Source organism: Glutamicibacter sp. TV12E, assembly GCF_052441935.1.
Lineage (GTDB): Bacteria > Actinomycetota > Actinomycetes > Actinomycetales > Micrococcaceae > Glutamicibacter.
On sequence record NZ_JBQVVF010000001.1, the window covers coordinates 2746913 to 2804583 of the forward strand.

The window sequence follows — 57671 nt, forward strand, 5'->3', positions numbered from 1 at the left end:
CCGCTGCCGGAGCAATTTTCGTAGGACCGTATGCCCCGGTGTCACTAGGGGACTACTGCGCCGGATCAAATCACGTACTTCCCACCAACGGCACTGCCCTGCACGCCTCGGGCCTGAACGTGAATACCTTCTTGAAGGCAATCCAGGTGATCAATTACAACAAGGCCGCGCTTGGCGATGTGGCTGCGCACGTGATCAATCTGGCCAACGCTGAGGACCTGCCAGCGCACGGCGACGCTGTCGCAGTGCGAAACGCGCAATAGACGCTAAACTGGTAGGTGACATGAGTGGATTCTCGTCACACGTGAATAACCGAGAATGCTTCGATAGCTACAGATGGAGGTGCCGTGAATTGCCCGTATTGCCGTAATGCTGATTCCCGCGTGGTCGACAGCCGAGTTGCTGATGACGGCGTGTCCATCCGCAGGCGTCGCCAGTGCACCGCGTGTTCTCGGCGCTTCACTACCACTGAGACAGCGAGCCTCAGCGTGCTCAAGCAGTCCGGTGCCGTGGAGCCATTCTCGCGCAATAAGGTCATCAACGGCGTGCGCAAAGCCTGCCAGGGCCGCCCGGTTACCGACCACGATCTGGCGATTCTTGCTCAAGAAGTGGAAGAAGCTGTGCGTACGTCGGGAGCGGCCGAAATTCCGGCGCACCAGGTGGGCTTGGCCATCCTTGAACCGCTGTCGCGTTTGGACGAAGTGGCTTATCTGCGATTTGCCAGCGTTTATCACAATTTCCAGTCGTTGACTGATTTTGAAAACGCGATCGGACGACTGCGCGACCGCCGAAGCAACACTCCGCAGGGCAACCAGCGGCCGCTGACCGCGGAGTGACAACGTAATAAAGAATGAGCAAGGCCGGCGTTCAATCCCCACTGGGAGATGAATGCCGGCCTTGCTCTTTCATACGAGGGCTATGGGAGAGTCAGAATTTCCGCGCCGTTGTCGGTCACCAGCAGGGTGTGCTCGAACTGCGCGGTTCGCTTCTTGTCCTTGGTCGTTACGGTCCAGTCATCCGCCCACATGTCCCATTCAATAGTTCCAAGGGTGAGCATCGGCTCAATGGTGAAGACCATGCCCGGCTCAATCAGCGTGTTGTAGGCCGGGGCCGCATCGTAATGCGGGATGATCAAACCCGAATGGAAGGACTCGCCCACGCCGTGGCCGGTGAAGTCCTTGACCACGCCGTAGCCAAAACGCTTGGCATAAGTTTCAATGCTGCGGCCAATTACGTTGATTTCACGGCCAGGCATGACGGCCTTGACGGCACGCTTCAGCGAGTTCTCCGTGCGTTCAACCAACAAGCGCGATTCTTCGTCGACGTCACCGACCAGGAACGTAGCGTTATTATCGCCATGAACGCCACCAATGTAGGCAGTGATATCTATGTTGATGATGTCGCCATCCTGGAGCACAGTGCTATCAGGGATGCCGTGGCAGATCACCTCATTGAGCGAGGAGCACAGGGACTTCGGGAAGCCGCGGTAGCCGAGCGTCGAAGGGTAGGAGTTGTGGTCCATGAGGAACTCGTGGCCAACACGATCCAATTCGTCCGTGGTGGTTCCGGGCTGGCACGCTTTGCCAACCTCTTGGAGGGCCTGTGCCGCGATCCTGGAAGCCACGCGTATGCGTTCAATGACTTCGAGGCTCTTGACTTCCGACGCAGTATTCTCCGACGGTTCTTTTTTGCCCACGTACTCAGGTCGCTCGATATGTTTCGGGACCGGAAGCTCGGGGGAGATGGTGCCGGCGGTGAGGTTTCCAATGGGTGCGGTTGAAGCTGTAGCCATAGAACTTATTCTAGCTTCACCCGGGTTTTGGCTTGCTCAGGATTGGCCGTGGCATAGGGTGGTGTTCCACCTATTTTTCTCGTGGTGGTCTAACGTGGAGATGGAAGTACCAACCTAGAATTGAGGAGTTTCCAATGAGCTCAGCTGGCACCCCTGGTGAAGGCCAGTACTGGTATAACGTTTCCACCAAGAGCGTGGAAAAGGGACCCCAGTCGGATTGGTCGCAATTATTAGGTCCATATGAGTCCGCTGCGGAAGCAGAAGCCGCAATGAGCAAAGTCCAGGCGCGCAATGAGGCGTGGGATGAGGCCGAGGAAAACGACGAGTAGTCCAAAAGGCCCATCGCCCTGTAGGCAACGGCAAAGGCGGTGCCCGGAACCAGATCAAAACTTGGTTCGGGGCACCGCCTTTGGCGTACGGCGCGAAGGGGCTATTCCTTGAATTCGTACTCTTCCGAGGGGAACGAACCGGAAATGACGTCCTGGCGGTATTCGCTGACGGCCTGTCCTATGACGCTGCGAAGATCGGCGTACTTTTTGACGAATCGAGGCGTGCGGCGCGCGCCGAGGCCCAGCATGTCCTGCCAAACCAGCACTTGGCCCGTAGTGGAAGCGCCTGCGCCAATGCCGATGGTCGGAACCCTCAAGGCGGCGTCAATTTCGGCTGCAGCCGTGCTTGGCACCATCTCCATCAAGATGCAGAAGGCTCCCGCGTCCTGCAACGCCAGTGCATCAGCCTTCATTTGAGCCATGGCATCGCCGCGGCCCTGAACTCGGAATCCTCCAAGAGCGTGCTCTGACTGCGGAGTGAACCCGATGTGGCCAATGACCGGGACGCCGGCGAGAACCATGGCGCGAACATGTTCCGCATACTGGGCGGTGCCCTCCATCTTGACGGCTTGGGCGCCGCCCTCTTTCATGAGGCGAACTGCAGTCTCAACCGCTTGTGCAGGAGATTGCTCGTAACTTCCGAAGGGCAGATCTGCAACCACCATGGCTCGTTGGGCGCCATTTGCCACGGCCTTGGTGAAGACCACCATTTCGTCGAGGGTGATGGGCAGCGTTGAGTCATAGCCAATGACCGTATTGGCTGCTGAATCGCCAACCAGCAGGATCTCGATGCCGGCAGAATCGAAAATTTCGGCCATCATTACGTCGTAGGCAGTTAACATCGCGAATTTTTCACCGCGATTTTTTGCCTGCTGCAAATGATGAATTCGGATGCGGGATGGGCCTTTCTCAGGATTCCCTAGGTAAGGTTGAGGCATAAAATGACTTTATCGTACTTGAACTGGGCGATGCTTACTGGATGCCCCGGTGGGAACCGATATAGTGTTGCCACAGGTCAATTTTCTTACCGGCCGTAATCAGTGCCGGTATTAGAAATTCAAAGGTGGTGGAAAATGGATCGTCAGCAGGAATTTGTGCTGCGCACCATTGAAGAACGTGATGTTCGATTTGTGCGAATGTGGTTTACCGACGTCGTTGGATCACTGAAATCCGTGGCGTTGGCTCCTGCTGAAGTTGAAGATGCCTTTGAAGAGGGTCTGGGCTTCGACGGTTCGTCCATTGACGGGCTTTCCCGGATCTCGGAATCTGACATGCTGCTTCAACCGGATCCGTCCACTTTCCAGATTTTGCCATGGCGAGGTGAGGTCGAGCCGACCTCTCGCATGTTCTGCGACATCCTGACACCAGAGGGGCAGCCATCCAGTGCTGACCCCCGCCAGGTTCTCAAGCGCCAGCTGGGCGAAGCCTCCGATATGGGCTTCACGTGCTACACCCATCCAGAAATCGAGTTCTACCTTCTGGAATCCTCGGAGCTGGATGCCAACGGGCGCCCGCGTCCCATCGACACCGGTGGCTACTTCGACCATGTGCCCGACGGCGTAGGACAAGATTTCCGCCGGGCATCCGTGACGACTTTGGAAGCGCTGGGCATTTCGGTGGAGTTCTCCCACCATGAAACCGGCCCAGGCCAGAATGAAATCGACCTGCGCTACGCGGATGCCCTGCAAACAGCCGATAACATCATGACCTTCCGCACTGTCATCAAGGAGATGGCAATGCAGAAGGGGATTCATGCCACCTTCATGCCCAAGCCCTTCTCTGAGCACCCGGGCAGCGGCATGCACACGCACTTCTCGCTCTTCGAGGGAGACAGCAACGCCTTCTTTGAGGCTGGGCGCGAATACCAGCTCTCTGATGTTGCCCGCTCATTCATTGCAGGCATATTGCACCATGCCCCGGAAATGACCGCGATCACCAATCAGTACGTGAACTCGTACAAGCGTTTGTGGGGCGGGGGAGAAGCCCCAAGCCACCGTTCTTGGGGCCACAACAACCGATCAGCACTGCTGCGTGTTCCGCTGTACAAGCCGGGCAAGGGGCAAAGCGCTCGAGTTGAGTACCGCGGCATCGACTCTGCGGCCAACCCGTACCTTGCCTACGCCTGCCTATTGGGCGCTGGCCTGAAGGGCATCCGTGAAGGCTACGAGCTCGAAGAGCCAACCGAGGATGACGTCTGGAACCTGTCCACCGCTGAGCGCCGTGCTTCGGGCCACGTGCCGTTGCCAGGCAGCCTGCATGAAGCGCTGCGAGTGATGGAAGAGTCCGAATTCATGGCCGGGATCCTCGGTGAACAGGTATTCAACTCCTTCATCTCAAACAAGAAGGCCGAATGGGAAGAATACCGCCAGGTCGTGACTCCCTACGAGCTCAATAAAAATCTAAGTATCCTCTAGAAATGTTGCCGTGTGCCCGCACACGGCGACTTGCGGGAGAAACAAGAATCACCATGCCGGACGTATCCTCGCGATCATTGATCAACGCTGGTTTCAGCGATATAGAACGGGCCAAGAAATTCCTTCAAGCCAAGGAACTGGCACCGATTGATCCGAAATTGATCGTGAGCAAGATGGCTCATGCGCCCGATCCTGACCAGGCCCTGCTTTTGGCCCTGCGCCTGGTTGACCGCCATCCTGAAGCCATCGATATCTTCATGGACCCGGAGAGCTGCCAAGGGCTGGTCCGAATACTGGGCAGCTCTTCGGCGCTCGGTGAATTCTTGATACGTTGCCCCCAGGCGCTCGACACAGTCCGCACGGCGCCATCGGCAGAGTTCGTGCAGGCCACCAGCGAGCACCTGGTGCAGAACATGCTCGCATCCATCGATGCCCAGCGCACCAGCCGAGGCCATTGGGTCTCCTCGGTTACCGGTGCCGAAGCCAGGCAACGTTTGCGAACGAGCTACCGGATGGCACTGCTCTCCTTGGCGCACCGTGATCTGGGCTCGGGCAACCCGCAACGAATCCTGCCGAACGTCGCGGCCGAGCTGGCCGATATGGCCGGAGCGGCGCTGGAAGGCGCACTGGCGATTGCCCGCGCTGAGGTAGCTGAACAGTACGACCCGTTTGACGTAGACCGCGTTAACATCGCCATTATCGGCATGGGCAAATGCGGCGCCCGAGAGCTCAACTACATTTCAGATGTGGATGTCATTTACGTCCACGGTTCTGCGCCGGGCATTGAAGAGGACCTGGCAGCGGCCATTGCCACCGTGATTTGCGGGAATACTGCCCGCGCCCTGATGGTCCCGGGCCCCGAGCCGATGCTCTGGGAAGTGGATGCGAATCTGCGCCCAGAAGGCAAAGACGGGGCGCTCACCCGAACTTTATCCTCCCATGAGGCCTACTACCGCAGGTGGGCACATTCGTGGGAGTTCCAGGCGTTGCTCAAGGCCCGCTGTATCGCCGGCGACACAGAACTCGGTCGTTCCTACGAGCGCATGGTCTCGCCCATGGTCTGGTCCAGTTCCGAACGGGATGGCTTCGTTGAATCTGTTCAAGCCATGCGTCGACGGGTCAGCAACAACATCGACAAGGACGACGTTGCGTGGCAAATCAAACTCGGCCCAGGCGGCCTGAGGGATGTTGAATTCACCGTCCAGCTTCTCCAGCTGGTTCACGGCCGTGTAGATCCGGATATCCAGATTCCCACGACCACCTTGGCAATCCAGGCCATGAGCGAGATTGGCTATATCGGGCGCGAAGACGCAACGAATTTTGATGATTCGTACCGCTTCTTGCGGCTGCTGGAACACCGAATTCAGCTGAACCAGCTCCGGCGGACCCACCTGATGCCACGCGTGGAAAGCGCACAGCGAGTTCTGGCACGCTCGATTCGCGGTGCCGGGGATCTGCAGCCGACAAGCCCAGAGAAGCTCATGCGCCGCTGGAGCGAGACCAAGCGCATGGTGCGTTCCCTCCACGAACGGATTTTCTACCGCCCCTTGCTGGTCAGCAGCTCCAATCTCTCGGCAGACGACGTCAAGCTCACAGCCGAATCTGCACAAGCGCGCCTTCGCGCTCTGGGTTATTTGGATCCCAAGGCGGCCATGCGCCATATTGAAGCGTTGACCGGGGGAGTATCCCGCAGGTCCTCGTTGCAACGCCAGCTGTTGCCCGTTCTGCTGGACTGGTTCGCCCGTGGAGTTGATCCCGACGCCGGGCTGCTGGGCTTCCGGCGGTTGAGCGAGTCGCTGGGCAAGTCCCATTGGTTCCTTGGCATGCTGCGCGATACCAACGCGGCGGCGGAGCGGCTGAGCCATTTGCTTTCCAACACCCGCTTCTTGACCGATTTGCTGGCTAATGAACCGGCCGCCGCCGCGTGGCTGGGCTCGGATGCGTCCTTGATGCCACAGAACCTCGAAAGCCTGTTGCAGCAGAACCAGTCGATCATTCACCGCACCAAGCAGCCCGAAAGCGCCATTCGGATGATCCGCATGGTGCGCCGGCGTGAGTTCTTGCGTGTGGCCCTGGCTGATGGCGCGGGTCTGCTGTCGGTCGATGAAGTGGGCAAGGCCCTGTCGAATATTGATGGAGCAATGGTCGACGGCGTGCTTCAGGTGCTGCTCGCTGCAGACCGCCAAAAGCATGGCGAACACGCCGTAATTTCAGTGATCGCGATGGGGCGCCAAGGGGGGCAGGAAATCGGCTACGGCTCCGATGCCGACGTATTGTTCATTCAGCGTCCGCTTCCCGCAGCTGAGGCCCAAGCGGCGCAGGAGCAAGCTTTGCGCGTGGTGACCGAGCTCGTTTCGTGGACTTCCAAGCCTTTGAAGCCGGCAATTCCTGCTGAAGTGAAACTCAGGGTCGATTCGGACTTGCGTCCCGAAGGACGCCAGGGAATTCTGGTTCGGTCCATCGATGCCTATGCAAGCTATTACGAGCGTTGGGTTGAGGTCTGGGAGCGGCAGGCCCTGCAGCGAGCGCGTCCCTTCGCCGGTGATGCCGCTCTGGCGCAGGACTTCATCGACCTGATCAAGCCCGTGCGCTACGGCAAAGGCCTGGACGACAACGAAATCCGGGACATTCGCAAGATCAAGGCACGTGTTGAATCTGAAAGGCTTCCACGCGCCGCTGATCCCAATCGCCATTTGAAGCTAGGCCGCGGTTCGCTGTCCGACATTGAATGGCTAGTTCAGTTCTACCAGCTCCAGCACGCATGGAAACATGAGACGCTGCAAACCACCTCGACCCTGAAAGCCCTGGAAGAGCTGGCGAAGCTGGAGTTCATCACCGAGGAGGACAGCGAACAGCTCGCAGTCGCCTGGCGGTTGGCAACGCGTATTCGAAGCGCCGAAATCATCACCTCGGGACGCTCCAGCGATGTCCTGCCAAGTTCATCGAGGGATATGGAAGCTGTAGCACGATGGTGCGGCTATGAGCCGCACTTCGGCGTTGAGCTAGAGGAAGATTACCTGCGCGCCACTCGTCATGCCCGAAGCGTTTTTGAACAGCTCTTTTATGGCTTCGAAGACTGACTCAGCATGTCGCTGACCCGCATCCAGCAAGAGCATTGGGCCCCGACAACCACCACCCACCGGGTTTGGCAACGGCGGCATTACCTGGGCTCTGGTGACTTAGTGTGGAGCGAAGCTGCCGAGTCGCTCATGCGCTGGGAAATAAAAACCCGCAGCGGGTTTGTCGTGCAACCGCAAGAACCGGTGCGAATGGGCGCACGTCCCCAGCTCAGTGCCGTGCTCGGGCCCATAGCCATCGACGAGCCCATTGAAGTGGTGGATACAGTCCACAGCGCTGACCGCGTGGGATTCGCCTATAAGACCAGCCCTGGGCATCCCGTCAGTGGCGAGGAAGCTTTTATTCTCACGCGTAGCGCTGCCCACGTCTTCCTGGAGATCCGTTCTTTGACCGCGCCTTCTGATCTTCTTGGGTGGCGGGTCGTATTTCCATTGCTATTGGTGGCGCAAAAATTCACGCGGTGGCGGTATGGCAGAGCGCTAACCCTCAAATGATGATACGTGGCCGCCGAGTCATTCGTTGCTTGAATTTCAAATTCTGGCGCGTGCCGCAGAGGGTTTCAGCCGTTGCTGCCCATCGGGTCCGTCCACGTGGATCCGCTCGGCAGGTTTCAGCGCTTTAGTGCGCAGCGCATTGGCCACAACGATCCCTTGGGCGGAGGGTTCTAAGATTGCCAGCTCGCTGGTTGCGTCGCCGAAGTTCCCGTCGAGCGTCCACGCCACGGCTGCATTAGCTCCTTGATTCCACGTTCTTGCAAGAGCCCGTCACCGTCCGCATATTCGCAGGCATTGGAAATGGCGTGGCCTGGGACATGGCGGGGCAGGACCCTGCTCTAGTCTTCAGCGATTGGTTCAAGATAGCCGACTATTTCTCCGTCGTCGCGTTGTCCGCTGATCCACTGGGAAATGTCCATGGCCTACAGGCTTGCAAAGCAAAAAAGCTGGGTCCCACCAATGGTGGGGCCCAGCTTTTGACTAACTAATCCGCGATTACCGCAGGATCGGAATTAGCAACCGTAGTACAGCTCGAACTCGTATGGGTTCGGGCGCAGGCTCAGTGGCTTGATTTCGTTTTCACGCTTGTACTCGATCCAAGTCTGGACCAGGTCCTCGGTGAAGACGCCGCCTTCGAGCAGGAAGTCGTGGTCGGCTTCCAGTGCCTTCAGTGCATCTTCAAGGCTCTCCGGAGCGCGCTGGATGTCCTTGGCTTCCTCGGCGGGAAGCTCGTAGAGGTCCTTGTCGATTGGCTCTGCTGGTTCGATGCGGTTCTTGATGCCGTCCAGGCCAGCCATCAGCTGGGCTGCGAAAGCCAGGTAAGGGTTGGAAGAAGCATCCGGTGCGCGGAATTCGATGCGCTTCGCCTTGGGGTTCGAACCGGTGATCGGGATACGGATACCTGCCGAACGGTTACCCTGCGAGTAAACCATGTTCACTGGAGCCTCGAAGCCCTTGACCAGTCGACGGTAGGAGTTCACAGTTGGGTTGGTGAAGGCAAGCACTGCATCAGCGTGCTTCAGCAGGCCACCGATGTACCAGCGAGCGACGTCGGACAGGCCAGCGTAGCCCTTTTCGTCGTAGAACAGCGGGTCGCCGTTGGACCACAGCGACTGGTGCACGTGCATGCCCGAACCGTTGTCGCCGAAGACTGGCTTTGGCATGAAGGTTGCGGACTTGCCCCAGGCGTCTGCCACGTTCTTGACTACGTACTTGAAGAGCATCAGCTCGTCAGCGGCGTGAACCATGGTGTTGAACTTGTAGTTGATTTCAGCCTGGCCAGCAGCGCCAACTTCGTGGTGGCTGCGCTCGACCTCAAGGCCAGCCTTGTCCAGCTCAACGCAGATAGCGTCACGCAGGTCAGCCTGCTTGTCAGTTGGTGCAACTGGGAAGTAGCCGCCCTTGAAAGCGGTCTTGTAACCCTGGTTGCCGCCTTCTTCCTTGCGGCCGGTGTTCCATGGAGCTTCATCGGAATCGATCGAGTAGAAAGCGCCTTCTGGCTTCGACTCGTAGCGAACGTCTTCGAAGATGAAGAATTCTGCTTCTGGAGCGAAGAATGCGGTATCGGCGATTCCGGTGGATTCGAGGTAAGCTTCGGCACGCTCTGCAACGCCACGTGGATCGCGGTGGTAAGGCTCACCGGTACGTGGGTTGATGATCGAGAAGTTGAATGCCAAGGTCTTTTCGATGCGGAATGGATCGATGAAACCGGTGGTGACATCTGGGATCAACTGCATGTCTGATTCAGAGATGCCAGCGAAGCCGCGGATGGACGAACCATCGAAGAGCTGGCCGTTGACGAAGAAGTCGGCATCAACAGACTTTGCTGGCACGTTGAAGTGCTGCTGTACGCCTGGAAGATCGGTGAAACGGATATCGACGAACTTGATGTCCTCATCGGCAATATATGCCAAGACTTCTTCTGGACTGGTAAACATGTGCAGGTGACTCCCTGGTGAGATATGAGAATTGGTAAACAGAACGATCAGACAGAATGAGCTGGCTGGTTCCCTTGCTTACGTATAGAGCTTACCCACAATCCATTTCTGAATGGTGTCTCTATTGTTTCCAGCCTGTTACAAGGGTGAGGCTCGGGCGTATCGTATTGCGCTGATTTGGGACGATGCAGTTCGTAACAAACTGACTTGGAGTCTTGGCGGGCTCAGACAGGGCAAATTGAGCCCGAACTGATGCACAGAATCCCTCGATAGACTGTAGCGGTGGAAAGAAAAGACTTCAGTTCGTGGCTTGAAGGCCCGCCACAACATAACTCGCAGGAGTGGCCTGGACAGGATCTAGGCCGACCGGACAAGGGCGCCGGGTCAATTGGAAGATTCCCTCGCAGGATTGGAGCATTGTGCATCGACTGGGGACTGTCCATGCTGCTGAGCTGGTGGCTCTTCAACTTCAATGACCTTGCAACCCTGTTGCTGTTTTGCGTCGGGCAGATTATTGGCGTCGGATTCACCGGTCATACTATTGGCCATCGGACCTTTGGCCTTCAAGTGCAGTCAATGGACGGAAGTGCGGTGAAGCCCTTGCAGGGGTTGATTCGCTCGCTGCTTCTTTGCCTGGCCATCCCGGTCTTTGTTACCGATAAGGATCAGCGGGGATTGCACGATCGGCTACCGAAGACCATCTTGGTTAACATCAAATAATTCAAATGCGCCAGAACAACGAAGAAGCCGCAACAGGGAATCCTGTTGCGGCTTCTTATGTATTGAGGTTTTTAGCGACCGCGGGTTGCGCGGCGGTTAGGCCGAACGCGGGTGGGGTCTACGCCCTTGGGGATCGGCAGGCGATTTGCAGTCAGGGTGCTCAGTCGCTTGTCGATGGCACTGACCTCGAGCTTGGTGATGGACTTGGGAAGCTTCTTCATTTCCTTGCTGACATCAACCAAGCTGGTCTGGTCCGCGTCCTGTCCTGCATGGATCACGTGAACTGGCACGTTCGGCAGAACACGGGCAATGCGCTTGCGTTCCGAGGCGACGAGTTCGCGAACTCGCGACTTAGGCCCTTCGGTGACCAGGACGATGCCTGGGCGGCCAATGGCGAGGAAGACCAAATCCTGGTGACGGTTATAGGCGACTGGTTCCTGCTTGAGGATCCATCCGCGACGCAGCACGCTCATGGCTGCACCTGCAGCACCTGGGCGTCCTTCTAGCTGGGAGAAGGCAGCTTTTTCAGCCCGGCGGGACATGATGAACATCGCCGCAAGAAGAGCCAAAGGAATGGAAATGATCAACATGGTGATCCAGTTGTTGATCAAGATACCGATAACCAAGCAGACTGCGATTACAGCCAAGGCAGCCAATGCCATCCACCAAACGACCATAGGGTCGTTGCGGCGCGTCATCTGGAAGACTTGGCCGATTTGCTTCAGCCGGCCTGGTTCTTTGTTCTTTTTCTCAGCTTTTGGTTTACGCGAAAACAAACCGCGCTTTGGTTGCGCAGCAGCGTCGTTGTCGGAGTTTTTGGCCATAGTGCCTCAATTCTACGCGATGTTGACGATAGTTCTAAGTCGCGCTGGATCACGAGCGAAATTTTTTTGGTGCATATGTCGCTAGCAAGATGGCAGACAACCCCGCAGCCATGGCGTGTGAGATGCCAGGGGGCTGCGGGGTCGTGGTCTGCGGAACGTTCAATCGATCATCATTTGATCAGGGATGCTGCTTCCTGACGCGTGTTCCCGGAAGACTCGATGTGGGAGAGAGCCTCTGGAATTTCGCGACCCTTCTTGCGCATCGCTCCGGCCCACAACCGTCCTGCACGGTAGGAAGAGCGGACCAGCGGACCAGACATGACACCGGCAAATCCGATTTCTTCTGCCTCTTGCTGCAGTTCAACGAATTCTTGTGGGGTGACCCAGCGGTCCACTGGAAGGTGGAGATCGGTGGGGCGAAGGTACTGCGTCAGGGTCAACAGGTCGCAACCGGCTTCGTGCAGGTCGCGCATGGCCTCGGAAATTTCTTCGCGGGTTTCGCCCATACCGAGGATCAGGTTCGACTTGGTGATCAGTCCACGCTTGCGTCCGTGCGAAATGACGTCCATGGAACGGTCGTAGCGGAAAGCGGGACGGATGCGCTTGAAAATTCGAGGAACGGTCTCGACGTTGTGGGCGTAGACTTCCGGGGCCGAATCGCAGATGGCGTCCAGGTTCTCTGGTTTTCCGCTGAAGTCCGGGATCAGCAATTCGACACCGGTGGTTGGGTTCATCTTGTGGATCTGGCGAACCGTCTCCGCATACAGCCACACGCCCTCATCTTCGAGGTCATCGCGGGCCACGCCAGTGACGGTTGCGTAGCGAAGATCCATCTTCTTCACGCTCATCGCAACCTTGAATGGTTCGGAGCGATCGATTGGTGATGGTTTACCGGTAGCGATCTGGCAGAAATCGCAGCGGCGGGTGCACTCGGAACCACCGATGAGGAAAGATGCTTCACGGTCTTCCCAGCATTCAAAGATGTTTGGGCAGCCTGCTTCTTCGCAGACGGTGTGCAGTCCTTCGGACTGTACGAGATTCTTTAGGCCTACGTATTCGGGACCAATGTTTAGTTTGGCTTTGATCCACTCGGGCTTACGCTCCACTGGTACGGCAGCGTTGCGCTTTTCAACGCGAAGCATGCGGCGGCCTTCAGGTGCGACGCTCATTATCGGCTCTTTCTTTCGGAGGGAATGATTGTCTAGACGACTTGTGGGGTGAGGAGACGTTCGAGTTCGGTCTGGACTCGGTCGACAACGTCTTCCGGGGTTACGGTTCGGCCGAGCTCTTCCGAGATGGAAGTGACTCCTGCATCGGTGATACCGCAAGGAATGATTTGTTCGTAGGCCGCTAGCTCGTTGGAACAGTTCAATGCAAAACCGTGCATGGTTACTCCGTGGCTGATACGAAGTCCGATGGCTGCGATTTTTCGGTCTTGTTCGCCGTTTTTGCCGGGAACCCAGACACCTGAGCGGCCTTTGATCTGCGCCGTGGCAATGCCCATGTCGCTCACGACATTGATCAGCGCTTCTTCGATGGTTTCCACATAAAGTCGTATCGCGCTCATTTTGCGAAGTTTGACGATGGGGTAGCCAATAAGTTGTCCTGGCCCGTGCCAGGTGAGCTTGCCGCCTCGATCCACGTCTACGACAGGGGTTCCGTCTAACGGGAGATCTTCGGGTTCAGTTCTTTTGCCTGCGGTGTATACCGCTTCATGCTCCAGGAACAGGACTCTCGGGGACTGTTCGTCCGCGGCTACCGCATCATGTAACTGGATTTGGTAGTCCCAGGCTTCCATGTAGGGCACAAATTTTGAGCCAAGTCCGACTCGTTCGAATTCGATCGCCATGAAGGTTACCCTACGCCGTTGTCCCGCTGGTCGCTAATTCGATAGATGACAGCAAACTTGTGGATAACGAACTTGTGTTTTCCGTTTTTGAACTACAACGGAGCTATGAATGAATCAACAAATGTTCTTGCGTGGCCTTTGAGCTCTGGACATGTCACAGTTAGACCATTAAGTACCAAGTCACCATGTAAAGTTTGGCTAATCCGCAGGGAGAGTGACCAAACTTACATGGTGCTAAAACTTAGTTTGACTATGGAAGATGTCTCGTCCTTGAGGCAGAATTCGGTCACTCGGTCGCGGAAATATGTCGTCGATTTTTACGGCACGCTCTCGACCCAACTGGGCGATGGTTTGATCATGGAATATTGCCCGGGCGGAAGCATCGGCGACCTCGTGAACAGTCGAGGTGTTTTCAGCCTGGGCGAATGCATCACTGCGTTGGCTCCCGTGGCGCAAACGCTATCGATGATGCACGCAGAGGGTATTCGCCATGGGGACATATCACCGGCAAACGTTTTGCTGACTGCAAGCGGCATGCCAAAGATTATTGACTTTCAGGAGTCCGCCTCAGATGCCCAATCGTTGTCGGGCGCTGGCACGCCAGGATATATGGCTCCAGAAATAGTTCCTGGCGGACGAGAACTATTGGTGGGGGAGCAGGACGTCTACTCCCTGGGCGCCTGCTTATGGTTCCTCTTGGCAGGCAAGCCACCGGATGCGCAAAACATTCGGCCACCGGTGCAGGTCAAGTTTCCAAGTATTCCGCAGATCATCCAAGACCTATTGATTGATTGCCTCAACCCGGATCCACATGAACGACCAAGCGCCGAACAATTTGCGAGGACGCTGTTCTCTAGCGCCCACGCTGAACCTATCAGGTGGGAAGGCCACGTTTCGCCGGAAGCTACCCATCTGATGGAAACCATACATCCAGATATCCTGTCCCAGCATAGGGCCAGAGGACGGCGGGGGAGGAAACAAGCATCATTGACACCACAAGACCAGGGGCAGCCTGAAAATTGGGCTGTTCATCCGCTTTGGCGGACCCCTGGAGCCATGAAAATTGTTGGTGCCGGTGTGATGGGTATTGCGGTATTGGCCGGAAGCCTTGTAGGCGTCAACCATCTGCGCGCGGCGACAGCCTCTGATACGGGATCTGAACCGTCGGCACCGGTTGAATCCTCGTGCCGCATCAATGATGTCGCCCAAGTTCCAGCGTGCGCTTTGAACCAGGACACCATTGTCTCGGCCTTCCTGAGCCTGACGCAACGGCGTGATCAGGCCATGAGCAAATTGGCGGCTGGGGACTTGAAAGCCATTTACGCACCTGGCTCTGAGCAGCTGGAGCGGGATCTGGAAACGATCAAAACGCTGCGGGAAATGGATCTGAGTTTTAAGGGTTTGGCGACGCAGCTTCGAAATGTTTCCGTTGTTGCTCGTGGCCAAGGGGATGCCGTGATTCTGGCTGCGGATTCAACCCAAGGCGAATACCACTATGTCGATCGCAAGGGAAAACAAATTCACACGGTCAAGGCTGCCCAGACTCAGCGGATCGAAATTGAACTGGTGCTTTCAGAGCACGGCTGGAAAATCGGCAAGGTTCTTCGCCATTAAATGCAGGAACCGCAATCCCATGCATGCTCAGCGCATCGGATTGCGGTTCCTGTAGCGGATCCTAATAAGGATTAGGACCAGAGGGTCGCCACTGCGATATTGATGAAGGCCATGCCTCCAACAGCATGAGCAATGCCCGTCGACACTTCTTCGCCAGCCTTGATCTTCTTGCGGCCGATAAACGCAGCTACAGCGATCACGATGGCGATGACCAGCTTCACGCCAATCTTTGCATGGTTGACCGGGTCAGTGCCGGCTTCAGCAATACCCACGAGTGCCAATCCGGTCACCAGCTGAACGAGGGCGCCGTACCACTGCCAGACACTGACGGTAGGGGTCTTGAAGTTAGCTAGCCAGCCACCGAAAATCGCGGCTGCACCAAGTACATGCACAAATACCAAAATGAGTTTCAGGAATTCCATAGTCCTAGCCTAATCTAAATTCGACTGAACGTAGAAAAGCGACGATCGCCCCTGCTGATTCCTCAGCAGGGGCGATCGTCGCTATGGCTAGAAGCCCTATTAGGAGCTTAGAGTCCCAAGTCTCCCTCGAAAGCGCCACCCTCAAGGCGAGCCTTGACGGTTTGCAGGAAGCGGCCTGCGTCAGCGCCGTCAACCAGGCGGTGATCGTAGGTCAGGCACAGGTACATCATGTGGCGGATGGCAATCGAATCGTTGCCATCTGCATCGGTGATGACCATTGGACGCTTGACGATCGCACCGGTGCCCAGGATAGCTACCTGAGGCTGGTTGATGATCGGGGTGTCGAACAGTGCGCCAACCGAGCCGATGTTGGTGATCGAGAAGGTGCCGCCGGACAGCTCATCTGGACCGATCTTGTTGCTGCGGGTACGTGCAGCAACGTCGGCGATGCGCGAAGCCAGGCCAGCCAGGTTCAGGTCACCAGCGTTCGAAACCACTGGAACCAACAGGCCCTTGTCGGTATCGACTGCGAAGGCCAGGTGCTCGGCATTGTGGTAGGTGATCTGCTGGGTCTCTTCGTTGTACTCAGCGTTCAGCTTCGGGTGAGCCTTCAGGCCTTCGGCGACAGCCTTGGCGATGAATGGCAGGTAGGTCAGGTTCACGCCGTTGGTGGCCTTGAAGCTGGCCTTGGCCGAACCGCGCAGCTTGACGATGCGGGTCATGTCGATCTCGTGGACCTGGGTCAGCTGAGTCGATACGTCCAGGGACTCGCGCATGCGACGGGCGATGACCTGACGGATGCGTGGAGCCTTCTCGGTGGTACCGCGCAGCGAGGAAACCTCAACCGCTGGTGCAGCTGGCTTTGCAGCAGCTGGTGCGGCGGCAACAGGAGCGGCCGGTGCAGCAGCTTCCTTGGCGGCAACTGCGTCAAGCACGTCCTGCTTGCGGATGCGACCGCCAACGCCGGTGCCCTTGACCGAAGCGATGTCGATGTCGTGCTGGTTGGCAAGGCGGCGAACCAGCGGGGTTACATAACCCGACTCGTTGTTCGACTCGGCAGCTGGAGCAGCTGGAGCAGCTGGTGCCGGCGCTGCAGGAGCGGCCGGGGCCTCTTCCTTTGCAGGCGCTGGAGCAGCAGCTGGTGCTTCTTCCTTGGCTGGGGCAGCGGCAGGTGCAGCGCCAGCGGCACCGATCACTGCGAGCACGGCGCCAACTTCAGCGGTCTCGTCTTCTGGAACGCGAATTTCCAGCAGAGTCCCGGCTACTGGCGAAGGAACTTCGGTGTCAACCTTGTCGGTGGAAACTTCGAGCAGCGGCTCGTCAACGGCGACTTCCTCGCCAACTTCCTTCAACCAGCGGGTAACGGTACCTTCGGTGACCGATTCGCCCAGTGCAGGCAAAGTGACCTCGGTGCCGGAAGCGGAGCCAGCTGCAGCTGGTGCAGCAGGTGCTTCTTCCTTGGCTGGTGCTTCCTGAGCAGCTGGTGCAGCAGGTGCTTCTTCCTTGGCTGGTGCTTCCTGTGCAGCTGGTGCAGCTGGAGCAGATTCGCCCGAACCGGAACCATCGCCAATGCGGACCAGAGGCGCGCCAACTTCAGCGTCCTCGTCCTCTGCGACAAAAATTTCCTCGATGACGCCAGCTACTGGCGAAGGAACTTCAGTGTCTACCTTGTCGGTGGAAACTTCCACCAACGGCTCGTCTACCTCTACACGGTCGCCAACTTGCTTCAGCCAGCGGGTTACCGTACCTTCGGTAACGCTTTCACCCAGTGCGGGTAGGTTTACGGTTTCAGACATCGTCCCGTATCTCCTTGGTTTTTAAAACTTGAATTGTGGGTGGAGGCGGAGCCTCCGAGCTTTGTGGACTAGGCAGCGCGTTGCAAAAACGCGCTGCCTAGGTGAGCCAAAAGCTATTAGCCGTGCAGTGGAGCACCGGCGAGAGCCATTGCGGCTTCGCCAAGGGACTCGTTCTGAGTTGGGTGGGCGTGAATCAGCTGCGAAACATCCTCTGGGTAAGCTTCCCAGTTGACGATCAGCTGAGCTTCGCCGATCTGCTCGCCGATACGGCCGCCGATGCCGTGAACGCCCACGATCGGGCCGTTCTTGACGCGAACCATCTTGATCAGGCCGCTGGTGCCCAAGATCGAAGACTTGCCGTTGCCAGCCAGGTTGTATTCGGTGGTTTCGATCTGGTCGGCGCCGAACTTCTCCTTAGCCTTTGGCTCGGAGTAGCCAACCGAAGCGATCTCCGGCTCGCAGAAGGTCACCTTCGGGATGTTGATGTCCTCGATGATGGTTGGCTTCATGCCGTGGATTTCCTCGGCAACGAAACGGCCATGCTGGTAACCGCGGTGTGCCAGCTGTACGCCTGGGACGATGTCGCCAATTGCGTAGATGTTGCCGACGCCGGTGTGCAGGCGTTCGTCGGTGATCACGAAGCCGCGATCGATGGTGACACCCTGCTCCTCGAAGCCCAAGCCTTCGGTGACTGGGCCACGGCCGACTGCAACCAGAACGATGTCTGCTTCCAGGACGTTGCCGTCAGCCAGCGAGACCTTGACGCCGTTGGCATCCTGCTCGACCTTTTCGAAGAAGACGCCGGTGTTGAACTTGATGCCGCGCTTCTTGAAAGCGCGCTCCAAGGTCTTGATGATGGCTGGGTCTTCGTTCGGCACGAGCGAAGGCAGGCCTTCAACGATGGTGACATCGACACCGAAGGAGTTCCATACCGATGCGAATTCAACGCCGATGACGCCGCCACCGAGCACGATGGCGCTCTTTGGCAGGTCTTCCATGTTCAGCGCTTCGGTGCTGGTCAGCACGCGGCCGCCGATTTCCAGACCGAAGGTCTTGGAGGTGGAGCCGGTTGCCAGGATGATGTACTTGCCCTTGTAAACGGTGCCATCAACGTCGATGGAATCCTGGGAGACAAGACGGCCGTTACCAGTGATAACGTTGACCTTCTTCATCTTGAGCAAGCCCTGCAGGCCCTTGTGCTTTCCAGCAACAATGCCTTCCTTGTACTTGCGCACGCCAGCCAAGTCGATCGACTCCAGCGTGGTGTTGATGCCGTACTTGGCACCTTCGCGAGCGTTTTCAGCCAACTCTGCAGCGTGCAGGTAGGCCTTGGTTGGGATGCAGCCGGTGTGCAGGCAGGTGCCGCCCAGCTTTTCTTTTTCAATCAATCCAACGGTGTAGCCCAGCTGGATGGCACGCAATGCTGCCGAGTATCCAGCGGATCCACCGCCGAGGATGAGGACATCAAATTCTTGCGTTGCTGCCGAATCGGCCACGTGAACGCTCCCTCGTATTCGCTAAGTGTGGCCGGCTTTGGCCGACCAGGGGATCGGTCGCAGATCATTGGGAGCATGACGCCTGTTAGCGCGCACCATTGATCCACGGTGATGTTTCAAAACTTACCTTAGTACCGCCAACCGGAAAGAGTCACCTTCGCGGGCGTAAAAGTCAGGCATGTCTCTTATTTTTAATCTGTTCCCGGCAGCAATCGCAGGTGTGCGTTGATGCCGGGAACACTTTTGTTTCAGCGCAGGCCAATCAGTGAGCTGTCAGGCGGTCATTAATTTGAGGCGAGCTGCTCTGCGTAGGCTACGAGCGTGCGCACCTGCGAGCCGGTGCCGTTCTTCGGCGTGTAGCCCCAGGCACTGCCTTCATTGAATGCTGGACCAGCGAAGTCAATGTGAGCCCACGGAATCTTCTTGCCGTCGACCTCGCCAACAAATTCTTCCAGGAATACGGCGGCGGTCATCATGCCACCCATGCGCTCACCAATATTTGCCAAGTCGGCTACCTGGGACTCAATGCTTGGACGCAGTTCCTCGGGCAGCGGCATGCCCCAGGCCAATTCGCCAACCTTGTCCGAAACGGACACGAGATCGTCCCGCACCTGCTCGTTGCCCATGATTCCCGCGGTGCGCAGACCCAAAGCAAGCATCTGGGCGCCAGTCAGGGTAGCGATGTCGATCATGACATCTGGCTTTTCCAAGCTGGCGGCAGCCAACCCATCGGCCATGACCAGGCGGCCTTCTGCATCCGTATTCAATACCTCAACAGTCTTGCCGCCGAACATGGTCAGCACGTCTCCCGGACGGGTCGACGCGCCACCGGGCATATTCTCAGCCAGGCACAGCCATGCAGTGACCTTGACGTTCAAGCCCAACTCCGAGATGGCAGCGACGGCCTGGAAAGCCGCAGCGGCGCCGGACATGTCCGACTTCATGGCGTGCATGCCGGCAGCTGGCTTCAGCGAGGTGCCGCCGGTATCAAAAGTGATGCCCTTGCCGATCAGCGCAATATGCTTAGCGGCCTTGGCAGGGGAGTACTCGACCTTGACCATGCGAGGCTGGCGCACCGAACCGCCGCCGACGCCAAGCAAACCGCCAAAGCCGTCCTTGGCCAAGCGCTTCTCATCGAAGACCGTGACCTTCAACGGCAGTGGCTTTGAGTAGTCCTTGACTGCAGTTGCGAAGGATTCTGGGTACAGTAGGTTTGCCGGGGCATTGATCAGGTCGCGCGTGCCGCGGACTGCGCGGCCGAGAATGGCAGCGCGCTTGAGCGCTGCGGGGACGTCTTTGGAAGTCGCGACGGCGGTGGCGATCTGCGCCTCGGCCAGCACCGGCTTGTCGCTCTTCTTCGAGCGCTGGTTCTCGTAGCGGTAGCTGCCCAGGGCAATGCCTTCGGCAATAGCCGCCACGCGCTCGACGCTTTCGGAAGGCAGCGCGAAGATGGCTGTTTTGGCATTGCTGAGCTGACGTGCAGCTGATCCGGCCGCACGGCGAAGCTGTTCGTCGGTCAGGTCGGACAATTTCGCGATGCCCAGGCCAATGAACAATAGGACCTTTGCCTTAGAACCCTCTACTCCTGGAAGCAGGGTAGCTTCATCGGCTTTCCCTGACATCCCCAAGGCAGTCAGCGACTGCTCTAGCGACGATGTGGTTTCCGAGGTGAACGGTGAAGCTGCGATGGTTGCTTTTCCATCGTTCTTCAGCACGCCCAATACCAAGGTGTCGGCGCTCTTGCGTTTAATGTCAGTGCCAATGGCGCTCAAAGTGAGGTCACTTGAGTTGATCACAAAATCATTCCTTCTGTGCCTTTGTAGGGTCTAAGGTCAAGAATTCCGGAATGGTAATCCGGAAGGTAGTGCATGCTCGCGGGCAACGCATCTGCTATCTCCGATGTTATCCGAGGAATCAGTTCATCGTGCGTCACTTCACAGCGAGCGTAAGCGCAGAAGCGATAGTATGTAATATCGCTCTGAATATGGGGTGCCAAGCAGTGTCTAGTGGTGCTGAACTCGGGTTTTAGGGAGTTCGGCATCGAATCGAGGAGAAAATGTCCAAGGAATCGTTGATGACGATGGTCGCAAACGACTTGGATGATTCACGCCTCCAAGGACTTGGCATGTACATCCTGCTCAAGAGCATGAGCGACGCCGGGCAGACGCATTCCCAAGTGACAAATGAACTTTTCGGACGCCTCGACTCCAAGCTTTTTGCCACCTTTGACGCCGATGAATTGGTTGCCTACACCTCTCAGCGACCTCGGCTGACTTTCCTCGGCGACCACTTTGCCGGATACCAAGCACCTCGCATCGAAATCTACTTGATGACCGATGAGATGGACCGCAACTTCTGGTTCTTAACCGGAGTGGAACCTGACCTCAAATGGGAGCGGGTTATCGCCGAACTCCTGGGCTTCATCGAAGCGTTCAATGTCTCTCTCGTTGTTGGATCAGCATCGCTTCCAATGCCAGTTCCGCACACTCGGCCTGTGGGCGTGACCGCGCACGGAAACCGCAAGGATCTGATTGAGAACATTTCCACTTGGAGCCCCACGGTGGAGTCGCCAGCCGGGATCACATCCCTGTTGGAGATCCGGATGACTGAAATTGGCAGAGATATCATAGGCTACTCACTTCATACGCCTCACTACCTTGCTGAATCCGAATATCCGGCAGTTGCCGTGGCAACTCTGGAATATGTTGGAGCAGCACTGAAACTCGCACTTCCAACGGACAAGCTTCGTGAAGCTGGCCGCCTGGTCGATCAGCAGCTGGCTGAGCAGCTCGAGGCAAATAATGACGTGCGCCAGATGGTCGACGGATTTGAAGAACGCTTTGATGCGCATGTTCAGGAACATGAGCCCCGTTCACTGTTGCTTGACGAAGACAAACAAATGCCGGACGCAGAAGAACTGGGAGCCAGCGCCGAGCACTTCCTGGCGGCCATCGAAAATACCGATGATTGGTTAAGAAACGGACAAGACGATTCGTCGTCAGGTGATCAAGACCAGTGAGCCAATCGCATTTGAATTCGACCAAAGCATGGTTGGTTTATGGCTTTGCCGTCGTTGCCTACATATCTGCAATATCCCAGCGCACTAGTTTCGGCGTGGCAGGCATTGAAGCAACAGAACGCTTTCACGCCAGTGCTCAAATTCTCGCGACCTTCTCCGTCGTCCAGCTAGTCGTTTATGCGGGCGCGCAAGTGCCAGTCGGATTGCTTCTGGACAAATTCGGCCCAAGGATCCTGATCACCTGCGGTGCGTTGCTGATGGCTGCCGGGCAAGCTTTCCTTGCCATCTCAGTGAACGTCCCTATGGGATTGATCGGCCGCGTGATGGTAGGCATGGGCGACGCGATGGTCTTCGTTTCAGTCCTCAAGCTCCTGCCGCTATGGTTCTCTGGATCGAAAATTCCGGTCCTCACCCAGCTCACCGGTACATTTGGCCAGCTCGGCCAGCTGATCAGCATTTTCCCGTTCCACATGATGTTGCTGAACGCCGGATGGTCTACCTCTTTCTCGGTCATGTCGGGTTTTGCTTTCGCAACATTTATTACCACGATCGCCTTCGTGCGCAACGGCAACGGCTGGGCTGGTCCTTCACACGGAACACACTCGTCCAGGTCGCGCATTGCGCAAGCGCTCAAGCAGCCTGGCACCCGGCTTGGTTTCTGGACGCACTTCACCACCGCGTTCATGATTAACACGTTCATGATGACTTGGGGATACCCCTTCCTTGTTGAGGGCCAAGGCCTGGATAGCACGCTAGCGTCGGGAATGATGTCGATCTTCGTTGTCGTAGCTGTTGTGCTAGGGCCTGTACTTGGCGCCCTTACCGCGCGACGTGCCGAACACCGTTCGAACTATGCTCTGGGCATCATTGGATTGATGCTCGCAATGTGGGCAGTGGTCCTGTTCTGGCCAGGGCAGGCTCCGCTCTGGGTGCTCATCGTATTGATGATCAGCGTGGCAGCAGGCGGTCCCGCATCGGTTATCGGATTTGATTTCGCCCGAACTTTTAATCCCCCACGTGTATTGGGAACGGCAACCGGGCTAGTGAACACCGGCGGTTTCATTGGCGCATTCATCACTATCTATGTCATTGGATTCATCCTCGACATGCTGAACAAAGCCAATGGTTCTTCTGGTGAGCTGTACAACCTGGGGTCGTTCAGAATTGCGCTGTCGTTCCAGTTCGTCATGGCAGCGCTGGGCATAACCTTCATGCTGATCGAACGCCGGAAGGCGCGGCGCTACCTGGCGGAGCAGTAGAACCTGTTTCAGGGCTTCGAAGTTCTCCACAAGTAGTGGTGAGAGCAGCACCTGATGATTCATGCTCGTGCACCGTGGATGCATGACAACTACTCCAGAACGCCAGCCAATTTCACTGTCCAGCTACAAGGACATCTTGGCCTATGTGCCGCATGCTTTGGGATTTCATCCACGCAATTCAGCGGTATTACTGCTAATCGACGACGATCGTCTCGAAGCGACTCTCCGGGTCGATCTACCGCCTACGGAACATGCGCCCGATCTTGAAATCTGGATCGGCCAGGTATGCCGTTTGCTGCACCGTATTCCGAACATCGATGATATCGCTGTAGTCATCTATGTTTCAGGCAATGCCGGTGGCTCGCAGGTTGTGCCGTTTTCGAGTCTACTTACCAAACTTGAGACCGCTCTGACGCATCAATCGATTCGTTTGCGACATGCTTGGTGTCGGCAGGATTCCAGAATCTGGACCTACGGCACCGAGGACGGGCCAGATGTGCAAGATGTGCCGGCGCTCGATACAAATGAAACTAATCTGTCCATGGTCCTGGCGGGCTCGGCGCCATTGGACCAGCCATGGGATGGCAGTGGCGTACCGGAATGGTCGAACGCTGACGACGTGCTCCAATTGGTGGGTAACCAAGACGCCAACATCATGGTGTCTCTCGATGCGTGGCACGAATCATTGTCACAGCCCGCCGCCATATCAACAGCCGAGCTTCATTCAGATCCGCAGCGGGCGGCCATCCACGTGGGATCGTTGCAAACAAAATTAGTCAGGGACCTGTTGCCGTTTTTGGCGGGTGAGGGTTTGGAAAGCGCGCTGGACATTATTTTCGGGATTTCAGTCGACGAACGAGAAGGCGCGGTCGCCCCGTTGGCCGATTACCTATTGGGCCGCGGATGGTACGCGCCAGATTGGGAACGAGTTGACCGGTTGTGGGAACTGTCGCGTGATCTATTGGGTGTAGCCCAAGATGAACCACGACAGGCGCTGCTGTGCATATTGGCCTGGATTGAATGGGCGCGAGGTCGCGGTTCGATGGCGCTGGTGCTATTGGAACAAGCAGTGCTGGAAAACGAAAAGTATGAACTAGCCATGCTTCTCCAAAAGCTTATGGAACACGGAGTGATGCCCTCATGGGCAACGGATCAACTGCGGGCGTGGCGCGCGAACTTTTCCTGAAACTCAGCCCTTGGGGTGTCTCAAGTGGTGTCTGGGTGGTAATTCATGGATAATGAGATAACAGACCCGGTTAGGTTCGAATTGCCTTCGCCTGAAATCTATGGATTTTGGGAACATAAGGCGGGCTTGAAGCGTTGATAACAATGTGCCAGCCCTGCGGCGTTTAGTCAGTGATTAAACGTCATCGGACTTGACAGGGTCATAGTGGTGTTACCGGCAGGTGCATCCGGAACGCATCGTTAGAAAGGTTATTCGTGTCATCTTCTGAGACGAACGCTAATCGTCAAGCAACTGAAGCCGAGGTCAACGAGGCTGAAGCATCGGCAGAAACTCCTGCGGCGAAGAAGCGTGCTACCAAGGCCAAGCCTCGGACCAAAAAGGTAGCTGCAGACACTGCAGCACAGGACGAATCAACCGCAGCGGTGGCAGAAGGCGACGAGGAAGCCGAGGCTGGAGCCGATTCCAAGCCTGAAGACGATTCCAAGGGCTTCACGCTTTCCACCGGAGATGACGATGCCCCGCAGCAGCAGGTCATGGTTGCCGGCGCAACCGCTGACCCCGTCAAGGACTACCTGAAGCAGATCGGTAAGGTCGCCCTGCTGAATGCAGAGCAGGAAGTCGACTTGGCACTGCGCATCGAAGCTGGCCTGTTTGCAGCAGATAAGCTGGAAAAAGACGACGGCTCCATGGATCAGCGTTTGCGCTGGGACTACGAGCAGATCATTCACGACGGCAAGATCGCCAAGAACCACTTGCTCGAAGCCAACCTCCGCTTGGTTGTATCGCTGGCAAAGCGCTATACCGGCCGCGGCATGCTCTTCCTGGACCTGATCCAGGAAGGCAACCTGGGCCTAATCCGCGCGGTTGAAAAATTCGATTACACCAAGGGCTTCAAGTTCTCGACGTACGCAACTTGGTGGATCCGCCAGGCAATTACCCGTGCAATGGCTGACCAGGCTCGCACCATCCGTATTCCGGTTCACATGGTGGAAGTCATTAACAAGCTGGCTCGCGTACAGCGCCAGATGTTGCAGGATCTTGGTCGTGAACCAACTCCTGAAGAGCTGGCCAAAGAACTGGACATGACCCCTGAAAAGGTTGTTGAAGTTCAGAAGTACGGTCGCGAGCCTATTTCCCTGCACACTCCACTGGGTGAAGATGGCGACTCTGAATTCGGTGACCTCATTGAAGACTCCGAAGCTGTCGTTCCCGCTGACGCAGTCTCGTTCACGCTGTTGCAGGAGCAGCTTCACTCCGTTCTGGATACGCTCTCAGAGCGTGAGGCGGGCGTTGTTGCAATGCGCTTCGGCTTGACCGATGGCCAGCCTAAGACTTTAGACGAAATTGGCAAGGTCTATGGCGTTACGCGTGAGCGTATCCGCCAGATCGAATCCAAGACCATGTCCAAGCTTCGCCATCCGTCGCGCTCCCAGGTGCTGCGCGACTACCTCGACTAAGCCAACATGATCATATGGCCAGCGGAACAGACTGTTCCGCTGGCCATATTTTTTATTCGCCGTTTAAAAAGAACTGGTGGCTCAACGCTTGTTGGGCCACCAGTTTGCAATTAGTCTCGAACGGAATCAGTCGTTAGCTTCGACCTTCGGCTTTTCGTAGAGTCGCGAAGATTCGTCCTGCCAAACTGAGGACTGCGGGCGCAGCTTTGGTTCCACATCGCGGGCGTGGTGAGCGCAAAACAGCAGTTCACCGCCGGTTGAAGCCAGCACGGCTCGCACATAGGCCTGTGCGCCGCAACGGTCGCACCGGTCGAGTGCGTTCAATTCACGACTAGCGGTCGTAGTAGTCATTGCCAGCCTCCTAAAGTTGATGGTTACTCAATAGAACCAGTTCGAGCCCTGACTTTATCCCGAAAACTGGTGTCTTTCGCTCACCGCGTAGTAGATGTGGATAAGGTCATAGCTATCGAAAGCACGCGAAGACAGCGGAAAATGGCGGATATTCGAACACATTAACGATTAGAATAGGACTCACGACGTCCTTTCTTATGTAGGTAGGAGACAAAGGCCCAGTGGCTTCATCCGAGAATTACAACGCTCGACACCTTTCAGTCCTTGAAGGATTGGAAGCGGTCCGCAAACGTCCCGGCATGTACATCGGATCCACGGACTCGCGAGGCTTGATGCATTGCCTCTGGGAAATCATCGATAACTCGGTTGACGAAGCATTGGGCGGTTTCGGCCAGGCGATTGGCGTAGTCCTGCATGCCGATGGCTCCGTTGAAGTCCGAGATGATGGCCGCGGTATCCCCGTGGATATCGAACCTAAAACTGGACTGAGCGGCCTGGAAGTCGTATTCACCAAGCTTCACGCTGGTGGAAAATTTGGTGGCGGATCGTATAGCGCCTCCGGAGGTCTTCACGGCGTCGGTGCTTCGGTCGTTAACGCACTTTCTGCACGTCTAGATGTGGAAGTGGACCGCGGTGGTAAAACGTACGGCATGCAGTTCCGTCGTGGCGAGCCAGGAAAATTTGCCGACAAGGGACGGAAGAAGGCTGAAGCAGCATTCACTCCCTACGAGGCGGCAACGTCCCCAGAAGTCATTGGTAAAGCTAAGCGCGGAGTAACCGGTACACGCATTCGGTACTGGGCAGATAATCATATCTTCACCCCCGATGCGAAGTTCTCGTACAAGGATTTGCAAGACCGGGCGCGACAGACCTCGTTCTTGGTTCCCGGCCTGCGCATCACGCTTCGTGACGAACGGGGCCTACCGGATACACCCGGTGCTGATGGGCCGCATGAAGAGATTTTCCAGCACGACGGCGGCATCAGCGAGTTTGCGGAATATCTCAGCAGCGACTCGCCAGTAACTGATATTTGGCGCTTTCAGGGAAGCGGCTCTTTCCATGAGAAGGTTCCTGTCATTGACGACAAGGGTCGCAGCCACATCGAAGACGTACAGCGCGTGTGCGAGGTCGACGTCGCGCTACGGTGGGGGATCGGCTATGACACTTCGCTCCGCAGTTTTGTCAACATTATCGCCACCCCCAAGGGCGGTACGCATAGCGCCGGATTCGAGCAGGCGCTGCTCAAGTCATTCCGCAAAAACGTCGAGGCAAATGCCCGAAAGCTCAAGTTCGGGCAGAAAGACAAGCTAGAAAAGGACGATGTTCTAGCCGGGTTGACTGCAGTTCTTACGGTCCGCCTCGCCGAGCCGCAGTTCGAGGGGCAGACGAAAGAAATTCTGGGCACCCCGCAGGTACGCCAGATCGTCTCCAAAGTAGTCGAGAAGGCGCTTAACGATCGGCTGGGCTCCAGCAAGCGTGCGGAAAAGGCTGAGGCATCCACTTTGTTGGAAAAGGTGGTTAACGAGATGAAATCTCGTGTCTCCGCCCGGATGCACAAGGAAACTCAGCGACGGAAAACTGCTTTGGAATCCTCAACGCTTCCCACAAAATTGTTGGACTGCCGAAGCAAGGAAGTCGGCAAGTCTGAACTGTTCATCGTCGAAGGCGACAGCGCCCTGGGCACGGCACGCCTAGCTCGTTCCAGCGAGTACCAGGCGTTGTTGCCCATTCGAGGCAAGATCCTGAATGTTCAGAAGGCTTCCATCTCGGATATGCTTTCCAACGCGGAATGCGCCGCGATGATTCAGGTCATCGGTGCCGGCTCGGGCCGAAGCTTCGATATCGAGCAGGCCCGGTATGGAAAAATTATTCTCATGACCGATGCCGATGTGGACGGTGCACACATCCGCACGCTGTTGCTCACGCTCTTCTACCGCTACATGCGACCGATGATCGAGCACGGGCGAGTCTATGCTGCTGTGCCGCCTTTGCATCGCATCGAAGTGGTCAATCCCGGATCGAAACAAAATGAAGTGGTTTACACCTATTCAGAAGCAGAGATGAACAAGCTGCTTGGTCAGTTGGAGAAGGACGGCAAGCGATACAAGGAGCCGATTCAGCGCTACAAGGGCCTTGGCGAAATGGATGCCGATCAGCTGGCAGAGACCACCATGGACCAGCGTCATCGAATGCTGCGCCGAGTGGGTATCGAACACGCTCAAGCTGCTGAAGAAGTCTTCGATTTGCTTATGGGATCTGACGTTGCGCCGCGCAAGAAATTTATTATTGACGGTGCGGACGATCTGGAACGCGAACGAATCGACGTCTAGGCATTACAAGGTGAAGTCGCTGGCTTGGGCAATTCTGCTTAAGCCAGCGACTTCATGCATTAACGCGAAAACGACAAGGCTGCTTCATCACGCAAGCAGCCGCGGCGCCACAAGCAGGACGGTCGGGCAAACCAGCAAGAGAATCGTGCAGGCCAATACGAGATAGCGTGATGCCCGACCTAGCGGAGCAACCGGAGTCAGCAGGCGTTGCAAGCGTCGTGACGAAACTTCCCCGCCGGGCATGCCCACCAATTCTGCGTTCGATGCGTTCCGTTGGGCGGATACTCCATCAGCGTCTACTGCGGCAGCGGCCACCGCAATGATGGCCTTCAATAGGGTTTGGCGGTTTACCCTTTCCAGGGCTTTATCATCGGCCAGCATTTCAATTAGCTGGCGCACGGCCTCCAGCGAGAGCTTAGACGTTGGCAACCACGGCAGAGCTTCGTTCCACGCTGTGAACGCCAGAATTAGCAAGTCATGCCGTTGATCCAGATGCGAGCGCTCGTGGGAGATGACTGCTTGTTGTTCTTCGGCAGTGAGTTGTGTGATCAGTCCACGGGAGAGAACAGTCACCGATTGCGAGATGCCCGGAACACAGTAGGCTACTGGCATATCGTGATCAATGACCAGTGTATTGGGGCGAGTTTCCGACGGGTTGCTGAGCAATCGCAGGAGGTGCCGGTGTTTAGCCCGCTGCCTAGAAGTTCTCCAGGCAGCGCGAATCAGGGTCAACACCAAATGAAACCCGAATAGAAGCGCCGTGCTCAGCGCAAAAAGATGGACGACACCGGGGTAGCGTACGGTCGGATCACCTGTGAGAAGCCGCCAGCTGCCGTGTATAGCCGAGATGAGATCATCGCCCAATGGCGTCAGCCCCCAGACCAGCATCGAGCCGATCATGGACAGGCCACCGCCCAAAGCGATGGCTTGCCATAGGAGTACGGCCTGGACAGGCGCGCGAGTGGTCCATTTAGCCTTTGATAAGGCCAACGGCGTCGGCCAGGCTAATGCAATGGCCAACGCCGCTAGGAAATATGAGGTGAGAAGCACTCAGTCCCCGAAGTGTGAATAAATTATGCGGACTTTACTGAGTCCAAGATAGCACGCAATGAAGCTGCCTCATCTGCGGAGATTCCACCGATGAATCGGGCAAGAACTGCTTCGCGATCCTGGGCTGTGCCCAGTGCTTCGTTAAGAAGGCCAACGGTGTGGTCTTCTCGGGAGGATGAAGCAGCGTAGCGGTGTGGGCGGCTAGAGCGCTCGCGCTCAACCAAGCCCTTCTTTTCGAGGCGCGCAAGCACAGTGAGCACCGTTGTAACTGCGAGTTCTTTCGCATCGGTGCCAAGCGCCGCGAGCTCATCGCGAAGGTCGTTCGCGGTGAGCGGTTCTGTGGAATCCCACAGCAAATCCATGACGGAACGTTCTAGATCGCCAAGGCTGGCCACTAGGTCTTACCTCACTTGCATTAGTACTTTCGCCGCACGCCCGGGGACTTGTCCTGGGCGCACTGCTTGAAACACCTATTGTAGCGATTTTTGTCCGAGATTTCTACAACACGTAAAAGAGTGGCGGATTCGGGTTTCAGCTTGCCGTCGCCGGGCCAATGGCCGGCTTCTTCCCGCAGTGCGAACGGATGCCGAGCCCGAAAGGGCCCTTCGGATTGGCGCTCGCTTTCTTCCGGTGGGACCGGGGCTTAGCGATGTGGCTGGGATCAACGTCCTGCGACTTCTACAGGCTGTCGAAATGGTCTATGGTGATACTTGAGGGCATTTCTACGGAACGTAGAAAAGTCTTGGAAGATCCCAACACGCAATAAATTGAGGATTCAATGGATGCATTAGAAATTGCCCGCTGGCAGTTTGGCATAACCACGGTTTACCACTTCCTGATGGTTCCGCTGACCATTGGGCTGGGACTAACAGTCGCCGTCTTGCAAACCATTTGGCATCGCACCGGTAACGAACACTGGCTGCGGATGACAAAATTCTGGGGCAAGTTGTTTCTGATCAACTTCATCATGGGCGTGGCCACCGGAATCGTGCAGGAATTCCAGTTCGGGATGGCATGGAGCGAATACAGCCGCTACGTCGGCGACGTATTCGGTGCGCCACTGGCCATGGAGGCGCTCCTCGCATTCTTCGTAGAATCCACCTTCCTCGGACTCTGGATTTTTGGCTGGAAAAAATTGCCGAAGCGCCTGCATCTGGCGACTATCTGGTGCGCGTCGCTGGCTACCATGCTCTCGGCGTATTTCATTCTCGTCGCGAATTCGTGGATGCAACATCCGGTCGGCACCCAGATTGTCGATGGTCGCGCCGTAATGACCGATGCCTGGGCAGTATTCACCAACAACACAGCGCTGGTCACCTTCCCGCACACACTTTTCGGGGCCTTCGCCGTCGCGGGCGGATTCCTGCTCGGTATCTCCTGGTTCCACCTTTACCGTCGTCGCAAATCTGGAATCGACACAGTTGATGCAAACGGCCGGGTGATCATTGGCGAGGATCTGAGTCGAGGGAAGAACCGCGACAAGACCGACTACCATGTGTGGATCAAATCCCTGCGCATCGGTGCAAGCGTTGCTGTGGTCGCATTCCTCGGCGTCGCGTTGACCGGGCATGAACAGGCCAAGCTCATGTTCGAGCAGCAACCGATGAAAATGGCCTCTGCCGAAGCCGCATGCCACGACGGGACGGGTTTCTCGGTCCTGTCACTGGGCGATATCACTGCTCATGGCTCAACCGACTGCGACGATGTCGTGGCAGTATTTGAAATCCCGGGGATTCTTTCCTTCCTTGCCAACGGAGATTTCACCACCGAAATTAAAGGCGTCAATTCACTGATTCCGGAATACCAGGAAAAATACGGAAAGTACTACCCCGAGGACGAATCCTTCGGCCAGTACGCAGGGCAAGAAATCGACTACTTGCCAGTCATGGAAGTTACCTACTGGGGTTTCCGCTTGATGATCACCTTCGGCGGGCTCTCCGCAGTTGCTGCCGCTATCGCATTATGGATCACGCGCAAGGGAACCGTTCCAGATAATAAATGGATCTCCCGACTCGCGGTATTGGGAATTGCGGCTCCCTTCGGAGCCAACGCCACTGGGTGGATCTTCACCGAAATGGGCCGTCAGCCATTCACCGTGGCACCCAACCCTCAAATGGGAGGGGTTGACCAGGTCTTCATGTACACGGCGGCCTCTGTCTCGCCCACGGTAAGCGCTGGAGAACTTTTGTTCTCGCTGATCTCCCTGACTTCGATCTACGCAGTCCTGCTCGTTGTGGAACTGGTGCTTTTGACCCGTTATATCCGCGGTGGAGTAGCTTCTGCCATGACGGAACTCTCATCAGCAGAAAAGCACGATGATACCGGCGCAAAACCACACGATGACAATGACGACGATGACGTCTTGGCATTCGCCTACTAGCCTCACGGACGAAGGAGAAAACCATGGAATGGCTACCAACACTCTGGTTCATTGTCATTGCGATACTTTGGTGTGGCTACCTCTTTCTTGAGGGCTTCGACCTCGGCGTAGGCATGCTTATCGGCCTCGGGAAGAGCACCGAAAAAAGAAAGCGTTTGCTGCTCAATACCATCGGCCCGGTATGGGACGGCAACGAAGTATGGCTGCTTACTGCCGGCGGTGCCACCTTCGCCGCCTTCCCGCATTGGTACGCTTCGCTCTTCTCTGCGCTCTATATTCCGCTCACCATAGTGCTGATCGCCTTGATCTTCCGTGCGGTTGCAATCGAATATCGAGGCAAGGCAATCACTGCGCTGACCCGCAAGGCATGGGATTTCGCATTGGGCCTGGGATCCCTAGTTGCAGCATTTGGCGTCGGCGCTATGCTCGCGTCCACCACGTTGGGCCTGCCGCTGAATGAAAATGGGGACCGCATCGGCGGCGCTTTCGCCTGGCTCACGTGGCATGCGGTGCTCGGTGGAGTCGCCGTGGTGGCGTTCTGCTGGATTCATGCACTGGCTTTCCTGCGGTTGAAAACCGATGGACCAGTACGGGAGGAAGCCGGAAAGCTCGTGGGACGCTGGCTGCCGGTAGCTGCACTTCCAATGCTGCTTTGGGCTGTCTGGGTGCTCTCCAACAACAATTCAACACTCGCCTGGGTGTGCCTAGCGCTGTCAGTTGTGGCGCTGATCGCCGCAGGTGTCATGGGCCGGTCTGGAAAAGAAGGAAAGTCCTTCATCGCGCTCGGAGTCATGCTCCTGGCAGCAGTTGCAGCGATATTTGCCGCGGCCTATCCAGTGGTACTGCCTTCAACGCTGGACTCGGCGTTTGATCTAACCGTTGACAACGCATCCAGCACTCCCTACACGCTCAAGCTGATGAGCATCGTGGCAGCTTTTGGCGTGCCATTGGTTTTGGCCTATCAGGCGTGGAGTTACTGGGTATTCCGCAAACGGCTACGTGAGGAACATATTCCTGAAACTCACCACGTGATTTCAATCGTTAAATAATTGAACCGGACCTGAAAGTCGAGCTATGCCAGCCCCAAGATTCCTTCCAAAAGAACTGATTTCGCCACGCCAATTCGCCGTGTTGACGTGTTTTTCAGTGTTCAAGGTATTGGGGCTGGTGCTTGTCGCGTACTCGTTGGGAACGTGGATTGCCACCATGGCCTCCGGCGCAGAGAGCGATCCCCGGTTATTGATCGTTGCAAGTGCTGGTGCCATACTGCGTGCACTCGCCGCGTGGGGATTAAACGCGGGCGCGAGGCGTATGGGGATGGGAGCCAAGGAACGGATGCGGATGCAGCTGCTGAGGACCGAGGCCTCGCACCCTGTGATTGTTCCGGCAACGCAAAACTCAATCCCTGTGGTAGCCACACTGGCCAGCCATGGAATTGAGAAGCTGGACGATTACTTCACAAAGTTCATTCCAGCTCTCATTGGTGCTGCTGCTGTTCCGCTTTTGCTCGGCATCTACATTCTGCGACTCGACTGGATCAGCGCGGTGATCCTGCTGCTGACGATTCCCTTAATTCCGTTGTTCATGGCACTCATTGGAATGCATACGCAAGACACGCTCAAAGAATCGCAATCATCCCTCGACAGGTTGGCGAGCCAGCTCTATGAACTAGCCCAAGGGCTACCTGCGCTCCTAGGCCTGGGCCGGGCACGTCAACAAGGCAACGCCATCGCGCAGGTCGGCGAGAAGTACCGTATTGCCACCATGGCCAACCTCCGGACCGTGTTCATGTCCAGCTTCTGGCTGGAACTTATTTCAACGCTCTCGGTAGCAGTGCTAGCGGTTTTCATCGGCGTGAGACTCGTCAACGGCTCGATGGAACTGTCCGCAGGATTGACCATCCTGATTCTGGCGCCGGAGCTTTTCTCGGCCCTTCGTGAAGTCGGGTCTGCCTATCACGCGGCCGACGACGGCCTGGCAGCCTATCAGCGGTACCAGAATATGACTGCAGCTGCTCCAAGCACTGCCACTATCGGTGCCTCGCCAGCGCGGGCATCGAAGGTTCTGGAAATTGAGAATCTCAGTGTGCGATACGAAGGCAACGAACCAATATGCAAAAACCTGAACCTCAGCCTGGGCGCGGGGGAGCGGAAGATCCTCGCTACGTCGAGCGGTACGGGAAAGACAACTCTGATCACGCTGATCGTGGAAGCAAGCTGCAGCGACAATGCTTTTGATCCAGAACTGGTTCAGGGCACCATTCGAACTTCGGGTTCCATAGCTTTGATCAATCAGCATCCGCGTTTTGATGCGGAGACCGGGGATGAGCAACTAGCTCAAGACATTCACATACCTAGGCCCGAACTTGTCAGTGAGCTGGCAGAACGCCTGTCGATGGATCACATGCTTGGGCGCAAAATCGCCGAATACTCGCCCGGCGAACTACGCCGATTAGAAGTACTGCGGGCCGTGGCACGTCTGCACAGCGACCCCCAATGCACCTTGCTCCTGGCTGATGAGCCAACGGCTCACCTTGATGATGATAACGCGTCGGTGGTACGCCAATTGCTCAGCGAAATCCCTGCACGCTGTGCAGTTCTCATTGCAAGCCATGATCCGTTGATCGACAACTCGCAGGGACGTGGAGCCAGTATCACGCCGAACCCGGCATGGTCGGGCCAGGAATCCGATCATCGGGCTAGCGGCGTTCAAGATGCAGTGGCCTCCGCGGCATTGGATCAGAGCCGACAGCGGTTTAACCCTCGACGAGAACTGCTCAGAGACTATAGCAGCGCGCCCAAAGCCGTGGCGTGGGGGACCATCAGTGTCTTGTGTGCCGTCGCCTTGGCGGCATTGAGCGGATGGCTGATTGTTGAAGCCAGCTATCAGCCACCGATCCTCCACTTGAGCGTCGCTTTTGTCATGGTCCGCGCCCTGGGAATCGGCAGAGCAGCTTTCCGCTACTTGGAACAGCTGGCCATTCACGATGCAGTCCTCGAATACGCCGGGAAGCTTCGCGAAAAAATTTGGAACGCCATGGTGGCCGACCCGGCCCGCTGGGGACTTTTTAGCCGGTCGTCTGTCGTATTGCGTTTCTTCCTGGCCGAAGTAGATGAACTGCGTGACCAGCTTGCGCGAGTGGTTTTCCCGCCACTCTCAGCCATTACCCTCTGGGGTGTCGCAACCGTAGCCTTGTTCCTCATCCAGCCGGAATTCGGATGGACAGCGGTCATCGCTGGCATTCTCCTGGCTTTCCCCGTTAGATGGCTGGTCCAGAGAATTGAAGGACAGCATCTGGTACGCCAAATGACCCATCGAATGGCTATGAACCAATCCATTCTGGGAATCTTGCGGCATAAATCAGCATTGCGTATTAACGGTTCCCTCAACGCGGCTCTCGTTTCAGTCGATAGCGCTGAACAGGAAAATACCAAGGACGCGCAACGCCACGCGCTTGGCCAGGGGAGTGCTCCCGCGCTCGCCGTATTGCTCAGCGTGCTGATGGCGATCGTGGTGGCCGCGGTTTCCCAAAGTTCGGCATCGTTGACTGCGTTGGCCGTGCTGCTGAGCCTGGCCTTGGGTGATAGCGCCACCAGCGCCTTGCTGGCGGTCCAGCAAGGGCAAGCCTTGAAACAATTGACCGGGCTTCTGGGGCAACACGGGCTATCCAACCAGGACCAGCAAAGCCGCGAAAACGATCACGCTGCCAGTTTCACCCCCGAGGTTGCAGGATTCGAGCTGGCCAAAGTCAGCCTGGGGTATGGCCATGGACCAAATGTGGTCGACACGCTGACCGCGACCATTCCGCAACGCCGATGGACCTCCATCGTTGGTCCTTCCGGTTCCGGGAAGTCCACTCTTATGACCGCATTGCTTGGTGCCTTGCCGGTGCGCGCTGGCACCTTGAGCCTCATTGACGAACACGGCATGCGCAGTCCGATTCACGGGGCCAAGCTGAACTCGGTGGCCTGGTGCCCACAGGAAGCCCACTTGTTTGATTCGTCGATACGCCGCAACCTGATGCTCGGCGTAGCCGAAGGGGAGCAACGCGAGGATGCGCAACTTGTCGAGGTGCTACAGCAAGTTGGATTGCACTCCTGGTATCAGCAACAAGCCGAGGGGCTAGAAACAAGGATTGGTTCTGGCGGACATCACCTTTCGGGCGGCCAGCGCTGCAAGATGGCCGTTGCCCGTGCCCTGCTTGGCGGACATCAAGTGGTTCTGCTCGATGAGCCCACAGCGCACTTGGGAGTAGACGAGGCCGCTGAACTGATGGATACGCTGCGCCGTGCACTGCAGGATCGCACGGTCGTGCTCATTACCCACGATGAGCGTTTGGCCGAACAGTGCCATGAACGCATCCAGCTGGAAGCCAAGGTTGCTGCTTGATCCATCTAGAAAGGTGCTGCAACAGATCTCGAACCTGTTGCAGCACCTTTTTCGTCTCGAACCCAGCTGCTTAGAGAATTACTCCACCGTCGTCAAAGGGCAAGGTATCTTCGCCAGGGTTGAACGCCGGGGCTGCCTTCGGATGCTCGTCTTGAACCGCGTTGCCGACTGGTGCATCGGCAGGTGAGTCCGGTGCCTGGGCAGCGGAGGATTCGGCAGCGCTCAAAGTACCGCCGAGGATGTTGACGGTCTGCGCAAGCGGTGCCCCGGATCCATCACGCTTTCCGAACTCTGTCGGCAAGGCCCGAACCACACCGGCACTTGAACTAGCTCGCGCTGGTCCCTGCCCGGCAAAGGCAAGCTGCAGGTGGTCTTCACCCTTGATGAAGCGGTGGGCGCGAACACCGGCCGTGGCACGCCCCTTGGCGGGGAATTCGGCAAACTCGGTGAGTTTCACCGACTGGCCAGAAGTTCCAGGCAAGGTTTGCGAACCCGCTGCGATGGTTGCCACTACGGCATTCTGTGCCGACGGGGGGACGACACCGAAGAAGATAACGTGGTCATCGGCGCTGAGCTTGATTCCGGCCATGCCGCGACCGGTGCGCCCCTGCGGGCGCACAGCAGCGGCGGGGAATCGCAGCAGTTGCGCACCGCGGGTGAGGAAGACCAATTCGTCGTCTTCTCCAGCTACCGCAGCGGCCACCACCGCATCGTCGTCCTTGAGCGTAATGGCCTCGAACTCGTCACGGTTCAACGGGTACTCCGGGGTCACTCGCTTCACGACGCCCTGGCGGGTACCGATTGCCAGGACCTCATTTAATGGAACGAGCGCGATGACCGTTTCATTCTTGGGAAGTTTCAGGAATTCGGCCACCGGAACACCCTGTGCCAGCTGCGGGAATCCGTGGGACTCAGGCAGCACGGGCACATCAATCAAGGAAATGCGCATGATCCTGCCGGTGCTGGTTAGTGCGCCGATTTCGCCACGGGCACTGGAGGCCACCTGGGAGATCAGCACATCGTGCTTAATCCTGGCTGAAGCGAAGTCCAGCTGGGCCCGATCGTGGGTGCGAGCGATCTGGCCGGTGGCTGAGAGCAGCGCCCAGCACGCGCTATCGGAAATCTCCATAGTCAGCTTGACCTGCTTGCCGCTGCCGACCGCTTCCGGCAAGGCGGTGCCCTTGAGCGGAGCGAGCTGCGCGGACTTGAGGAGTTTTGTCCGACGAGGCGTGCCGAAGGTCTCCGCCATGGCTTCCAACTCCTCGGAGACCACAGAACGCAGCAATTGATCGGATTCCAAGATGGCTCGCAGCTTCTCGATTTCCTCGCGCAGCTGCTCTGCTTCGGTTTCCAGCTCAAGCTTTGAATACTTGGTCAGCTGGCGCAGGCGCAGTTCCAGAATATGGTTTGCTTGTGGCTCGCTGAGGTCAAAGACCGTCATCAGCCTTTGGCGTGCTTCATTGGTCTGTTCCGAGGAGCGGATGATGGCGATGACGTCATCAATATCCACGATGGCGATGAGCAAGCCCTCGACCAGATGCAGGCGGTCTTCACGCTTGGCCAAACGGTAAACGGTGCGTCGGCGCACGACATCAAGCCGGTGGTCGACATAGACCGTGAGCAGTTCACGCAATCCCATGGTTCGCGGTTGCCCATTGACCAGGGCAACGTTATTGATGCCGAAGGAATCCTCCATGGGGGTGTACTTGAACAGGCTAGCCAGCACCGCATTGGCGTTGAAGCCATTCTTCAGCTCAATGACCAGCTTCAGCCCGTGGTGGCGATCAGTCAGATCAACAACATCAGAGATGCCGACAATCTTCTTGTTGTTGACGCCGTCCTTGATCTTCTCGATCACCTTTTCAGGCCCTACGCCGTACGGCAGCTCTGTGACCACCAGCGCCGACTTGCGTGCCGAGACTTTTTCCAGCGCTACCGTAGCCCGGGTGCGGAACAGGCCTCGCCCGGTGCGGTACGCATCTTTAACGCCGTCGAGGCCGATGATGCTACCGCCTGACGGCAAGTCAGGACCCGGGATGAACTTCATCAGTTCTTCGACCGTGGCTTCGGGCTCTATGAGCAGATGCCGAGCGGCCGCGATCACCTCGCCGAGGTTATGAGGTGCCATGTTCGTTGCCATGCCCACCGCGATGCCGGTGGTTCCGTTAACCAGGAGGTTGGGGAAAGCCGCCGGGAGCACCTCGGGCTGCATGAACTGGTTGTCGTAGTTCGGAATGAAGTTCACGACGTCTTCATCCAGGTTCGCCGTCATCGCCACAGCGGATGCGGCCAGTCGCGCCTCGGTATAACGTGGCGCCGCAGGTCCATCGTCGAGCGAGCCGAAGTTGCCGTGCCCATCAATGAGCGGCAGGCGCAGCGAAAAATCCTGGGCCAGTCGAACCATCGCATCATAGATGGCGGCGTCGCCATGCGGGTGCAGCTTTCCCATGACTTCGCCAACCACGCGGGCGGACTTGACGTGGCCCTTTTCGGGGCGCAGCCCCATTTGGGACATCTGAAAAAGAATTCGACGCTGTACTGGTTTCAGACCGTCACGGGCGTCGGGAAGGGCACGCGAATAGATGACGGAGTAGGCGTACTCCAAGAAGGAGGATTCCATTTCATTGGTGACGTCGATATCGACGATATTTTCAACGAAATCCTCTGGAATCTCTTCAGACTTCTTACGAGCCATTACTCTATTTGTCCTTCATCTGCTTTGGTGCGGCCGGGGCCGTCGATACTTCGTGTTGCGTCTGGGCACATCACCAAGGTCGCGACTATTCTAAGCCTATGGTGGATCGTAAACTTTCGGCGGCATATCCAGCGCATTGGGAAGCAGATGTTGTGCTTCGCGACGGAACAACGGCACATCTGCGGCCCATCACCCCAATGGATGCGCAGGCCCTGCAAGAGATGCACAAGCATCAATCCGAAACCTCGGTCTACCTACGCTATTTTACGTACAAGTCCTCCCTGACCCCTAAAGAGCTCGAACGGTTCACCAACGTCGACCATGTGAATCGAGTCGCCTTCACCGTGGTGCGCGGATCAAGGATTATTGGTGTCGGCCGTTATGACCGGCTCGATGATCCGCAAGAGGCCGAAGTTGCCTTCAACGTCTCCGACGAATATCAGGGGACTGGCATTGGCTCGATCTTGCTGGAGCACTTGGCAGCAGCAGCCCGCGAAAACGGCATCGAGAAATTCTCGGCCGAGGTACTTCCGGAAAACCGCAAGATGCTGACGGTCTTTTCGGATGCAGGTTACGCGGTGGCCAGGCACTTTGAAGACGGGGTGGTGATGCTGGAATTTTCCATCAGCCCCACCGAGAAGTCTCGTGAAGTCACCGAGTCCCGGGAGCACCGAGCGGAAGCGAGCAGCGTTGCAGGCCTATTATCACCACAGTCGATAGCGGTGATCGGTGCAAGCCGCATCTGGGGAAAATTAGGCCATGACGTTTTGGAGAGAATCGTCGAATCCGGTTACACAGGCACCGTCTATGCGGTGAACGATGCTGCCCTTGAAGTTGGAGGGATGGTCGCGTATGGCAGGGTCACCGAACTTCCCGGCACCGTTGACGTGGCCGTCCTATGCATCCCACGAGAGCGAGTCCTGGAAGCCATCCAAGACTGCGCCAAGCATGGGGTGAAGGCACTGGTCATCATGTCCGCCGGATATGAATCTGCTCAAGGGCTCTCGGCACAACGCGAATTGGTCGCTTTGGCCCGGGCCAACGGCATGCGTGTGCTGGGGCCGGCATCCCTTGGGCTCATCAACACCGATCCCTCGGTCAATCTGCATGTTTCGGGTAGTCCCGGAGTTCCGAGCCAGGGCAATGTGGGTTTTTTCAGCCAATCGGCAGCGATGGGGATGATCCTCCAGGGCATGGGCATTCAACATGGCGTCGGCGTCAGCAGCGCAATTTCAGCTGGCTTGCGCGCCGACGTGTCGGGCAATGACGCCATGCAGTTTTTCGAGGATGATCTGCGTACGGACGTTGTCGCCATGTACTTGGAATCCTTCGGTAATCCACGAAAATTTGCCCGCATTGCACGCAGGCTAGCGCGCCGCAAGCCGGTGGTCGTGGCCAAGACTGATGTCATGGGCCGTCGGCTCCCGCCAGGCCACTCGGTACGCGTCGGGCAAGCGCCAGCAGGCGCGATGAATGCGATCTTGCGCCAATCCGGTGTCATTCGCGTTCGCTCATCGGAAGAATTATTGGATGTGACGTCCTTGCTGTCGGTATTCCCGCCACCCCAGGGGCCAAATGTCGCAATCATTTCGTATTCTTTGACCATCGCCGAAGTTATTTGCGATGTTGCCGAAGACCGGAACCTCAACGCCGCCATTCATGGCGAAGAACTTGATTACAGCATCGGGCAATCACGGGCCATTCCCATGCTCCGGCGGCGGCTCAAAGAGCTCGTTGAGGACTCGGACGTGCATACTGTGCTTCTTGCGCACCTGCCCTATTCCGGACTGGAAACCTCAGCGGTCTTAAAAGTTGCCCGCGAATTCCTTGACCAGCCGAAGCCGATCGTGGCTTTGGTGCCAGGCCTGTCAAGCTCTGAAATTACCGGCGGCGTGAAGCAAGGGGTTCCGCTATATACGTCGCCCACTACGGCCATTGGCGCCTTGGCGAAAGCGTACGGCTATCAGCAATGGCTCGATGTTCCCTACGAACCCATCGAGGATCCTGACGGAATCGATGCCGAAGGGGCGGGCGAATACCTCGCAGAACTAGTGGCTTCGGTTTCAGGCACCAACCTGCTTGAACTTTCCGAAGCCCAAGCGCAAAAGCTGCTGGGGTTCTACGGAATTCAGATCTACGGTTCCCGGGTAGTCAACACGGTTTCAGAAGCCGTTGAAGCGGCGGATGAACTTGGCTGGCCGGTCGCCCTGAAAGCGAACGATCCAGACCTGCGCCAAAGACTGGACCTCGGAGGGGTCCGCTTGAGCATTCCAGATAAGCAGAGCCTGGAGGCAAACTTCACCCATATGAAGCTGCTGATGCGGAACTACGGTGTCGATGCTCTCGAAGTTCAAAGCATGGCGCCGGCCGGGCAAGCCTGTGTAGTGAAAGCGGTCGAGGACCCGTTGCTTGGCCCCGTGATCTCCTTCGGGCTCAGCGGCGATCCCGTGAACCTCTTGGACGATTGGGCCCACGGCGTGGCACCCCTCTCAACACATGATCTGGAACAGCTGATTCGTCGTCCCCGAAGCAGCGTCAGGCTACTGGGATATCAAGGGCTTGCCGCGGTGGATCTGGAGGCATTAAAGGATTTTGTTACCCGCGTATCGCTCTTCAAGGACAATCATCCTGAGGTCACTGTCGCAAAGTTCGCACCAATCTCGGTCTCGGCCAATTCGCTGAGTGTCTTGTCGGTGAATATCCAGATCAGTAACGCTGAGCAACGGACTGACAGCGTGCGCCGAGCATTGCGAAGCTGAGTAGCTGGGCAAAACGTGAATTGGGCGTAGCTACTGAGTAGAATTGGCTTATGAGTTCTCCAACATATTCGACTGCTCCGGGCGCTGAGCTTCTCGACGATCTGGTACGGGCGGGCTTCTACCCGCAGATGGTTCAGGATGTCCTTGCTGAAGCAATGACCGGGCAGCCTGTACGCGACCACTATGTTCATCTGGAAACTCATTTCGACCACACCGAAGTGCACCGCCATATTACGGTCATGGTGAAGAGCGAAAAGGTGCTTTTCATTTTGCACGTCGATGACCAGCAGCTTGATGACCATGGCAAGGACGTTATGGCTCAGGTTTCCGTTGAAATGATTGCACTATCACGAATCTCGTCGGTAGCAACGAGCTATGTGTACCACCAGCCACAGCACTATTCATCCGGGGATCCAGTGAAGGAATTGACCTTCGGCATGTCCTGGGGCGGCACCAAGCGCATTGACCTGGCTCCGGCTGCCTGCGGCGATCCCCAGTGCGATGCCGACCATGGGCTCAACGGCACGTCCCAGCCCGAAGACCTGGTTATTCGGGTCAGCGCAGAGGCTGATGGACAGCGTGCTGTCAATAAAGCACGAGAATTTGCGGTGCGACTGCGATTGGCTACGATCGCTTGAGCATGAACGAGTCGCTGAACGCAGCTGATCTTTCGGTGCCAGCACAAAAAATCCCGGATGCGCCGCAGTATGGCCAAGCGACGCTATCTGAAATTCTTCCCTCGGCTGCAACTGCTTTGGGGGTTCCTGGATTCAGCAACGCTCTGGGGCTCCAACCGACTAAGCGCGTAGTGGTGATCATGGTTGATGGCCTGGGCTGGAACCAGCTCAAAACCCACGTTGGGCATGCACCGTTTTTGCGTTCACTATTTGCCGAAGGCCGCAAGCTTGGAACAGGATTCCCCTCGACCACGGCAACCTCTCTGAGCAGTCTCGCCACCGGCGTTACCCCGGGCGAACACGGAATGCTCGGCTATGACGTGGTGGATCCGGCCCGGCGTCGCGTTGTCAATCAGCTTGGCGGCTGGCCTAGCGACCTCAACCCGGAAGCCTGGCAAACCCGTCCTACGGTTTTCGAAAAGGTGGCGGAGCACGGCATACATGTCGCAACGGTGTCCATCCCAATGTTTGCGAAGTCCGCATTAACCAGGGCATCGCTGCGTGGGCCTAAATTTGTGGCCGCGAATCAGCCGTTGGCACGGGCACGAGCTACGCACACCGTCTTTGAACCCCAGCGCAATGCGCTGGTGTACACGTACTTTAATGAGCTGGACAAGACTGGGCACAAATTCGGTGTCGATTCTAGCCAGTGGCGTGACACTTTGGAAGAGCTTGACTACGTCATCAAGAGCCTCGTGTCACGGTTGCCGGAAGAAACCACGGTGCTGATTACGGGCGACCACGGGATGGTGGATGTTCCCGAATCGCAGCGGATCGACTACAGCCGGTATCCGGAACTGGTTGATGGCGTCGAGCTGACGAGCGGGGAACCGCGTGGAGTCCAGCTGACCTTCGCATCGGGGACAGACGAAGCCAGTCGGCTCAAAGTCAAGCACGCATGGCATAAGGAATTTGGTTCCAAGGCGTGGATCTTGACTCGTCAAGAGGCCATAGATCGTGGCTATTTTGGGCCAATCACCCCAGAACATGAAGCCAGGCTCGGGGACCTGATGATCCTGGCTGCGGAATCCATAGCTTTTTACGATGGCCGCAGGGTCGCTCCCATGGCTTTTGAAATGGTTGGGCAGCATGGCTCTCTCACATCGGGGGAGCGATACGTTCCGCTGCTGGTGCATCGAACCAAATAGAAAATGCGATCGGGCAACACCTGAAGGTGTTGCCCGATCGCATTCAAGCACGGCTGGTTCCGGATTAGGAATCCGTATCCTTCTTGCGCTTGCCGAACATGATGTCGTCCCAGCTCGGTACCGATGAGCGCTTCGCCTTGCGCGGCGAGGAATCATCGTTGTTCTGCTCGCCTTGCTTGTCCTCGGCGTCGGAGTCACCTTGATCAGAATCGGTGACGACCACCAACTGCGAGGTCCGCGGCGAAATTCCCTGCGGAAGGTGAGGCAGCGAATCCTCGTCATCAGTGTCGTACTTGCTCATGCCGCGTTCAATGATGTCATTGAAACGGGATTCGCGTTCAGGATCCTGATCCTTTGGCCGCTGGCCTCGACGAGCATTGAGCAGTGTTACCAGCTCTTCAGTTTCATCAGCTTCAGGGGTGTTGGTCGCAGGCTGCTCTGGTTCCGGCTGGCTTACTGCCGAGATCGGGCGAAAGTATTCCGGCGCGACCTGTTCGCTGAGCGTCTGGGCCCAGCGATTCAGGTTCTTCAACGTTTTGCGTGCCGGGGCAAAGGCCCAGCGGGCGACGTTCCCGGATACCTCAGAGGAGTCAGCTCCCAAGGATTCAACATTTTCAGTGGGCAACGGCGAATCGAATTCGACGGTAATGATCCACTGGCCTTCTGGATCCTTCCACGAGTTCCACCGAGCGGTTTCGCTATCGATGTGCAACTGGTTGAAGCGGTGCACGACCATGGAGCCCAGATCGGCAGGTTCTTCTCCAAAGACTTCGCGATATTCAGCATCGGTCTGAGGACCGGAGACCTCCACACGGCGAGCCAGTTCGGCTATGTGTTCGCGCTCGGCAAGCACCGGACCTTCGTACTTCACGATGTCCTCAACCGGAATGTCCCATTCAAGGGACAGATCGTAGGCAGAAGCACCGGCACGCACGCGGGCCTGAATTTCACGTGGCGAGTGGACCGAGGACTCTTCGCGATTTCTCGGTGCCCGCGAGCGAGCTATTTCTGCCATTGCACTGCGCAGTGCATCATCAACGGGGAGCTCGTAGCTCATCCCGTCGTCACTGCTGACCTGCAGGCTGGAACCATTTTCATGAATTCCTACCAGTCTCAGCTGACGCATTAATACCCTCCACACGCTCTATTTCCTGAGTAAAACTCTGCCACCTCGAAGGCTGAATTCCTACCACCGCCCCGGGTGTGGCGCAAGAATAGTCATCAACTTCACGCCTTATTTCCCGATATCTTCAGCCGGTGGCTGATGTCCTGCCCCATGGGAATGGATTGCCCGGGAGAACGTTATACTTTTAGGCCGGTGTGAATTTTTCACGATGTGAACCTACCGGCTCGATTGAATACCTGCAGGAAAGAGCGAAAAACGATCATGGCAATTGAATCTGCTGCACCAGCCGTTATCTCGGAAGAGGATCGTGCCAAGGAGATCGCTCAGCTTAAAGCGGGCAAGACCGCTGAAATGGCAAACCTGATCGATGAGTCTGAAGCATCGTTGGCCGAAGATTATGTGTTGCCGGGCGGAGAAGCGGCCCAGGAGGAAGCCAGCGTAGAAATTCTTAGCGAACAAGCTGATGAATTCACATGCGCGTCTTGCTTCATGGTGCGGCACCGTACGCAGCTGGTGCGCGAAGAGAGCGGCCAAAAGTTCTGCAGCGAGTGCGAAGGATAAATCCCCAACACTGATCGTTCAGCATTGGGGATCTTCTATGCGGATATTCTTGCTCTGGCAGCCTCGAAATCAGTCTTCAGGAGTCAGCGGAGAGTCTTCCCCGGCTTCGGCTTCTGCCTTGCCTTCTTCGGTGAATTCATACATGACTCCGCCTAGGGAAGCCGCCAATTCTTCGGGGCGGCGGGTGGAAGTAAGCCAGTACGGGGTGGTATCCCGCTCATCGGTAACTTCCATTTTGACCACGCCATCGAGCCATCCACGCAACAACATGTAAGCCAGGCCGTGCAATTTCTGTCCACGCTGCTTGAAGGCTTCTTCACCGCGGTAGCCTACTACTTCGCCGACAAACTGTCGTTCGATGCTGGCACGGCCGACAGTGACTGTCGAATCGGTGACTTCGATGCTCGGCACGCGAACGAGGAAAATGACCACGAGGGCAACGAGCATTGCCGCTCCGATGCCCCAGCCGAGCGGGGCGCTGATCGGCGCAACAGCGATACCGGCGGTCATTGCGATAATGATTGGCCAAATCCAGGTGCTGGCCGAAGGCCAAAGTTTTTCGCTGTACAGGACGCTCGATGCCGCTGGGCTGGTGTTACTCATGATTCCAAGTCTAGGCAATAATTCTTTGAGCCAAGAACGGGGTGCATGTGACAGCCCATTCCTAGCCGCACACGATAGAGTTAACTCAACGAAACTATCGAACGACCACTTCACAAAACTCCCGGGGGATAACCAAACTGATGAGTGAGCCAACAATCTCGATCGCCATCAAGATGCTAGACAGCGAATTGCCAGTGCCTGGTTATGCTCATCCTTCGGACGCTGGCGCTGACTTGCACGCACGCGAAGGACTGGTGCTTCAGCCAGGTGAACGCGCACTGGTTCGCACCGGCATCGCGCTGGCTATTCCCCATGGGTATGTCGGGCTTGTGCACCCGCGCAGCGGGCTGGCTACCAAGCATGGGATAACGGTTGTTAATGCCCCGGGAACTGTTGACGCGGGGTACCGCGGTGAGATCATGGTCACGCTGTTGAATACCGACAAGGCCGAAGCCTTTTCGATCAACCGCGGCGACCGCATTGCCCAGCTCGTAATCCAGAAGGTCGAACAGGCGGTGTTCAGCCAAGTTGATTCCCTCGAGGAGACGGCCCGTGGCGCCGGTGGCTTCGGATCCACCGGTGGATTCAGCGCCAATTAAGCACTGATTGACAATCAGCCAAGTTTTCTAAGGAAACCATGATTTTTAAGCGCAAGAAAACCAAAGAGCAGGAAGCCCCGGTTGAATCGAACGAGGTTTCCGCCAGTTCTGACGAACCAAAAACTGGTCCTTACGACATCAACGATGTAGCGGACACCAATGAATACCTCGACTTCGGTTCGATCCTGATCAAGCCGGTAAGCGGGCTCAAGGTTCGAATGGACGTCGAAGAGTCCAATAAGCGAGTGATCGCGGTTTCGCTGGAAATTGCGGAGTCGCGAGTGCAGCTCATGGCCTTCTCCTCTTCGAAGTCCGAGTCGCTATGGCCGGGCATCAAGGACAAAATCAAGAGCGATATCACCGCGCAAAACGGCGAGATATTCAAGCGCGATGGCGACTATGGCGAAGAGCTGCTGGCCAAGGTTCCTCAGCAGTTGCCAGATGGCCGTGCTGGCCATGTCGCACTGCGTTTCGTGGGAATTGACGGACCTCGCTGGTTCCTTCGTGCAGTCATCGGTGGCAATGCCATTGCCAATGAAGAGGCAGCGGCAACCGTGGATGGGATCTTGCGCGACGTCATCGTCAACCGCGGCGACAAGCCATTGCCTCCCGCAGAATTGCTGCCCTTGAATGTGCCGGCAAATGCTCAGACCCGTCCAGTTCAGGAGGACGCTCAGCCTGAGATCAAGCGTCCCGAGCGCGGACCAGAGATTACCCAGATCGGCTAATCATGTCGTTGAAGGATAAGCCGGTTGCGGCGCATCTGGGCCCATCGGATCCGACAGTGAACTATCAGTGCCTGGATTCGCTGGACCAGTTGCCCGTCAAAGGCAGGGTCAAGCACACCGGGTACGTCCAATCTGTCAGCTACTCCGCGCCCAACGAGGCGCCATTGCTCAAAGCGGTGGTAGTCGACAAGCTTGGCAGCGTTGCGGCTCGACGTGGCACGGTGGCCCATGTGCGTTTGATCTTCATGGGGCAGAAGTCGGTACCGGGTATCAAGCCCGGGGTGAAAGTTACCTATTCTGGGATGGTCGCTCCGGTGGAGCAGATCCCAACGATCTTTAATCCGCGCTATGTAATTGTCCCGGTTCCCCGCGGGTAGCTGGAGACTGATTTCCGCAGTGGCGGGGCAGCCTGTGTGCTGTTTGAAATATGGAAGTGGGCATCATGCACGACGAGGAATCAGGACGCGATGGCGACCAGCAACCTGAACCAGAGGCCAAACCGTCTTTTGCCTCGATGATTGGAGCGAATTCCAATATCGCCCAGAACGCGGATGGCGGGATTGATCTGCTGTCGACCGTCGGCGGCGTACGCGGAATCCTTGAAACGGTGCTGCCCGGTTTTATCTTCATCATGGTTTTTGCCTTGAGCAGCAACCTGTCCTGGGCACTGATTGCCTCGATCGGCCTTGGCGTGATCTTCATGGTCATCCGCCTGGCCAAGCGCTCCACGTTGATTCAGTCAGCTTCTGGCCTGATCGGAATCTTGATTTGTGCCTTCGCCGCCCGTCATACGGGCAACGCGAAAGACTACTACATCCCCGGGTTCTATACTTCCGGTGCCTACCTGCTCGCCCTGATTGTCTCCGTAGTGGTCCGGTGGCCATTGATTGGCCTGCTGTTCGGATTCATCCGCAACGAAGGCGTGGAATGGCGGAATAAGGCCGATCGGCTGCGCCGCTACCAGGTCGCGACGTGGATCATCATCGCAGTCTTTGCCTTGCGCCTGGCGGTGCAGCTGCCGATGTACTACACCGATCATGTGGTGGCATTGGGCGTTGCACGGGCCCTGATGGGCGTTCCGCTGTACGCCGCCGGGCTGTGGTTTGCTTGGCTGTTGTCCAAGCCAGCTGAAACCGCAACCGGCGACGCCTCGGGGGCAGTGGCGAACTAGCGGGTGGCTTCGCGCAAGGTCCGGCGCAATAGCGGTTCTGCTTGGGGGGTGGTGATGAAGAAGATTTCATCGCCACCCTCAACTACGTCATCTGCACTTGGCGGGAAAGGCGTCTTGTCGCGGACCACTGCCATGAGCGTGGTGTCCTGCGGCCAGGGAATTCGCCCAATGGTGCGTCCAATGAGCGCGGAGTCGTGGGGTACGGTAAATTCCACCATGTAGACCTCGCCGGTTTTCAATGTCAGCAGGCGCACCAGGTCGCCGACTTCCACGGCTTCTTCAACCAGAGCAGTCATCAAGCGCGGGGTGCTGACGGCAACGTCGACTCCCCAGGCATCGTCGAACATCCATTCATTTTTTGGATTATTCACCCGGCCTACGGTGCGACGGATGCCAAATTCGCTCTTTGCCAACAGCGAGACAACAAGATTGACCTTGTCATCACCGCTGGCGGAGACCACCACATCGTAATCCTCTAGATGCGCTTGCTGCAGAACCGCAAGCTCGCAGGCGTCGCCGATCAGCCATTTCACTCCTTGGAGATCATCGCGCTGCGCCATCTCGGGCTGGATATCGATGAGCAAGACCTCGTGGTCGTTGATCAGCAGTTCGCGGGCGATGGAGGAACCGACCGAACCGGCTCCGGCAATCATGACCTTCATGGGGTCCTCTCAGTCAGTCGTTGGGCAGGGGAGCGGGAGGGCTGGCAAGGATCTTTTCAACGTCCTTGAGCTGGTCTATGCGCATCATGACATGGACCAGATCCCCGCCCTGCAGGCGGGTGCGGTTCTGCGGAATTGTGCCTTCACCAAATCTGGTGAGGTAGGCAACGCGCACGCCAGCGGCGGCTTCCAGATCCTTGACCAGGCGGCCGTACCAGTCCCGGTTCAGCGCTACTTCAGTGAGAACCAAACGTCCCGACGGCTCCCGGAAGTCCCCGCGCATCGAATAGTCCGGCAGAATTCGGCGCAATACCTGATCGGTGCTCCAGCGCACTGCAGCTACCGTGGGTATGCCCAGGCGCTGGTAGATTTCGGCGCGTCCCGGATCATAAATACGGGCCACCACATGAGGAACGTTATAGGTTTCGCGGGCTACTCGAGTAGCGAGAATGTTGGAATTATCACCGCTGGATACGGCAGCAAACGCATAGGCGCCATCGATTTTGGCCGCTTCCAAGGTGTCGCGGTCAAATCCTCGTCCGGTCACCGTAAGACCGGCGAAGTCCTTGCCCAGACGGCGGAAAGCATGAGGGTCTTGATCGATGATTGCCACCGAATGTCCCGCTGAATCCAGTGTATGGGCTAGCGAAACGCCGACGCGGCCGCACCCCATGATCACAAAATGTGCCACCGAGAACTCCTTGGATTGCTGCTTGCGATGATTAGTCCGGAGCACCGCCTAACGGTGCTCCGAATGCAACAATAGCGCTGTTCGGTCCCAGATTATTGGCGGCGAACCGCCCGTGTGCCTTGCGCACCTGCGATAACGTTATGACGTGCCTGCATTATTTGATGGTCTCAAGAGGATTTTGGTGGGACGGCCCTTCAGCACCGAACAGCTGAAAAAGAAGCCGTTGCCACCGAATGTTGCGTTGCCGATTTTCTCCTCCAGCGCCCTGTCGTCATTGGCCTATGCGCCAGATGAAATTCTGCTGACCCTGGCCATGGCCGGCATTGCTGCAACGATGCTCTCCCCGGCCGTGGGCGTCGCCGTCTTGGCCGTACTGGTGGTATTGGTGCTTTCCTACCGTCAATCGGTGGTTGAGTATCCTTCTGGCGGCGGCGATTACGAGATCGTCAAAAAGAATCTTGGCGCACGCTCGGGCACTGCTGTAGCTGCCGCCTTGCTCGTTGACTTTGTGCTGACAGTTGCCGTCTCCAGCTCTTCGGCGGCCGCGTATCTCAGCGCAATATTCCCGTTACTGGGTGAGTACAAGGCCTGGGTTGCGGCCGCTCTGGTGGCCTTGCTGGTGGTGGGAAACCTCCGTGGCACCGGCCAAGGGCGGTGGACCCTGGCTATTCCGGTGTATCTCTTTGTTGCCGGGATGCTGTTGCTTATTGCCATTGGCGGCGTAATGGCTCTCACCGGAAACCTCGGCTTGGCGCCCAGCGCAGAATTCACGATCGTCCCCGAAGCAGAATTTTCTACCGGTTTGCAAGGGATGGTGGGCGCACTTCTGATCCTCCGTGCCTTCAGCACCGGATCGGCAGCCTTGACCGGTATCGAAGTGCCGATTTCCAACGTCCAGACACTGGCCAAGCCCCGGGCCAAAAACGCCGGCCGGATCCTGCTGGTACTGGGCTTGCTCTCCGGCGTACTCACGCTTGGCACCCTGATGCTTGCTCGCGCCACCGGCATTAAAGTGGTCGCCGATCCGCACGAATCATTCCTGCTCCACGGCGGACCGATCCCTGAGGGCTTCGTCCAGGTGCCGGTATTGGGGCAATTAGCCCAGGCGGTCTTCGGCGACTACACGCTGGGCCTCATCCTCGTGTCGGTGTTGACTATCGCGGTGCTGCTCTTGGCTGGAAACCAGGCCTTTAATTCATTCCCGTCGCTGGCCAGCCACTTGGCCACCGACGGTTTCCTGCCGCGCCAATTGCGAACCCGCGGCGACCGGCTGGGGTTCTCCAACGGCATCCTGTCCTTGGGCGTGGCCGCCATTGTCCTGGTGCTGCTCTTCCAAGGCGACGTGACCTTGCTCGTGCAGCTCTACGTTGTCGGCGTTTTCGTCTCCTTTACACTCAGCCAGCTGGGCATGCTCAAGCACTGGAAGCGTGTTCTGGTTCCCGTCGCGGACCGGAGGATTCGCGCTGCAAAACAGCGCAAGCGCATGCTGAATCTGGTCGGTTTGATTCTCTCGGCTTTGGTGCTGGTGGTCGTCCTGGCTACCAGGTTCGTGCACGGCGCATGGCTGGCGCTGCTGGGCATTGTGGTGCTGATGCTGGTCATGGATTCCCTGCAACGGCACTATCAGAAGGTCGATGCGGAATTGGCAGTCGACGAGGATTATGCGGCCACCGCCTTGCCTTCGCGAGTGCATGCCCTGGTCTTGGTCTCCACGGTGCGCAAGCCCGTGCTTCGGGCACTGGCCTTCGCCCGCGCTTCCCGGCCTTCGAAGCTGGAGGCAATCATCGTTGACGTGGAGCGCGCGAAGACTGAAAAGACCCTTGAAGACTGGGAGCGTTTGGGCATTCCCGTGCCGATTACGGCCTTGGCTTCGCCCTACCGCGACATCCCCGGTGCGCTGATCGAACATATTCGTTCCATCAAGCGCGAGTCGCCACGCGAACTGATCGTGGTGTACATCCCCGAATACGTGGTCGGGCATTGGTGGGAGCAACTGGTCCACAACCAGACCGCGCTGAGAGTGAAAAATCGCCTGCACTATGAACCAGGGGTGCTCATCGCTTCGGTGCCCTGGCGCTTGCTCAGCGCTTCGCGTGCTGTCGGTGGCGGGGCCACCGAAGAATACTCGGCACACCGCTAACAATGCTTCTGATGAAAGACGAAAACATGACTGAATCACCACTGCTGCAGGTTCGCTTGGGCAATATCGCCCATGGAGGGCACACGGTGGCCCGCCACGAGGGGCGCGTGATTTTTGTGCGCCACGGCATTCCCGGCGAATTGGTATCGGTTCGGCTGACCGAATCGGGGCCCGATGCAAAATTCTGGCGCGCGGACGTCGTTGAGGTGCACGAGGCCAGCGAGCACCGAGTACCGCATTTCTGGGATGCAGCTGACGCGCTGAAGCACCGCGACCCGGTGGGTGGCGCAGAATTCGGGCATATTTCGCTGGAGCATCAGCGCGAGCTCAAAGCACGGGTGGCCGCCGAACAGTTCACCCGCCTGGCCGGGCTGAAGGCAGAAGACTACAACTTCCCGCCGGTTCAAGCGGTCGCTGGAGCAGCCGGTGGCCTGGGGTGGCGTACCCGCATGTCGTACTCGGTGGATGGCTCGGGCCACTTGGCGATGAGCGCTTTTCGCAGCAACAAGCTCACGAGCATCGACTCGATGCCCTTGGCGCACTCCGCCATCGAGAGCAGCGGGATCTACGCAGTGGACTACACGGGCATTGACCGCGTGGAAGTCGCGGTGTCCAGCGCGGATGATCAAACGATCCTGGTTCTGCTTTCTGAAACCATGCAGGGTGCAGCCGCTAAGGTAGCCAAGCAATTCCCCGAAGGGGTGAATGTTGCCTCCTTCAGCCAGCATGGCGGGTCGGCGGCAGATGGCAAGGGATCCTTGCAGGTTTTGGCCGGCAACCCATGGCTGGGCGAAAAAGTCCTGGGGGAGAAGTACCGCATTACCGGCGAAGGTTTCTGGCAGGTGCACCGTTCAGCAGCCAGCTTGCTCAGCGAACGCGTTCTCGACTTGATCGAGCCGGCGCGTGGTGAGCAGATTGCCGATCTTTATGCCGGTGCAGGATTGTTCTCGTTGCCTTTGGCTAAGTCCGTGGGACAGCAGGGCCGGATTTTTTCGATCGAAGGTGCCCCGGGGACCCATGCCGATGCGAAGAAAAATCTGAAGGCATTCGGGCAAGCTACCGTGATTCGCGGCCGCGTTGAGCGGGTTTTGCGCCAGGTGTCCCGCGATGCCCAGTTGGACGCGGTGGTGCTTGATCCGCCGCGTGCAGGAATCGACAAGCAAGTAGCCGCGGAACTGGGCTCCAGCGCTGTTTCGCGTATTTGTTACGTCTCCTGCGACCCGGCGTCTTTTGCCCGGGATATCGCCCGATTGACGTCACGCGGCTATGAATTAGAGCACGTCGAAATTCACGATTTATACCCGCATACCCACCATATGGAGTCCATCGGGCTCTTTGTCCGCCATTAACGAGATGAAATCGTACATTCTGACACGAATTTCGATGAAAGTTTATTCCGAGGAGTCTTTTTCTTACAGTTGGCGATAGACTGTTTTTAGCTCTGCCGCGCTAGGAACCTGACTATCTCAGTTAGGAACTCCTAACTGGAATTACAGTGTGCGCGTGCAACAGAATGAGTGTCTGGCGAGAGGAGTCCCACGTGAGCAATGTGGACAGCTTCGGTGCCAAAGGCGTACTTGACGTCAATGGAACCGAATATGAAATTTACCGACTGAACAAGGTTGAAGGCTCAGAAAGCCTTCCCTACAGCCTTAAGGTTCTGCTGGAGAACCTGCTTCGTACCGAAGACGGCGCGAACGTAACGAGCGAGCACATCAATGCACTGGGTCAGTGGGATGCTTCGGCTCAGCCGAACACCGAAATCCAGTTCACCCCGGCTCGTGTCATCATGCAGGACTTCACCGGTGTCCCTTGTGTTGTCGACCTGGCAACCATGCGCGAAGCCGTCAAGGACCTTGGTGGCGATCCAACCCGTGTGAACCCATTGGCACCTGCCGAAATGGTCATCGACCACTCCGTGCAGATCGACACCTTCGGTTTCGAAGGCGCTGTTGAGCGCAACATGGAAATCGAATACCAGCGCAATGGCGAGCGTTACCAGTTCCTGCGCTGGGGACAGACCGCATTTGACGACTTCAAGGTCGTCCCGCCAGGAACCGGCATCGTGCACCAGGTCAACATCGAGTTCCTGGCTCGCACCGTCATGACCCGCGAAGTGGGCGGCGTACTGCGCGCTTACCCTGATACCTGCGTCGGCACCGACTCGCACACCACCATGGTCAACGGCCTGGGCGTGCTCGGCTGGGGCGTTGGCGGCATCGAGGCCGAAGCAGCAATGCTCGGCCAGCCAGTGTCCATGCTGATCCCACGTGTTGTCGGCTTCAAGCTCGCTGGCTCGATCCCAGCTGGCGCCACCGCAACCGACGTGGTTTTGACCATCACCGAAATGCTGCGCAAGCACGGTGTGGTCGGCAAGTTCGTCGAGTTCTACGGCGAGGGCGTGGCAGCTGTGCCACTGGCCAACCGTGCAACCATCGGCAACATGTCCCCAGAATTCGGCTCGACCGCCGCAATGTTCCCTATCGACGATGTCACCCTCGACTACCTGCGCCTGACCGGCCGCAGCGACGAGAACGTGGCATTGGTTGAGGCTTACGCCAAGGAACAGGGCATGTGGCACGATGCAAGCCGCGAAATCCGTTTCTCGGAATACCTCGAGCTGGACCTGTCCACCGTTGTTCCATCGATCTCTGGCCCGAAGCGTCCGCAGGACCGCATCGAGCTGTCCTCCGCGAAGGAGCAGTTCCGCAAGGACCTGCACAACTACGTATCGGACTCCGAGGACACCCAGGGCGCTGGCCGCCCATCGGTAGCCGTGGACGTGACCAAGGAAGATGGCACCCAGTTCACCCTGGACCACGGCCTGGTTTCGATCGCTTCGATCACCTCGTGCACCAACACCTCCAACCCTTCGGTCATGCTGGCCGCAGCCGTTCTGGCTCGCAATGCCGCCGAAAAGGGCCTGTCCTCCAAGCCTTGGGTCAAGACTTCGGTCGCACCGGGCTCGAAGGTTGTCACCGAGTACTACGAGAAGTCCGGCCTACTGCCATACCTGGAGAAGCTCGGCTTCTTCGTTGTCGGCTACGGTTGCGCGACGTGCATCGGCAACTCCGGTCCATTGGATGCCGAGATCTCCGAGGCCATCAACGCCAACGACCTCGCAGCCACCGCAGTTCTTTCGGGCAACCGAAACTTCGAAGGCCGCATCAACCCAGACGTGAAGATGAACTACCTGGCTTCCCCGCCACTGGTCATCGCCTACGCACTGGCTGGCACCATGGACTTCGACTTCGAGACCGACGCACTGGGCCAGGACGCCGAGGGCAACGATGTCTTCTTGAAGGACATCTGGCCATCGCCTGTCGAGGTCCAGGAGATCATCGATTCGTCGATCGACAAGGACATGTTCGCCAAGGGCTACGAAGGAGTCTTCGACGGCGATGACCGCTGGAAGGCACTGGACACCCCAGAGGGGTCGACCTTCGCTTGGGACGAGAAGTCGACCTACGCGCGCAAGGCACCATACTTCGAGGGCATGACCGCTGAGCCACAGCCTGTGTCGGACATTTCCGGCGCTCGCGTGCTGCTGAAGCTGGGCGACTCGGTCACCACCGACCACATCTCTCCTGCAGGTTCGTTCAAGTCGGAGACCCCGGCTGGCCGCTACTTGATCGAGAATGGCGTGGATCGCAAGGACTTCAACTCCTACGGCTCGCGCCGTGGCAACCACGAGGTCATGATCCGCGGTACCTTCGCGAACATCCGCATCAAGAACCAGCTGCTGGACGGCGTCGAGGGTGGCTTCACCCGCGACTTCACCCAGGAAGGTGCTCCGCAGGCTTACGTCTACGACGCTGCAGAGAACTACAAGGCTGCCGGCACCCCGCTGGTCGTTCTGGGTGGCAAGGAATACGGTTCGGGATCCTCGCGTGACTGGGCTGCCAAGGGCACCGCATTGCTGGGCGTCAAGGCCGTCATCACCGAGTCCTTCGAGCGCATCCACCGCTCGAACCTGATCGGCATGGGCGTTCTGCCACTGCAGTTCCCAGAGGGCGAGTCCGCTGATTCGCTGGGCCTGACCGGTACCGAGACCTTCGCAGTCGCCGGCGTGACCGAGCTGAACAACGGCACCACCCCGAAGACCCTGAAGGTTACCGCCACCGCTGTTGACGGCAAGGTGACCGAGTTCGACGCAGTTCTGCGCATCGATACCCCAGGCGAAGCTGACTACTACCGCAACGGCGGCATCCTGCAGTACGTACTGCGCCAGATCGCTGCTGCTAACTAGCAGATCCGTCCCGGCACACGCCGGGGTGAATCTCAGGTAGTTACGCAACACCCAAAGATTTGAGGCCCAAGGCATTTGCCTTGGGCCTCAAATCTATTTAATCCCCGAGCCATCTATGTGATTGCGCTGGGCCACGATCTGCCCATGGCACCTGGCCCCGCTTCGGTCTCTGGTGCCCCGATCCACGATCTCGAAACCTGCAGCCTCAACCAGCATTGATAGTTCCCCAACCGGCCAGTACCATGCCGGTGCGACCTTGTGCTCGAATGGATGAACCTTCTGGGCAGCGAAAAAACCCAGGAGCAATGCCCCGCCCGGTTCCAGCACTCTGGCCAATGAATTCAGAACTTCAGGCAGCTGCTCCGGCGGCGTGTGGATGATTGAATACCATGCGAGAATCCCAGAAAAACTGCCATCGGGAAAGGGCAATGCACTCATGTCCGCTTGCTGAAAAGTGCACTCTGGATAGTTTGCTGTGGCATGTTCTATGAACTCGGGCACCATGTCCACACCGATGGCCGGGCGTTCAGCGCTTGCAACGGCTTGCGTCCACTGCCCGGGGCCGCAACCCGCATCCAGTACAGGGCCTGCCAAGTCCTGGGCCCACTGGGTGATCAGTTCCCGGTCTTCCGGCTCCGCCTGCTCGACTCGGCCGAACAATTCAATATAGGCTTCGGACAAGGAAGCGTAGCGCTGGGCCGTGGGAATTGCGGAATATATCTGTGGCATGCTCACAGCCTAGCGAGCTGCACGGCCAACCCCAGTGGAACTTTGCCGAACAGGCGTAAACGTGGCGTGGAAGGAGGGCCTGTGAAAGAGCTTCACACCCATCGATTGATCCTGCGTGCGTGGGAGCCGTCGGATGCTTCATTCCTTCTGGATTTGGAATCACGCACGGAAACCATGCGGTACTTGGGGCTCGGTGCAACGCTCATGACGACGATGGAGGAAGCATTGGCCTCCATTGGCCGTCGACGCGCTGTGCGTGGAGCCGGGCAAGGGATTTGGGCGGTAGCGCGCCGCGACACCGGCAGGCTCGTCGGAAACCTATTGTGCAAGCCCATGAGCGAAGAAATGCAGCGCGCAATTAGCATCGGCTTCGATCATCAACCCAGCGAAATAGGGTGGCATTTGCACCCCGAGGCTCAAGGCCAAGGCTGCGCCACGGAAGCTGCTCGCGCAGTGCTTGGCTACGCCAACCAGGCGAACGCGGATCAGCAGGTTTTCGCCATTGTAGATCCGCGTAACGAGGCATCACAGAAAATTTGCGATCGTTTGGGGCTACAACGTTTCGGCCGCACCCGCGGATACGCCAGTGCTGAACACCTGGTCTATGTGGCGCCATCGGCCAGAAGCTAGCCCATGGTTTTGCGATGACTGGAAATGATCCTGCGCAGTTCCTGACCGCTGAACAAGCAGCTCAACTGCGTGCCTGGTTTGGCAATGTTGAGGTCGTTCGAGACCTTTCATGGAACCTTACCGACACAAGAGTGCTGCATCTTCGCACGAGCCAGCAGGAATGCATCGTCAAAACCGGGGGAGAAGGCAACCACCATATTTCTCGTGAGCTTATCGCGCATCAAAGTTACACCAGGGAACTGAAAACACGCGGTCTCGCTGCAGAAATGCTGTTTTCTAGCGAGGAACTGCGCCTAATGGTTTTGGACTACTTGCCA

Annotated in this window: 48 protein-coding genes and 1 pseudogene (2 of these 49 running past the window's edge); 29 read left to right on the forward strand and 20 right to left on the reverse strand. The window is 57.4% G+C overall.

The window, feature by feature from the left end; genetic code table 11:
• On the forward strand, window positions 1-263 hold the 3' portion of the coding sequence (hisD, locus tag ACT7DV_RS12905; RefSeq protein WP_444663091.1) for a histidinol dehydrogenase. Its footprint begins 1090 nt before the window's first position; the window shows 263 of its 1353 coding nt (coding positions 1091-1353); its start codon lies beyond the left edge, outside the window; it ends in the stop codon at window positions 261-263.
• 84 nt (window positions 264-347) lie between these two features.
• Window positions 348-836, forward strand: a complete 489-nt coding sequence (gene nrdR, locus ACT7DV_RS12910; RefSeq protein ID WP_060701968.1) for a transcriptional regulator NrdR — start codon at window positions 348-350, stop codon at window positions 834-836.
• A gap of 80 nt (window positions 837-916) precedes the next feature.
• On the opposite strand, the gene map is transcribed toward nrdR, so the two are convergent.
• Window positions 917-1792, reverse strand: a complete 876-nt coding sequence (map, locus tag ACT7DV_RS12915; RefSeq protein WP_444663093.1) for a type I methionyl aminopeptidase — start codon at window positions 1790-1792, stop codon at window positions 917-919.
• Between the two features lie 134 nt (window positions 1793-1926).
• On the opposite strand from map, the gene ACT7DV_RS12920 reads away from it, so the two are divergent.
• On the forward strand, window positions 1927-2121 hold the full coding sequence (locus tag ACT7DV_RS12920) for an SPOR domain-containing protein (protein ID WP_146275394.1): 195 nt from the start codon (window positions 1927-1929) through the stop codon (window positions 2119-2121).
• 101 nt (window positions 2122-2222) lie between these two features.
• Here ACT7DV_RS12920 and panB read toward each other — a convergent pair whose 3' ends face one another.
• The gene (gene panB, locus ACT7DV_RS12925) at window positions 2223-3059 is read right to left on the reverse strand and encodes a 3-methyl-2-oxobutanoate hydroxymethyltransferase (RefSeq protein WP_444663096.1); all 837 of its coding nucleotides are present in this window, start codon (window positions 3057-3059) and stop codon (window positions 2223-2225) included.
• Window positions 3060-3194: 135 nt separating this feature from the next.
• Here panB and glnA (ACT7DV_RS12930) point away from each other — a divergent pair, with 135 nt between their 5' ends.
• From glnA (ACT7DV_RS12930) to ACT7DV_RS12940, 3 genes are read left to right on the forward strand one after another with little or no spacing between them, the layout of a single operon-like run.
• Window positions 3195-4535, forward strand: a complete 1341-nt coding sequence (glnA, locus tag ACT7DV_RS12930) for a type I glutamate--ammonia ligase (RefSeq protein WP_444663098.1) — start codon at window positions 3195-3197, stop codon at window positions 4533-4535.
• 53 nt (window positions 4536-4588) lie between these two features.
• Window positions 4589-7615: a bifunctional [glutamine synthetase] adenylyltransferase/[glutamine synthetase]-adenylyl-L-tyrosine phosphorylase gene (locus ACT7DV_RS12935; RefSeq protein ID WP_444663100.1), complete on the forward strand. Its 3027-nt coding sequence runs from the start codon at window positions 4589-4591 to the stop codon at window positions 7613-7615.
• Window positions 7616-7621: 6 nt separating this feature from the next.
• The gene (locus tag ACT7DV_RS12940) at window positions 7622-8107 is read left to right on the forward strand and encodes a DUF1990 family protein (RefSeq protein WP_444663102.1); all 486 of its coding nucleotides are present in this window, start codon (window positions 7622-7624) and stop codon (window positions 8105-8107) included.
• Between the two features lie 36 nt (window positions 8108-8143).
• Here the strand turns inward: ACT7DV_RS12940 and ACT7DV_RS12945 are convergent, their stop codons facing one another.
• Both ACT7DV_RS12945 and glnA (ACT7DV_RS12950) read right to left on the reverse strand, forming a co-directional pair.
• Window positions 8144-8335, reverse strand: coding sequence for a hypothetical protein (locus tag ACT7DV_RS12945; RefSeq protein ID WP_444663104.1), 192 nt, complete (start codon window positions 8333-8335; stop codon window positions 8144-8146).
• A gap of 284 nt (window positions 8336-8619) precedes the next feature.
• Window positions 8620-10044 carry a type I glutamate--ammonia ligase gene (glnA, locus tag ACT7DV_RS12950; protein ID WP_146275384.1) on the reverse strand — a complete coding sequence of 475 codons (1425 nt, stop codon included), beginning with the start codon at window positions 10042-10044 and terminating at the stop codon, window positions 8620-8622.
• A 417-nt stretch (window positions 10045-10461) separates the two neighbouring features.
• Between glnA (ACT7DV_RS12950) and ACT7DV_RS12955 the strand changes: the two genes are divergently transcribed.
• Entirely contained in the window at window positions 10462-10764 is a 303-nt protein-coding gene (locus ACT7DV_RS12955) for an RDD family protein (protein ID WP_444663106.1), read from the forward strand.
• Window positions 10765-10835: 71 nt separating this feature from the next.
• Here the strand turns inward: ACT7DV_RS12955 and ACT7DV_RS12960 are convergent, their stop codons facing one another.
• The 3 genes and pseudogenes from ACT7DV_RS12960 to lipB all read right to left on the reverse strand — a co-directional run.
• Window positions 10836-11588, reverse strand: a complete 753-nt coding sequence (locus tag ACT7DV_RS12960) for a DUF4191 domain-containing protein (protein WP_146275382.1) — start codon at window positions 11586-11588, stop codon at window positions 10836-10838.
• Between the two features lie 170 nt (window positions 11589-11758).
• A complete protein-coding gene (lipA, locus tag ACT7DV_RS12965; RefSeq protein ID WP_444663109.1) occupies window positions 11759-12757 on the reverse strand; it encodes a lipoyl synthase in 999 nt (332 codons plus the stop codon).
• A gap of 32 nt (window positions 12758-12789) precedes the next feature.
• Window positions 12790-13455: pseudogene (gene lipB / locus ACT7DV_RS12970) on the reverse strand (lipoyl(octanoyl) transferase LipB); the annotation flags it as partial.
• A gap of 234 nt (window positions 13456-13689) precedes the next feature.
• On the opposite strand from lipB, the gene ACT7DV_RS12975 reads away from it, so the two are divergent.
• On the forward strand, window positions 13690-15051 hold the full coding sequence (locus ACT7DV_RS12975; protein WP_444663111.1) for a serine/threonine protein kinase: 1362 nt from the start codon (window positions 13690-13692) through the stop codon (window positions 15049-15051).
• 71 nt (window positions 15052-15122) lie between these two features.
• Here ACT7DV_RS12975 and ACT7DV_RS12980 read toward each other — a convergent pair whose 3' ends face one another.
• The 4 genes from ACT7DV_RS12980 to ACT7DV_RS12995 all read right to left on the reverse strand — a co-directional run bounded on the left by ACT7DV_RS12980 (window position 15123) and on the right by ACT7DV_RS12995 (window position 20561).
• Window positions 15123-15473 (reverse strand): hypothetical protein, encoded by a 351-nt coding sequence (locus tag ACT7DV_RS12980; protein WP_060701954.1) that lies wholly within the window; start codon window positions 15471-15473, stop codon window positions 15123-15125.
• A 107-nt stretch (window positions 15474-15580) separates the two neighbouring features.
• The gene (gene sucB, locus ACT7DV_RS12985; RefSeq protein WP_444663113.1) at window positions 15581-17269 is read right to left on the reverse strand and encodes a 2-oxoglutarate dehydrogenase, E2 component, dihydrolipoamide succinyltransferase; all 1689 of its coding nucleotides are present in this window, start codon (window positions 17267-17269) and stop codon (window positions 15581-15583) included.
• Window positions 17270-17385: 116 nt separating this feature from the next.
• A complete protein-coding gene (gene lpdA, locus ACT7DV_RS12990) occupies window positions 17386-18765 on the reverse strand; it encodes a dihydrolipoyl dehydrogenase (protein WP_061955390.1) in 1380 nt (459 codons plus the stop codon).
• A gap of 284 nt (window positions 18766-19049) precedes the next feature.
• Complete coding sequence (locus tag ACT7DV_RS12995; protein ID WP_444663114.1) at window positions 19050-20561, reverse strand: leucyl aminopeptidase; 1512 nt, start codon at window positions 20559-20561, stop codon at window positions 19050-19052.
• A gap of 278 nt (window positions 20562-20839) precedes the next feature.
• Here ACT7DV_RS12995 and ACT7DV_RS13000 point away from each other — a divergent pair, with 278 nt between their 5' ends.
• The 4 genes from ACT7DV_RS13000 to ACT7DV_RS13015 all read left to right on the forward strand — a co-directional run bounded on the left by ACT7DV_RS13000 (window position 20840) and on the right by ACT7DV_RS13015 (window position 25686).
• Window positions 20840-21784, forward strand: a complete 945-nt coding sequence (locus tag ACT7DV_RS13000; protein WP_444663115.1) for a proteasome assembly chaperone family protein — start codon at window positions 20840-20842, stop codon at window positions 21782-21784.
• On the forward strand, window positions 21781-23043 hold the full coding sequence (locus ACT7DV_RS13005; protein ID WP_444663117.1) for an MFS transporter: 1263 nt from the start codon (window positions 21781-21783) through the stop codon (window positions 23041-23043). The genes ACT7DV_RS13000 and ACT7DV_RS13005 overlap by 4 nt, the downstream gene beginning before the upstream one ends.
• 82 nt (window positions 23044-23125) lie before the next feature.
• Complete coding sequence (locus ACT7DV_RS13010) at window positions 23126-24229, forward strand: DUF4192 domain-containing protein (RefSeq protein WP_444663119.1); 1104 nt, start codon at window positions 23126-23128, stop codon at window positions 24227-24229.
• A 254-nt stretch (window positions 24230-24483) separates the two neighbouring features.
• On the forward strand, window positions 24484-25686 hold the full coding sequence (locus tag ACT7DV_RS13015) for an RNA polymerase sigma factor (protein WP_195181773.1): 1203 nt from the start codon (window positions 24484-24486) through the stop codon (window positions 25684-25686).
• Between the two features lie 126 nt (window positions 25687-25812).
• Here the strand turns inward: ACT7DV_RS13015 and ACT7DV_RS13020 are convergent, their stop codons facing one another.
• Window positions 25813-26037, reverse strand: coding sequence for a DUF7455 domain-containing protein (locus ACT7DV_RS13020; RefSeq protein ID WP_060701946.1), 225 nt, complete (start codon window positions 26035-26037; stop codon window positions 25813-25815).
• A gap of 221 nt (window positions 26038-26258) precedes the next feature.
• Between ACT7DV_RS13020 and ACT7DV_RS13025 the strand changes: the two genes are divergently transcribed.
• A complete protein-coding gene (locus ACT7DV_RS13025; protein WP_444663122.1) occupies window positions 26259-28367 on the forward strand; it encodes a DNA gyrase/topoisomerase IV subunit B in 2109 nt (702 codons plus the stop codon).
• A gap of 87 nt (window positions 28368-28454) precedes the next feature.
• Here the strand turns inward: ACT7DV_RS13025 and ACT7DV_RS13030 are convergent, their stop codons facing one another.
• Both ACT7DV_RS13030 and ACT7DV_RS13035 read right to left on the reverse strand, forming a co-directional pair.
• On the reverse strand, window positions 28455-29417 hold the full coding sequence (locus tag ACT7DV_RS13030) for a M56 family metallopeptidase (protein ID WP_444663124.1): 963 nt from the start codon (window positions 29415-29417) through the stop codon (window positions 28455-28457).
• Window positions 29418-29440: 23 nt separating this feature from the next.
• Entirely contained in the window at window positions 29441-29812 is a 372-nt protein-coding gene (locus tag ACT7DV_RS13035) for a BlaI/MecI/CopY family transcriptional regulator (RefSeq protein ID WP_146275372.1), read from the reverse strand.
• Window positions 29813-30195: 383 nt separating this feature from the next.
• On the opposite strand from ACT7DV_RS13035, the gene ACT7DV_RS13040 reads away from it, so the two are divergent.
• Genes ACT7DV_RS13040 through cydC form a run of 3 tightly spaced genes read left to right on the forward strand, consistent with a single transcriptional unit; the run spans window position 30196 to window position 36186 of the window.
• Window positions 30196-31797: a cytochrome ubiquinol oxidase subunit I gene (locus ACT7DV_RS13040; protein ID WP_444663126.1), complete on the forward strand. Its 1602-nt coding sequence runs from the start codon at window positions 30196-30198 to the stop codon at window positions 31795-31797.
• A gap of 23 nt (window positions 31798-31820) precedes the next feature.
• Window positions 31821-32846 carry a cytochrome d ubiquinol oxidase subunit II gene (gene cydB, locus ACT7DV_RS13045; RefSeq protein ID WP_444663128.1) on the forward strand — a complete coding sequence of 342 codons (1026 nt, stop codon included), beginning with the start codon at window positions 31821-31823 and terminating at the stop codon, window positions 32844-32846.
• Between the two features lie 25 nt (window positions 32847-32871).
• Entirely contained in the window at window positions 32872-36186 is a 3315-nt protein-coding gene (gene cydC, locus ACT7DV_RS13050) for a thiol reductant ABC exporter subunit CydC (protein ID WP_444663130.1), read from the forward strand.
• A 70-nt stretch (window positions 36187-36256) separates the two neighbouring features.
• On the opposite strand, the gene ACT7DV_RS13055 is transcribed toward cydC, so the two are convergent.
• Complete coding sequence (locus tag ACT7DV_RS13055; RefSeq protein WP_444663132.1) at window positions 36257-38881, reverse strand: DNA gyrase/topoisomerase IV subunit A; 2625 nt, start codon at window positions 38879-38881, stop codon at window positions 36257-36259.
• A gap of 98 nt (window positions 38882-38979) precedes the next feature.
• On the opposite strand from ACT7DV_RS13055, the gene ACT7DV_RS13060 reads away from it, so the two are divergent.
• From ACT7DV_RS13060 to ACT7DV_RS13070, 3 genes are read left to right on the forward strand one after another with little or no spacing between them, the layout of a single operon-like run.
• Complete coding sequence (locus tag ACT7DV_RS13060; RefSeq protein ID WP_444663134.1) at window positions 38980-41640, forward strand: bifunctional acetate--CoA ligase family protein/GNAT family N-acetyltransferase; 2661 nt, start codon at window positions 38980-38982, stop codon at window positions 41638-41640.
• Window positions 41641-41690: 50 nt separating this feature from the next.
• Complete coding sequence (locus ACT7DV_RS13065) at window positions 41691-42278, forward strand: DUF5998 family protein (protein ID WP_444663136.1); 588 nt, start codon at window positions 41691-41693, stop codon at window positions 42276-42278.
• Window positions 42279-42280: 2 nt separating this feature from the next.
• Window positions 42281-43465, forward strand: a complete 1185-nt coding sequence (locus tag ACT7DV_RS13070) for an alkaline phosphatase family protein (RefSeq protein ID WP_444663138.1) — start codon at window positions 42281-42283, stop codon at window positions 43463-43465.
• Window positions 43466-43529: 64 nt separating this feature from the next.
• Here the strand turns inward: ACT7DV_RS13070 and sepH are convergent, their stop codons facing one another.
• Window positions 43530-44591: a septation protein SepH gene (gene sepH / locus ACT7DV_RS13075; RefSeq protein WP_444663140.1), complete on the reverse strand. Its 1062-nt coding sequence runs from the start codon at window positions 44589-44591 to the stop codon at window positions 43530-43532.
• A 261-nt stretch (window positions 44592-44852) separates the two neighbouring features.
• On the opposite strand from sepH, the gene ACT7DV_RS13080 reads away from it, so the two are divergent.
• On the forward strand, window positions 44853-45152 hold the full coding sequence (locus ACT7DV_RS13080) for a DUF4193 family protein (RefSeq protein ID WP_444663142.1): 300 nt from the start codon (window positions 44853-44855) through the stop codon (window positions 45150-45152).
• A gap of 69 nt (window positions 45153-45221) precedes the next feature.
• On the opposite strand, the gene ACT7DV_RS13085 is transcribed toward ACT7DV_RS13080, so the two are convergent.
• Window positions 45222-45755 carry a DUF3093 domain-containing protein gene (locus tag ACT7DV_RS13085; RefSeq protein ID WP_444663144.1) on the reverse strand — a complete coding sequence of 178 codons (534 nt, stop codon included), beginning with the start codon at window positions 45753-45755 and terminating at the stop codon, window positions 45222-45224.
• Between the two features lie 140 nt (window positions 45756-45895).
• On the opposite strand from ACT7DV_RS13085, the gene dut reads away from it, so the two are divergent.
• The 4 genes from dut to ACT7DV_RS13105 all read left to right on the forward strand — a co-directional run bounded on the left by dut (window position 45896) and on the right by ACT7DV_RS13105 (window position 48253).
• Window positions 45896-46354, forward strand: coding sequence for a dUTP diphosphatase (dut, locus tag ACT7DV_RS13090; RefSeq protein WP_444663146.1), 459 nt, complete (start codon window positions 45896-45898; stop codon window positions 46352-46354).
• A 38-nt stretch (window positions 46355-46392) separates the two neighbouring features.
• Window positions 46393-47082, forward strand: coding sequence for a DUF3710 domain-containing protein (locus ACT7DV_RS13095; protein WP_146275364.1), 690 nt, complete (start codon window positions 46393-46395; stop codon window positions 47080-47082).
• A 2-nt stretch (window positions 47083-47084) separates the two neighbouring features.
• Window positions 47085-47459 (forward strand): hypothetical protein, encoded by a 375-nt coding sequence (locus tag ACT7DV_RS13100; protein ID WP_444663148.1) that lies wholly within the window; start codon window positions 47085-47087, stop codon window positions 47457-47459.
• Window positions 47460-47524: 65 nt separating this feature from the next.
• Window positions 47525-48253, forward strand: coding sequence for a DUF3159 domain-containing protein (locus tag ACT7DV_RS13105; RefSeq protein ID WP_444663150.1), 729 nt, complete (start codon window positions 47525-47527; stop codon window positions 48251-48253).
• Here ACT7DV_RS13105 and ACT7DV_RS13110 read toward each other — a convergent pair.
• On the reverse strand, window positions 48250-48915 hold the full coding sequence (locus ACT7DV_RS13110) for a potassium channel family protein (protein ID WP_444663152.1): 666 nt from the start codon (window positions 48913-48915) through the stop codon (window positions 48250-48252). The genes ACT7DV_RS13105 and ACT7DV_RS13110 overlap by 4 nt on opposite strands.
• A 13-nt stretch (window positions 48916-48928) precedes the next feature.
• On the reverse strand, window positions 48929-49606 hold the full coding sequence (locus tag ACT7DV_RS13115; RefSeq protein ID WP_060701928.1) for a potassium channel family protein: 678 nt from the start codon (window positions 49604-49606) through the stop codon (window positions 48929-48931).
• 145 nt (window positions 49607-49751) lie between these two features.
• Here ACT7DV_RS13115 and ACT7DV_RS13120 point away from each other — a divergent pair, with 145 nt between their 5' ends.
• From ACT7DV_RS13120 to acnA, 3 genes are all read left to right on the forward strand, one after another.
• Window positions 49752-51746 carry an APC family permease gene (locus ACT7DV_RS13120; protein WP_444663154.1) on the forward strand — a complete coding sequence of 665 codons (1995 nt, stop codon included), beginning with the start codon at window positions 49752-49754 and terminating at the stop codon, window positions 51744-51746.
• A 26-nt stretch (window positions 51747-51772) separates the two neighbouring features.
• Window positions 51773-53095, forward strand: a complete 1323-nt coding sequence (locus ACT7DV_RS13125; protein ID WP_444663156.1) for a class I SAM-dependent RNA methyltransferase — start codon at window positions 51773-51775, stop codon at window positions 53093-53095.
• 164 nt (window positions 53096-53259) lie between these two features.
• Entirely contained in the window at window positions 53260-55995 is a 2736-nt protein-coding gene (gene acnA, locus ACT7DV_RS13130; protein WP_444663158.1) for an aconitate hydratase AcnA, read from the forward strand.
• A 93-nt stretch (window positions 55996-56088) separates the two neighbouring features.
• Here acnA and ACT7DV_RS13135 read toward each other — a convergent pair whose 3' ends face one another.
• Window positions 56089-56724: a class I SAM-dependent methyltransferase gene (locus ACT7DV_RS13135; RefSeq protein WP_444663160.1), complete on the reverse strand. Its 636-nt coding sequence runs from the start codon at window positions 56722-56724 to the stop codon at window positions 56089-56091.
• An 81-nt stretch (window positions 56725-56805) separates the two neighbouring features.
• On the opposite strand from ACT7DV_RS13135, the gene ACT7DV_RS13140 reads away from it, so the two are divergent.
• Both ACT7DV_RS13140 and ACT7DV_RS13145 read left to right on the forward strand, forming a co-directional pair.
• Window positions 56806-57354 carry a GNAT family N-acetyltransferase gene (locus tag ACT7DV_RS13140; RefSeq protein ID WP_444663162.1) on the forward strand — a complete coding sequence of 183 codons (549 nt, stop codon included), beginning with the start codon at window positions 56806-56808 and terminating at the stop codon, window positions 57352-57354.
• 14 nt (window positions 57355-57368) lie between these two features.
• Window positions 57369-57671 carry the 5' portion of a phosphotransferase gene (locus tag ACT7DV_RS13145; protein ID WP_444663164.1) on the forward strand. Its footprint extends 555 nt past the window's final position, so only the first 303 of its 858 coding nucleotides appear in the window; it begins with the start codon at window positions 57369-57371; its stop codon lies off the right edge, out of view.

Bases quoted from the DNA above. Each gene is read 5' to 3' on its own strand.
- dut (WP_444663146.1), top strand. From the start codon at position 45,896: ATGAGTGAGCCAACAATCTCGATCGCCATCAAGATGCTAGACAGCGAA.
- ACT7DV_RS13085 (WP_444663144.1), bottom strand. From the start codon at position 45,755: ATGAGTAACACCAGCCCAGCGGCATCGAGCGTCCTGTACAGCGAAAAA.
- ACT7DV_RS13110 (WP_444663152.1), bottom strand. From the start codon at position 48,915: ATGAAGGTCATGATTGCCGGAGCCGGTTCGGTCGGTTCCTCCATCGCC.
- ACT7DV_RS13105 (WP_444663150.1), top strand. From the start codon at position 47,525: ATGCACGACGAGGAATCAGGACGCGATGGCGACCAGCAACCTGAACCA.
- ACT7DV_RS13095 (WP_146275364.1), top strand. From the start codon at position 46,393: ATGATTTTTAAGCGCAAGAAAACCAAAGAGCAGGAAGCCCCGGTTGAA.
- ACT7DV_RS13040 (WP_444663126.1), top strand. From the start codon at position 30,196: ATGGATGCATTAGAAATTGCCCGCTGGCAGTTTGGCATAACCACGGTT.
- ACT7DV_RS12980 (WP_060701954.1), bottom strand. From the start codon at position 15,473: ATGGAATTCCTGAAACTCATTTTGGTATTTGTGCATGTACTTGGTGCA.
- ACT7DV_RS13080 (WP_444663142.1), top strand. From the start codon at position 44,853: ATGGCAATTGAATCTGCTGCACCAGCCGTTATCTCGGAAGAGGATCGT.
- panB (WP_444663096.1), bottom strand. From the start codon at position 3,059: ATGCCTCAACCTTACCTAGGGAATCCTGAGAAAGGCCCATCCCGCATC.
- ACT7DV_RS12920 (WP_146275394.1), top strand. From the start codon at position 1,927: ATGAGCTCAGCTGGCACCCCTGGTGAAGGCCAGTACTGGTATAACGTT.
- ACT7DV_RS13010 (WP_444663119.1), top strand. From the start codon at position 23,126: ATGACAACTACTCCAGAACGCCAGCCAATTTCACTGTCCAGCTACAAG.
- ACT7DV_RS12940 (WP_444663102.1), top strand. From the start codon at position 7,622: ATGTCGCTGACCCGCATCCAGCAAGAGCATTGGGCCCCGACAACCACC.
- glnA (WP_146275384.1), bottom strand. From the start codon at position 10,044: ATGTTTACCAGTCCAGAAGAAGTCTTGGCATATATTGCCGATGAGGAC.
- cydB (WP_444663128.1), top strand. From the start codon at position 31,821: ATGGAATGGCTACCAACACTCTGGTTCATTGTCATTGCGATACTTTGG.
- ACT7DV_RS13060 (WP_444663134.1), top strand. From the start codon at position 38,980: ATGGTGGATCGTAAACTTTCGGCGGCATATCCAGCGCATTGGGAAGCA.
- ACT7DV_RS12935 (WP_444663100.1), top strand. From the start codon at position 4,589: ATGCCGGACGTATCCTCGCGATCATTGATCAACGCTGGTTTCAGCGAT.
- ACT7DV_RS12960 (WP_146275382.1), bottom strand. From the start codon at position 11,588: ATGGCCAAAAACTCCGACAACGACGCTGCTGCGCAACCAAAGCGCGGT.
- ACT7DV_RS13020 (WP_060701946.1), bottom strand. From the start codon at position 26,037: ATGACTACTACGACCGCTAGTCGTGAATTGAACGCACTCGACCGGTGC.
- map (WP_444663093.1), bottom strand. From the start codon at position 1,792: ATGGCTACAGCTTCAACCGCACCCATTGGAAACCTCACCGCCGGCACC.
- ACT7DV_RS13070 (WP_444663138.1), top strand. From the start codon at position 42,281: ATGAACGAGTCGCTGAACGCAGCTGATCTTTCGGTGCCAGCACAAAAA.
- ACT7DV_RS13065 (WP_444663136.1), top strand. From the start codon at position 41,691: ATGAGTTCTCCAACATATTCGACTGCTCCGGGCGCTGAGCTTCTCGAC.
- sepH (WP_444663140.1), bottom strand. From the start codon at position 44,591: ATGCGTCAGCTGAGACTGGTAGGAATTCATGAAAATGGTTCCAGCCTG.
- acnA (WP_444663158.1), top strand. From the start codon at position 53,260: ATGAGTGTCTGGCGAGAGGAGTCCCACGTGAGCAATGTGGACAGCTTC.
- ACT7DV_RS13100 (WP_444663148.1), top strand. From the start codon at position 47,085: ATGTCGTTGAAGGATAAGCCGGTTGCGGCGCATCTGGGCCCATCGGAT.
- ACT7DV_RS13000 (WP_444663115.1), top strand. From the start codon at position 20,840: ATGACGATGGTCGCAAACGACTTGGATGATTCACGCCTCCAAGGACTT.
- sucB (WP_444663113.1), bottom strand. From the start codon at position 17,269: ATGTCTGAAACCGTAAACCTACCCGCACTGGGTGAAAGCGTTACCGAA.
- ACT7DV_RS13135 (WP_444663160.1), bottom strand. From the start codon at position 56,724: ATGCCACAGATATATTCCGCAATTCCCACGGCCCAGCGCTACGCTTCC.
- glnA (WP_444663098.1), top strand. From the start codon at position 3,195: ATGGATCGTCAGCAGGAATTTGTGCTGCGCACCATTGAAGAACGTGAT.
- ACT7DV_RS12975 (WP_444663111.1), top strand. From the start codon at position 13,690: ATGGAAGATGTCTCGTCCTTGAGGCAGAATTCGGTCACTCGGTCGCGG.
- lipA (WP_444663109.1), bottom strand. From the start codon at position 12,757: ATGAGCGTCGCACCTGAAGGCCGCCGCATGCTTCGCGTTGAAAAGCGC.
- cydC (WP_444663130.1), top strand. From the start codon at position 32,872: ATGCCAGCCCCAAGATTCCTTCCAAAAGAACTGATTTCGCCACGCCAA.
- ACT7DV_RS13125 (WP_444663156.1), top strand. From the start codon at position 51,773: ATGACTGAATCACCACTGCTGCAGGTTCGCTTGGGCAATATCGCCCAT.
- ACT7DV_RS13055 (WP_444663132.1), bottom strand. From the start codon at position 38,881: ATGGCTCGTAAGAAGTCTGAAGAGATTCCAGAGGATTTCGTTGAAAAT.